Source organism: Tepidibacter aestuarii (genome assembly GCF_934924865.1).
GTDB classification, from domain to species: domain Bacteria; phylum Bacillota; class Clostridia; order Peptostreptococcales; family Peptostreptococcaceae; genus Tepidibacter_A; species Tepidibacter_A aestuarii.
Genome location: NZ_OW235315.1, coordinates 2,883,571 through 2,941,241, shown reverse-complemented (window position 1 = coordinate 2,941,241; position 57,671 = coordinate 2,883,571). Strand labels below are relative to the sequence as shown.

General features: G+C 29.9%; 56 protein-coding genes and 1 riboswitch (2 of these 57 only partly in view). Of the genes, 34 read left to right on the top strand and 22 right to left on the bottom strand.

Annotation, left to right across the window (positions count from 1 at the left end):
* Both M2214_RS14365 and M2214_RS14360 read left to right on the top strand, forming a co-directional pair.
* Window positions 1-2,599: the 3' portion of a hypothetical protein gene (locus M2214_RS14365; protein WP_248480182.1), read on the top strand. Its footprint begins 950 nt before the window's first position; 2,599 of the gene's 3,549 nt are visible here — the last part of the coding sequence; its start codon lies beyond the left edge, outside the window; it ends in the stop codon at window positions 2,597-2,599.
* 6 nt (window positions 2,600-2,605) lie between these two features.
* Window positions 2,606-2,770 (top strand): hypothetical protein, encoded by a 165-nt coding sequence (locus M2214_RS14360; RefSeq protein WP_248480180.1) that lies wholly within the window; start codon window positions 2,606-2,608, stop codon window positions 2,768-2,770.
* Between the two features lie 428 nt (window positions 2,771-3,198).
* On the opposite strand, the gene M2214_RS14355 is transcribed toward M2214_RS14360, so the two are convergent.
* Both M2214_RS14355 and M2214_RS14350 read right to left on the bottom strand, forming a co-directional pair.
* Window positions 3,199-3,882 (bottom strand): YetF domain-containing protein, encoded by a 684-nt coding sequence (locus M2214_RS14355; protein WP_248480178.1) that lies wholly within the window; start codon window positions 3,880-3,882, stop codon window positions 3,199-3,201.
* 237 nt (window positions 3,883-4,119) lie between these two features.
* The gene (locus M2214_RS14350) at window positions 4,120-4,674 is read right to left on the bottom strand and encodes a cupin domain-containing protein (protein ID WP_248480175.1); all 555 of its coding nucleotides are present in this window, start codon (window positions 4,672-4,674) and stop codon (window positions 4,120-4,122) included.
* A 391-nt stretch (window positions 4,675-5,065) separates the two neighbouring features.
* On the opposite strand from M2214_RS14350, the gene M2214_RS14345 reads away from it, so the two are divergent.
* The 3 genes from M2214_RS14345 (at window position 5,066) to M2214_RS14335 (ending at window position 6,727) form a co-directional block, all read left to right on the top strand.
* Window positions 5,066-5,338: a CD3324 family protein gene (locus M2214_RS14345; protein ID WP_248480173.1), complete on the top strand. Its 273-nt coding sequence runs from the start codon at window positions 5,066-5,068 to the stop codon at window positions 5,336-5,338.
* 185 nt (window positions 5,339-5,523) lie between these two features.
* Window positions 5,524-6,252, top strand: coding sequence for an MBL fold metallo-hydrolase (locus M2214_RS14340; RefSeq protein WP_248480167.1), 729 nt, complete (start codon window positions 5,524-5,526; stop codon window positions 6,250-6,252).
* Window positions 6,253-6,292: 40 nt separating this feature from the next.
* Window positions 6,293-6,727: an N-acetyltransferase gene (locus tag M2214_RS14335; protein WP_248480165.1), complete on the top strand. Its 435-nt coding sequence runs from the start codon at window positions 6,293-6,295 to the stop codon at window positions 6,725-6,727.
* Window positions 6,728-7,031: 304 nt separating this feature from the next.
* Here the strand turns inward: M2214_RS14335 and M2214_RS14330 are convergent, their stop codons facing one another.
* Window positions 7,032-7,571 (bottom strand): cupin domain-containing protein, encoded by a 540-nt coding sequence (locus M2214_RS14330; RefSeq protein WP_248480163.1) that lies wholly within the window; start codon window positions 7,569-7,571, stop codon window positions 7,032-7,034.
* 273 nt (window positions 7,572-7,844) lie between these two features.
* Here M2214_RS14330 and M2214_RS14325 point away from each other — a divergent pair, with 273 nt between their 5' ends.
* Window positions 7,845-8,129 (top strand): hypothetical protein, encoded by a 285-nt coding sequence (locus tag M2214_RS14325; RefSeq protein WP_248480161.1) that lies wholly within the window; start codon window positions 7,845-7,847, stop codon window positions 8,127-8,129.
* 311 nt (window positions 8,130-8,440) lie between these two features.
* Here M2214_RS14325 and M2214_RS14320 read toward each other — a convergent pair whose 3' ends face one another.
* A complete protein-coding gene (locus M2214_RS14320) occupies window positions 8,441-8,833 on the bottom strand; it encodes a (deoxy)nucleoside triphosphate pyrophosphohydrolase (RefSeq protein WP_248480159.1) in 393 nt (130 codons plus the stop codon).
* A gap of 233 nt (window positions 8,834-9,066) precedes the next feature.
* Between M2214_RS14320 and M2214_RS14315 the strand changes: the two genes are divergently transcribed.
* From M2214_RS14315 to M2214_RS14305, 3 genes are all read left to right on the top strand, one after another.
* The gene (locus tag M2214_RS14315; protein ID WP_248480157.1) at window positions 9,067-10,044 is read left to right on the top strand and encodes a YiiG family protein; all 978 of its coding nucleotides are present in this window, start codon (window positions 9,067-9,069) and stop codon (window positions 10,042-10,044) included.
* Between the two features lie 29 nt (window positions 10,045-10,073).
* A complete protein-coding gene (locus M2214_RS14310) occupies window positions 10,074-11,066 on the top strand; it encodes a YiiG family protein (RefSeq protein ID WP_248480155.1) in 993 nt (330 codons plus the stop codon).
* Window positions 11,067-11,330: 264 nt separating this feature from the next.
* On the top strand, window positions 11,331-13,343 hold the full coding sequence (locus M2214_RS14305) for a methyl-accepting chemotaxis protein (protein ID WP_248480153.1): 2,013 nt from the start codon (window positions 11,331-11,333) through the stop codon (window positions 13,341-13,343).
* Window positions 13,344-13,396: 53 nt separating this feature from the next.
* Here M2214_RS14305 and M2214_RS18200 read toward each other — a convergent pair whose 3' ends face one another.
* Window positions 13,397-13,519, bottom strand: a complete 123-nt coding sequence (locus tag M2214_RS18200) for a hypothetical protein (RefSeq protein ID WP_256466684.1) — start codon at window positions 13,517-13,519, stop codon at window positions 13,397-13,399.
* 103 nt (window positions 13,520-13,622) lie between these two features.
* Entirely contained in the window at window positions 13,623-14,876 is a 1,254-nt protein-coding gene (locus tag M2214_RS14300) for a methyl-accepting chemotaxis protein (RefSeq protein WP_248480151.1), read from the bottom strand.
* 304 nt (window positions 14,877-15,180) lie between these two features.
* On the opposite strand from M2214_RS14300, the gene M2214_RS14295 reads away from it, so the two are divergent.
* Window positions 15,181-19,443, top strand: coding sequence for a 2-hydroxyacyl-CoA dehydratase (locus tag M2214_RS14295; protein WP_248480149.1), 4,263 nt, complete (start codon window positions 15,181-15,183; stop codon window positions 19,441-19,443).
* A 90-nt stretch (window positions 19,444-19,533) separates the two neighbouring features.
* A complete protein-coding gene (locus M2214_RS14290; RefSeq protein WP_248480147.1) occupies window positions 19,534-20,430 on the top strand; it encodes an HD domain-containing protein in 897 nt (298 codons plus the stop codon).
* Window positions 20,431-20,577: 147 nt separating this feature from the next.
* Here M2214_RS14290 and M2214_RS14285 read toward each other — a convergent pair whose 3' ends face one another.
* Complete coding sequence (locus M2214_RS14285; protein WP_248480145.1) at window positions 20,578-21,918, bottom strand: radical SAM protein; 1,341 nt, start codon at window positions 21,916-21,918, stop codon at window positions 20,578-20,580.
* 644 nt (window positions 21,919-22,562) lie between these two features.
* On the opposite strand from M2214_RS14285, the gene nhaC reads away from it, so the two are divergent.
* From nhaC to M2214_RS14260, 5 genes are all read left to right on the top strand, one after another.
* On the top strand, window positions 22,563-23,990 hold the full coding sequence (nhaC, locus tag M2214_RS14280) for a Na+/H+ antiporter NhaC (RefSeq protein WP_248480143.1): 1,428 nt from the start codon (window positions 22,563-22,565) through the stop codon (window positions 23,988-23,990).
* An 85-nt stretch (window positions 23,991-24,075) separates the two neighbouring features.
* The gene (locus tag M2214_RS14275) at window positions 24,076-26,118 is read left to right on the top strand and encodes an ATP-binding protein (RefSeq protein ID WP_248480141.1); all 2,043 of its coding nucleotides are present in this window, start codon (window positions 24,076-24,078) and stop codon (window positions 26,116-26,118) included.
* Entirely contained in the window at window positions 26,102-27,457 is a 1,356-nt protein-coding gene (locus tag M2214_RS14270) for a sigma-54-dependent transcriptional regulator (RefSeq protein ID WP_248480127.1), read from the top strand. Before M2214_RS14275 ends, M2214_RS14270 begins: the two co-directional genes overlap by 17 nt.
* A 252-nt stretch (window positions 27,458-27,709) precedes the next feature.
* Window positions 27,710-27,901, top strand: coding sequence for a small, acid-soluble spore protein, alpha/beta type (locus M2214_RS14265; RefSeq protein WP_248480125.1), 192 nt, complete (start codon window positions 27,710-27,712; stop codon window positions 27,899-27,901).
* A gap of 23 nt (window positions 27,902-27,924) precedes the next feature.
* Window positions 27,925-28,137, top strand: coding sequence for an alpha/beta-type small acid-soluble spore protein (locus tag M2214_RS14260; RefSeq protein WP_248480123.1), 213 nt, complete (start codon window positions 27,925-27,927; stop codon window positions 28,135-28,137).
* A 52-nt stretch (window positions 28,138-28,189) separates the two neighbouring features.
* On the opposite strand, the gene M2214_RS14255 is transcribed toward M2214_RS14260, so the two are convergent.
* Window positions 28,190-28,408, bottom strand: coding sequence for a 7-cyano-7-deazaguanine synthase (locus M2214_RS14255; protein ID WP_330651510.1), 219 nt, complete (start codon window positions 28,406-28,408; stop codon window positions 28,190-28,192).
* A gap of 28 nt (window positions 28,409-28,436) precedes the next feature.
* The gene (locus tag M2214_RS14250; RefSeq protein ID WP_248480121.1) at window positions 28,437-29,027 is read right to left on the bottom strand and encodes an OsmC family protein; all 591 of its coding nucleotides are present in this window, start codon (window positions 29,025-29,027) and stop codon (window positions 28,437-28,439) included.
* Window positions 29,028-29,263: 236 nt separating this feature from the next.
* Here M2214_RS14250 and M2214_RS14245 point away from each other — a divergent pair, with 236 nt between their 5' ends.
* Window positions 29,264-29,617 carry a carboxymuconolactone decarboxylase family protein gene (locus tag M2214_RS14245; protein WP_248480119.1) on the top strand — a complete coding sequence of 118 codons (354 nt, stop codon included), beginning with the start codon at window positions 29,264-29,266 and terminating at the stop codon, window positions 29,615-29,617.
* Between the two features lie 80 nt (window positions 29,618-29,697).
* On the opposite strand, the gene queC is transcribed toward M2214_RS14245, so the two are convergent.
* The 6 genes from queC to M2214_RS14215 are packed head-to-tail and all read right to left on the bottom strand — an operon-like array spanning window position 29,698 to window position 33,863.
* Window positions 29,698-30,366, bottom strand: coding sequence for a 7-cyano-7-deazaguanine synthase QueC (queC, locus tag M2214_RS14240; protein ID WP_248480116.1), 669 nt, complete (start codon window positions 30,364-30,366; stop codon window positions 29,698-29,700).
* A 25-nt stretch (window positions 30,367-30,391) separates the two neighbouring features.
* Window positions 30,392-30,979 carry a GTP cyclohydrolase I FolE gene (folE, locus tag M2214_RS14235; RefSeq protein ID WP_248480099.1) on the bottom strand — a complete coding sequence of 196 codons (588 nt, stop codon included), beginning with the start codon at window positions 30,977-30,979 and terminating at the stop codon, window positions 30,392-30,394.
* Between the two features lie 5 nt (window positions 30,980-30,984).
* Complete coding sequence (queE, locus tag M2214_RS14230) at window positions 30,985-31,650, bottom strand: putative 7-carboxy-7-deazaguanine synthase QueE (RefSeq protein WP_248480097.1); 666 nt, start codon at window positions 31,648-31,650, stop codon at window positions 30,985-30,987.
* A 1-nt stretch (window position 31,651) separates the two neighbouring features.
* The gene (queD, locus tag M2214_RS14225; protein WP_248480095.1) at window positions 31,652-32,083 is read right to left on the bottom strand and encodes a 6-carboxytetrahydropterin synthase QueD; all 432 of its coding nucleotides are present in this window, start codon (window positions 32,081-32,083) and stop codon (window positions 31,652-31,654) included.
* 13 nt (window positions 32,084-32,096) lie between these two features.
* On the bottom strand, window positions 32,097-32,864 hold the full coding sequence (locus M2214_RS14220) for an acyl-CoA dehydratase activase (RefSeq protein WP_248480093.1): 768 nt from the start codon (window positions 32,862-32,864) through the stop codon (window positions 32,097-32,099).
* The gene (locus tag M2214_RS14215) at window positions 32,865-33,863 is read right to left on the bottom strand and encodes a 2-hydroxyacyl-CoA dehydratase family protein (protein WP_248480091.1); all 999 of its coding nucleotides are present in this window, start codon (window positions 33,861-33,863) and stop codon (window positions 32,865-32,867) included. It lies immediately after the preceding gene.
* Between the two features lie 376 nt (window positions 33,864-34,239).
* Between M2214_RS14215 and M2214_RS14210 the strand changes: the two genes are divergently transcribed.
* The 4 genes from M2214_RS14210 to M2214_RS14195 all read left to right on the top strand — a co-directional run bounded on the left by M2214_RS14210 (window position 34,240) and on the right by M2214_RS14195 (window position 38,038).
* Window positions 34,240-34,671: a MarR family winged helix-turn-helix transcriptional regulator gene (locus tag M2214_RS14210; RefSeq protein ID WP_248480089.1), complete on the top strand. Its 432-nt coding sequence runs from the start codon at window positions 34,240-34,242 to the stop codon at window positions 34,669-34,671.
* Between the two features lie 171 nt (window positions 34,672-34,842).
* Complete coding sequence (locus M2214_RS14205) at window positions 34,843-35,196, top strand: carboxymuconolactone decarboxylase family protein (protein WP_248480087.1); 354 nt, start codon at window positions 34,843-34,845, stop codon at window positions 35,194-35,196.
* A 150-nt stretch (window positions 35,197-35,346) separates the two neighbouring features.
* Window positions 35,347-37,050 (top strand): dihydrolipoyl dehydrogenase, encoded by a 1,704-nt coding sequence (gene lpdA, locus M2214_RS14200; protein ID WP_248480085.1) that lies wholly within the window; start codon window positions 35,347-35,349, stop codon window positions 37,048-37,050.
* Window positions 37,043-38,038: a lipoate--protein ligase gene (locus M2214_RS14195; RefSeq protein WP_248480083.1), complete on the top strand. Its 996-nt coding sequence runs from the start codon at window positions 37,043-37,045 to the stop codon at window positions 38,036-38,038. The genes lpdA and M2214_RS14195 overlap by 8 nt, the downstream gene beginning before the upstream one ends.
* A 106-nt stretch (window positions 38,039-38,144) precedes the next feature.
* On the opposite strand, the gene M2214_RS14190 is transcribed toward M2214_RS14195, so the two are convergent.
* Complete coding sequence (locus M2214_RS14190) at window positions 38,145-38,423, bottom strand: hypothetical protein (RefSeq protein WP_248480074.1); 279 nt, start codon at window positions 38,421-38,423, stop codon at window positions 38,145-38,147.
* A gap of 164 nt (window positions 38,424-38,587) precedes the next feature.
* Window positions 38,588-38,704: riboswitch (FMN riboswitch) on the top strand.
* Between the two features lie 203 nt (window positions 38,705-38,907).
* On the opposite strand from M2214_RS14190, the gene ribD reads away from it, so the two are divergent.
* The 5 genes from ribD to M2214_RS14165 are packed head-to-tail and all read left to right on the top strand — an operon-like array spanning window position 38,908 to window position 43,032.
* The gene (ribD, locus tag M2214_RS14185) at window positions 38,908-40,008 is read left to right on the top strand and encodes a bifunctional diaminohydroxyphosphoribosylaminopyrimidine deaminase/5-amino-6-(5-phosphoribosylamino)uracil reductase RibD (RefSeq protein ID WP_248480066.1); all 1,101 of its coding nucleotides are present in this window, start codon (window positions 38,908-38,910) and stop codon (window positions 40,006-40,008) included.
* Window positions 40,009-40,011: 3 nt separating this feature from the next.
* Window positions 40,012-40,662, top strand: a complete 651-nt coding sequence (locus M2214_RS14180) for a riboflavin synthase (protein WP_248480062.1) — start codon at window positions 40,012-40,014, stop codon at window positions 40,660-40,662.
* A 29-nt stretch (window positions 40,663-40,691) separates the two neighbouring features.
* On the top strand, window positions 40,692-41,900 hold the full coding sequence (locus M2214_RS14175) for a bifunctional 3,4-dihydroxy-2-butanone-4-phosphate synthase/GTP cyclohydrolase II (protein WP_248480054.1): 1,209 nt from the start codon (window positions 40,692-40,694) through the stop codon (window positions 41,898-41,900).
* A 1-nt stretch (window position 41,901) separates the two neighbouring features.
* Window positions 41,902-42,369, top strand: coding sequence for a 6,7-dimethyl-8-ribityllumazine synthase (ribH, locus tag M2214_RS14170; protein WP_248480052.1), 468 nt, complete (start codon window positions 41,902-41,904; stop codon window positions 42,367-42,369).
* A gap of 9 nt (window positions 42,370-42,378) precedes the next feature.
* The gene (locus M2214_RS14165; RefSeq protein ID WP_248480050.1) at window positions 42,379-43,032 is read left to right on the top strand and encodes an HAD family hydrolase; all 654 of its coding nucleotides are present in this window, start codon (window positions 42,379-42,381) and stop codon (window positions 43,030-43,032) included.
* A gap of 63 nt (window positions 43,033-43,095) precedes the next feature.
* Here M2214_RS14165 and sufU read toward each other — a convergent pair whose 3' ends face one another.
* From sufU to M2214_RS14135, 6 genes are all read right to left on the bottom strand, one after another.
* Window positions 43,096-43,530, bottom strand: coding sequence for a Fe-S cluster assembly sulfur transfer protein SufU (gene sufU, locus M2214_RS14160; RefSeq protein ID WP_248480048.1), 435 nt, complete (start codon window positions 43,528-43,530; stop codon window positions 43,096-43,098).
* Window positions 43,520-44,758 (bottom strand): cysteine desulfurase, encoded by a 1,239-nt coding sequence (locus M2214_RS14155; RefSeq protein ID WP_248480046.1) that lies wholly within the window; start codon window positions 44,756-44,758, stop codon window positions 43,520-43,522. The genes sufU and M2214_RS14155 overlap by 11 nt, the downstream gene beginning before the upstream one ends.
* A complete protein-coding gene (sufD, locus tag M2214_RS14150; RefSeq protein WP_248480043.1) occupies window positions 44,751-45,821 on the bottom strand; it encodes a Fe-S cluster assembly protein SufD in 1,071 nt (356 codons plus the stop codon). The genes M2214_RS14155 and sufD overlap by 8 nt, the downstream gene beginning before the upstream one ends.
* An 11-nt stretch (window positions 45,822-45,832) precedes the next feature.
* The gene (sufB, locus tag M2214_RS14145; protein WP_248480041.1) at window positions 45,833-47,239 is read right to left on the bottom strand and encodes a Fe-S cluster assembly protein SufB; all 1,407 of its coding nucleotides are present in this window, start codon (window positions 47,237-47,239) and stop codon (window positions 45,833-45,835) included.
* A gap of 17 nt (window positions 47,240-47,256) precedes the next feature.
* Window positions 47,257-48,003, bottom strand: a complete 747-nt coding sequence (gene sufC / locus M2214_RS14140) for a Fe-S cluster assembly ATPase SufC (protein WP_248480031.1) — start codon at window positions 48,001-48,003, stop codon at window positions 47,257-47,259.
* 234 nt (window positions 48,004-48,237) lie between these two features.
* Window positions 48,238-49,341, bottom strand: a complete 1,104-nt coding sequence (locus M2214_RS14135) for a GerAB/ArcD/ProY family transporter (protein WP_248480029.1) — start codon at window positions 49,339-49,341, stop codon at window positions 48,238-48,240.
* 248 nt (window positions 49,342-49,589) lie between these two features.
* Between M2214_RS14135 and M2214_RS14130 the strand changes: the two genes are divergently transcribed.
* The 8 genes from M2214_RS14130 to M2214_RS14095 form a co-directional block, all read left to right on the top strand.
* Window positions 49,590-51,206 (top strand): ABC transporter substrate-binding protein, encoded by a 1,617-nt coding sequence (locus M2214_RS14130; protein ID WP_248480027.1) that lies wholly within the window; start codon window positions 49,590-49,592, stop codon window positions 51,204-51,206.
* 16 nt (window positions 51,207-51,222) lie between these two features.
* The gene (locus M2214_RS14125; protein WP_248480018.1) at window positions 51,223-51,822 is read left to right on the top strand and encodes a DUF6305 family protein; all 600 of its coding nucleotides are present in this window, start codon (window positions 51,223-51,225) and stop codon (window positions 51,820-51,822) included.
* 10 nt (window positions 51,823-51,832) lie between these two features.
* Entirely contained in the window at window positions 51,833-53,212 is a 1,380-nt protein-coding gene (locus M2214_RS14120; RefSeq protein ID WP_248480016.1) for a HAMP domain-containing sensor histidine kinase, read from the top strand.
* Complete coding sequence (locus tag M2214_RS14115; RefSeq protein WP_248480014.1) at window positions 53,205-53,858, top strand: response regulator; 654 nt, start codon at window positions 53,205-53,207, stop codon at window positions 53,856-53,858. Before M2214_RS14120 ends, M2214_RS14115 begins: the two co-directional genes overlap by 8 nt.
* Window positions 53,859-54,126: 268 nt before the next feature.
* On the top strand, window positions 54,127-56,055 hold the full coding sequence (locus M2214_RS14110; RefSeq protein ID WP_248480012.1) for an OPT family oligopeptide transporter: 1,929 nt from the start codon (window positions 54,127-54,129) through the stop codon (window positions 56,053-56,055).
* Between the two features lie 133 nt (window positions 56,056-56,188).
* Window positions 56,189-56,548, top strand: coding sequence for a PqqD family protein (locus M2214_RS14105; protein WP_248480010.1), 360 nt, complete (start codon window positions 56,189-56,191; stop codon window positions 56,546-56,548).
* Complete coding sequence (locus M2214_RS14100; protein WP_248480001.1) at window positions 56,541-56,894, top strand: hypothetical protein; 354 nt, start codon at window positions 56,541-56,543, stop codon at window positions 56,892-56,894. The genes M2214_RS14105 and M2214_RS14100 overlap by 8 nt, the downstream gene beginning before the upstream one ends.
* 256 nt (window positions 56,895-57,150) lie before the next feature.
* Window positions 57,151-57,671, top strand: the 5' portion of a protein-coding gene (locus M2214_RS14095; RefSeq protein WP_248479999.1) for a DNA-3-methyladenine glycosylase family protein. Its footprint extends 94 nt past the window's final position; the window shows 521 of its 615 coding nt (coding positions 1-521); it begins with the start codon at window positions 57,151-57,153; its stop codon lies off the right edge, out of view.

The following is a 57,671-nucleotide window of genomic DNA, read 5'->3' as shown; positions in this document are numbered from 1 at the left end:
ATGCGGTCGTCAGGATGATTTTGCCGACCGACGCCGATCTGCGAATGTTAACGCTCGAAATTCTATGAGTGATAACGTTTTCTATGCTGACGACCTGGTACTGGGATATCGAATTGATATTAGGGAAGAGGGCAGTAATAAGTGGAAATCATTGCATAAGCGTAAGGCAGATTACGAAGTTAACGAAAAAGAAATAGTAAAAGGTGTTCCAGAGGAAGGACATACAAAGGCCCATGCAGCCATTCTCTATGGTAATAGAACTCTTCGCGCTGATGAAGTCATTGCCTGTTGGCGAGGATGGAGCTTTGCTGTACCCCAACCGAGAACTGACTTGTCAGATAATCGACTATGTCCTGATATGCCTTTCAGATTTGATTGGGACTTCTCTGTACCAGAGGGGACGCTTCCGCGTCTCCGATTTGCAACTGGGTATCAGTTACGTGCAAGGGTGGCTGATATAGCCGGAGGTGGGATCAAAGAAGATGAACAAACAGTAAATCGCCATTTTACCGATATTGTCTATTACCGACGATACGAACCTGTTTTATCACCTGAATTGGCGCTTCCACCCAATTTGAAACCGACCAATTTGGAACCGAATAAGTTAAGTCCTGGGGAAGCAATTAATCAATTAGTCATCCGCAGCGATTCTGAAGTAGACGTCTCAGAATTCAATACAAACGCAGAGCGATTATTGTACGCTCCAAAAACATCGCTGACTCTATCTGAGCAGCATAAGGCTCTGGACTTAATGACTCTAGAACAAATCCAAGAGCTGTTAAAGAATGCTCTTGTCAATCAAAACCTAAACGCACCGATACATCTAGATGAAATATTGCTTCCTGACGTGGCTGCTGCAGGTATATGTGTGTTCCCCCGCAGTAAACCTGGTGGTCCAAATGTAACAAGAATGGAGAAAAGGTACTGGAGCAAGTGGCCAGATTTCAGGCCAATGGAGATTGTCCTAAAAGAAAGAGCTAATGAAGACTCCAACATCTTTGAATGGGAAGAGAGTTCAAAACCAGGAATCGGAGATAGACTTATTGTTCGATTAGCCAAAGCTGAGGAAGTGACTTTAGAGCTTTCTTCGTTTCTAAAAGGAGATTTTTTTGATCATTTTGCCATTTTCGATCATCTTCCTTCAATTGATACAGAAGATGATAGAGGAGCCGCAGTAAAACAAGGTCGACACCCATTGGTCACACCAGCCCAGACAGTGACACTTACTCATGCAGTACGACGACCGCTCAGAAAACCTGGTTCATTTAGCTTTCCTGAAGGTGAAAGAAAGCCGCGGATCCGCTCCTCTAATCGACTTGAAGGTCAGACGTTTGCAATTTTAGATCCAATAGACCTTGGTGTTGATTCAAAGAGTACGGCTAAGCTAGAGATTACTGCGAAATGGACGGAACCAACCAACCACGTTGAGGTGAATGTACCCGTGCAATCTTTTACCATCAATCGTGGCGAGGATAGAATAAAAGAAGGCATTCTACATGAGTTCGGCGATACACGTCACCGTAAAATCACATACACACTGAATGCAGTCAGCCGATTTAAACAGTTCTTTAAAGAACAAGATGAAGAAGCTTACGTCGCTCAAACAGAACTTCCTATTTCTATCCCAAATTCAGCTCGTCCATCACCGCCAGTTATATTGGCAACACGCCCTGCCTTTGTATGGCAAGAGGATTACGAGGAAGGACCAAACATTATCAAAACGCGAAAGCGCCTTGGTGGTATCTTAAGAATTGAACTCAAGGGCCCATGGTATAAAACTGGCGAGGGTGAAAAATTGGCCGTGCTTGTAGCTAAGGACCAACAATCACCGAAGGAAGAAATGTGGCCGTTTGTTACTCAGGCTGGAAGCGATATGACAAGAGCAGGATTAGGTCCAGAGCGGTGGCCAAAAGCAACCGATTTCACATTTGCGTCAGGTACACCACGGGAAGTCTATCTTAAGGAAGCAGGATATGAAGCCATTGCTGTTCCACATGAGCCATGGTTTCAAGATGGGAGATGTTTTGTAGATATCGCTATTCCAAACCTGGTATCCGAAGCGTATATGCCGTTTGTCCGACTTGCCGTAGCTCGCTATCAGCCTGAAAGTATCCAAGGACTAGAGGTCTCAACAGTGGTAATGACTGATATGATTCAGCTACTTCCTGAACGAACGCTTCGCGTATGGCGGGAAGAAGATAAAGTGTGTGTCACGCTTAAAGGAGTAGGTCCGTACCGCTTAAATGAGTGGATAGCGCAGCTAGAACAACTTGTTACTCCACCGTCAATTCGGCATGTACCAGATGCTGATAACCTTGATCTTACCCTCATTGATTCCATTGATTCCACTGAACTTTTGTATGCTCGGCCAGCAGTTCCAGCCTGGGTTGGGATTGCCAATCAAAGATATAGTAGCTATATACCTGAATTACCTCCACCGCATGATAAAATTAAAATTAAGATTCCTCAAGGTATAAAAGGTCCTTTACGTATCCGAATTCAGGAGAAAGAGTTGTATGCTGATGAATGGACAGTGCCAGGGGGAAGTGATCTAGACCGAACAGTGTACAGCGATGTAGTGATTCTTCCAGGAACCTAATAAATATTGGAAGATTTCCATGTTTTGTTCGTATATCTGTTAAAGGCTGTAACCAGACTAGAGTGGACATTTGAAAATATAGGTGTAGCTTTGAAAGAAAGTTGCACTGTTTTTATAAAAGTTCAACTGTTTGTAAAAAAATTTGATCAAAATCCTGTACTGAAAGTATAGGATTTTTCTTGTTCAGCAATCGGGTACGATTGTTGAACAACTTAGATCGTCACAAAGCGGTCTTTATTATAAACAAAAATAGAAATTGTAGTTTTAATGGGGATAACAAATTGACCACGTACTTAAGTTTTTAAAATAAACTAGGGTTCCTTACATTATAAAACTAAATATTAATATCGTACTACAATTGCTTGTATTCACTGTAATAATCGCCGATTATCAACGGACTCAATACGGCGCATGTCGAGTGTGTGGCGTTGATAGAGAAAAAGTAAATATTTAAGTATTATAAAAGAACATCTATCCAAGTAAAGTGCATCCTAAAAGTTAGATTTTGTATATAACTTTTGGGGTGCACTTCAAGATTAGGTGCCTTTTATATTCTATAGATATAAAAATTATTTTAGATAATTTTAGTGTACAACATATTAATCACGGTAAAGGTCAACATATAGATTGCCATTAGAGGACAACGCTGCAAAAGAGATTTCATTTATATTTTTAATTCCTTTCTTATTTAATTCTTGGTATAGCCATTTTTTGCTAAAGTTATTTTTTTGAAGATTATTCTCTAATATCTTACCATCTAAAATTATTTCAGTAGCAAGACCTTCATATTCGGTTGATAAATTAAGGTCTTGTGGAGTTAACGGACTATTTTGAGATTTTAGCTTTATACTTAACTCTCCACTAGGCTCAAGTATGGCAAATTCTACTTTGTTAATATCAAATACACCCTCTTGTCTAAGTTGTTGATTTAAGTAGTTATAGGAATAGCTTAACTTAGATAAATTATATTCTAGAATTTTTCCATTTCGTATTAATATTGTAGGTTCTCCAGCAACAAATTTACGAAGTGGACTATATTTTAAAGAGACATAAGAGATTAACATAATAATTAACGTTATTAGAGTCATAGAAAGAATAAATATTGAAATATTTATTTTAATATTAAAAGCTAGATTACCAGCTATTGTTCCAAGTACAGTAGTAGCAACATAGTCAAAATAAGTTAGGTTAGCTAAACTTCTTTTAGTTAATAATTTAGTGGCGATAAAAAGAAATATTAGAGCTAAAAACACTCGTAATACTATGGTTAAAGGATTAAACAATATAAAACGCCTCCAATATTATATATTCAAAAGGTGATAATAAGTGAGTTTTGATTATTTATTGATTTCTTTGTTTTTAACTTTTTATATTATATACTTTAATAAATTTCTGTATTCAAAAAATATTAAATATAAATAGTCAATAAAAAAGTAATATAAATAAAGGATGCTTAGTGTTGGTAGCACTAAGCATCCTTTATTTGAGAAATTAACCTTTTGATATTAATAATTGTAGTTCTATTCAGCAGTTTCTGCATCTGCTTTAGTTTCATGAACTGTACCATGTGGATGTTCAGGTGGTGCATAGATAGCGTACAATTTAAGTGGTTTATTACCTGTATTGATTACATTGTGCCACTTACCAGCAGGTATCATAATCGCAAAGTCATCATAAACTTTTTCTTGATAATCCAACTTATCTTTTGTGTCCCCCATTTGAACAAGTCCCTTACCTTCTTCAATACGTATGAATTGATCAACTGTTGGATGAACTTCTAAACCTATGTCATCATCAACATCGATGCTCATCAATGTGACTTGCAAGTTCTCTCCTGTCCATAAAGCTGTACGATAAGTATCGTTTTGTTTAGTAGCCTCATTGATATTAACTACAAATGGTTCTGGTCCATAGTCCTTCAATTTAGTAAACTGTTTTGAATAGTATGAGTTATACATTGGTGTGTTAAACCAGTAAGGGTATTGATACTTATACATATTATATAGGTTATACATTGGTGTGTTAACGTAATAAGGGCATGGATATGGTTTATACATATTGTTCACTCCTTTCATAGATTCATAAAATTATTATATGCTCTATGTTTAGAGAAGGTGCTTCGATATTAAAGAACTGTTTTTTAGAATAAAAATAAATTGAAATAGTGTATATAAATTTATAGAGTTTTATTGAAAATAGAATACAAAGAATATTAATATAGATATGTAGTACTAATGTTATGATAAAATTTAAAATAATAAATGATTAATACAGAAATGGAGGGAAAAATAAATGGATTATATGATAAAATATACTGCCTACTTTGGCTCTGTGCAAAGATTACACAGAATAAACACAACAATGATTTGTTCAGGGCCTAATTTAGTAGACTAATTTAGGCAATGTCATTTTGTGTGGTCTTTGCTTCATTATTTACGAATATCAAAGTAGATAGGAGCAAAAGATATGAAATATGAAAATGCACAAAATATACTGCCAGAATATATTGTTCAACTGATTCAAGAATATATAGAGGGTGGATATTTATATATACCAATAAAATATGATAACAAAAAAGTTTGGGGAGAAAATACTGCTACAAAAGACATTTTAAAAAAAAGAAACAGAGAAATTTTTAATAAATATAATGAAGGAATGTCTATTAAAAGACTTGCGAAGAAGTATTATCTTTCTGAACATAGTATAAGAAGAATAATTAGGCAACAAAAGGATATATAAATAAAAAATCGGTATTTATTATCAATTCAGATAATTTAATACCGATTTTTTTGTTGAGATTTTACAGATAAATATGAACAATTTTGATACAGAATCGTTTATGAACTTGAGTAATTATAGAAAGTAAGGTTAATATATTTATGAATAAATTAGATCATGAAAATAAATTACGGAGGAGTAAACTAATGAATAAATTAACGGTTTTAAAAATAAAATTTGATTTTAATGGTGACAAAAATATTATTTATCCGGTTATATTAAGTGATGAAAATGAAGTTATTTTAATTGATTGTGGATACCCTAATTTTTTACCTTTAATAAAAAATGCGTCTAAAGAAAATGGAATTGATATTAGTAAATTGACAAAAATAATTATAACACATCATGATTTTGACCATATGGGGGCTTTGGCAGAGTTTAAAAGAGAGTATCCACATGTTAAGGTTCTCTCATCAATTGATGATGAAAAATATATTAGTGGTAAGGAAAAATCTTTAAGATTACAGCAAGCAGAGTCTATATATGATAAAATTCCAGAGGATGAAAAGGAAAGTGCAAAGGAGTTTCAGCGTTTTATTGAAACAATAGAAAATGTTCAGGTGGATATATGCTTAAAAGATAATGATTCATTTTCTTGGTGTGAAGGTATAGAAATAATTGCTACTCCAGGGCATATGCCAGGTCATATTTCGATTTATTTGAAAAATAGTAAAACATTGATTTCAGGAGATGCATTAGTAGTAGAAAATGATAAATTGATGATACCATATCCACAATATACTTTAGATATGGTTAATGCAAAAAATTCTATAAAGAAGTTATTAAATTATGAAATAGATAGAATCATATGTTACCATGGCGGTTTATATACAAAAAATATTAAAGAATCATTAGAGAACATTATTTCAGATTAATTTTATATATAGTTTATGAAATAAAAAAGGGGGCAAAAATATGATTAAACAATTAGAAGCGTTTGAAATTGAAGAAATTATGGATATTTGGTTAAAGACCAATATTACTGCTCATAGGTTCATACCAGAACAGTATTGGATTAAAAATTATAACCTTGTTAAAGAAGAATATATTCCTATTTCTGCAACTTTTGTTTACAAAGAAGAGAATATAGTTAAAGGTTTTATAAGTATTATAGACAATTCATTTATTGGTGGATTATTTGTTTTAGAAGATTATCAGGGACAAGGTATAGGGAGAAAACTACTAAATTATTGTAAATCTTTATATTCAAGTTTAGAATTAGCAGTTTATACTGAAAATATATCTTCAGTTAATTTTTATAAACATTGTGGTTTTGTAGTAAAAAAAGAGCAACAGAATGAAGATTCTGGATTTATGGAATACATAATGTCATGGATAAAAAAAGAATAATCTTTAGTTATATTATTAATATAAATGTAGTTTTTGTTAAAAATGGAGAAATTGAATAGGGGTTGCTTTTGAATGTATGAAATATAAGTTGGGTTGCTACACATATTCTGTAAAGGTTGAACCAATTTAAATAGTTAATGGACAAGTAACAGTTAGTAATAGTAAAACGTCTGGTAGGTAAGGGAAATATAAGGCCTAAGGAAGTATAGGAAATAAAAAATGCTTAGTGTCGGTATAGCTAAGCATTTTTTATTTATATTATATTAAAATTTTTTAAGAAATTAACCTTTTGGTATTAATGTCCTTAGTCCTCTTCATCAACTTGTGCATCTGCTTTAGTTTCATGAATCGTACCTCGTGGATGCTCAGGTGGGGCATAGATAGCGTACAATTTAAGTGGTTTATTACCTGTATTGATTACATTGTGCCATTTACCAGCAGGTACCATAATTGCAAAGTCATCAGATACCTTTTCTTGATAATCCAGCTTATCTTTTTTGTTACCCATTTTAACAAGTCCTTGACCTTCCTCAATACGTATGAATTGATCAACTGTAGGATGAACTTCTAAACCTATGTCATCCCCAACATCGATGCTCATCAACGTAACTTGCAAGTTCTCTCCTGTCCATAAAGCAGTACGATAAGTATTGTTTTGCTTGGTAGCCTCATCAATATTAACTACAAATGGTTCTGGTCCGTAATCTTTCAATTTAATAAACTGTTTCTTATACATTGGTGCATTGAACCAGCAAGGATATGGATACTTATACATATTGTGTAAGTTATACATTGGTGTGTTAATATAGTAAGGATATATATATGGTTTATAAAAATTATACATATTGCTCACTCCTTTTAAAGACTTACAGAACTATCATATGATATATGATCAGAGAATGTGCTTGTATTCACAGAAAGTCTATGTTCCTGAGGTCATAATACTTAAATTAAACTTTATATTTAATAGAGATATAGGGTGATGAATTTTACATTATTTTATTTTTTATTTTTGTAGTTTTATAATAAATATTTAAGTATATTACAACCTAAATAATGTCAATAATATTTCTATAGTAGATTTTAAATAGTTAATTGATTAAAAGGGGGAAGTATAGTGAACATTAATTTAGATATTATAGAAAAAAATGAACAAACCAATGAGTATATAAAAAAATATAATTTGAAAATTAAAGAAATAATAAAATTATTTGATTTTGAAAATATGATTATTTATTCGGACGAAAATGAACGATTCAAGTTTTTGCAAGAAGGTATGTATATATCACAGGATAATAGAATTATGAAACGTTATAAAGCTGAGTGTACTGAAGAATTAATAGCATTTTTAATTTTTAGAGAAGACAATAGTGTTGAACTAGATTTAACTTCTATAGCATAGTTAGAGAATTTTTAAATAAAATATATAAATGTAAGAACTTCTTATTAGATTTCCTAATAAGAAGTTTTTTATATGGGTTTATTAAGATGAAATTTTATTTTCAGCTAGAATATCTAAAAATACATCGATGTTTTTTTCATCGAATTGAGTACCTTGTTAGATTTGATTTTTACATGAATATTAAAATAATTATGAGTAGATACTTGATTAATTACTTTCATTATATTGTTTACAAGATTGATGATTATTGAGGATAAAAAATTCAGATAAATACAATACTTTGATATTGATCTATAATATCCTTCAAAATTTTACTCTTTAATTAATTTCTTAACTGCAGGAATATCAGCAGGAGCCCAATTTAAAGAAGTTAAATTTTCTCGCTTTAACCATATAAGCTTTGAATGCTCACTAGCTGTAGGAATACCCTGTTTTATATTACACTTTATACAAATAAGGTTTATTATGAATGTATCATATTCATGAGTAGTATCATTAAATATATCTAAAGCTTCAACAGTACAATTTAGCTCTTCTTTTATTTCTCTTTCTATAGCACTCTTTAGGTCTTCATTTGGTTCTACTTTTCCACCGGGAAATTCCCAACAATTTGGTGAAGTCATTTTAGGAGATCTTAAAGCACATAAGATTTCCTTATTACAGTTCTCTATTATTGCAGCTACAACTTTAACTTGTTCTTTCATATTATTCACCTCTAAATAAGATTAGCATAAATGATATTAAATATAAAGAATACTTATATTAATATTATATAATTTACAAAAACAGGAAATAAGACCTATTGAGATACAGGAGATTATGAATTAATATGTAAAATGATGTAAAATTGAACAAAAAATTGAAACACCAATAGGATTAAGAGACAATGAGTAATTGTTTGTTGTTTATGCTATTTAAATATTAGGGAGGCAATATTATGTTGAAAAAAAATGTATCATATGTTTTAATTTGTGTACTTATGTGTGCTCTTTTGAGTGCTTGTAGTATTTCTGAAAATTCTAATTCAAAAATCGATACTGAAAAGTACAATGCCTACATAACTTTAAGTAATTATATGAATGGATGGTTACATGAAGCTGTAACTATTTATTTCAAAGAATTTGGAATTAAAGAGGAAATTGCAATTGATAAAGATTTCGATAGTTTTCAAACATTCCCTATTTTGCAAGGACATAAGGATGATGTAGAAAAATCACTTGAATATGCTTCTAAGAAACCTTCTTTTGGGGCAGCAGATGATTCTATGAAGGCTTTGTGTCCAAAACTTAAAGAATTGATGGATACTTTAAATGAAATAGAAAACTATTACAATACAAAATCTTTTGTAGATGATGATTTTGCAAAGGGTAAAGAATTACATAAAAGATTATATTCCCAGTATAACGAATATGTTATTTTGGCTGAAAAGTTTTTTTCTGACTTTGATGTTATAACCCAGCAAAAGAAGCAAGAAGATTTAGAAGATCTAAAGAAAAGTGATTATATGATAAGACATTATGCTATGAGTATTGTAATGAGAGCGCAAGATATAGAAAGATCATTCTATGATACTGGGGTTAATGATAGTAATATATTAGACTATGATGTTAATAAATATAAAGAAAAATATGATTTATTAACAGAAGATATTAATAAGTTTATGGAATATTCAAAGGATGATGAAAGATTAAAAAAAGAAGGTTTAGAAGGTAATGCATTTGTAGGAAGCTTTAAGGGTGATGTTGAAAGAATGAAGGTTACAGCTACAGATATTATGCAAATTTTAGAGACTAAGGATACAAGTATAAATAGTGATACAAAAGGAAAAGTAACAACTGGAGGACAAAATGCTCCGTTAGAATATTTCAGTAGAAAAGTTTCTAGCATGATTGATTCATATAATAATATGAATTAATCGAACCGTTAAACTAGGAGGGAGACTCTGTGCTAAAAAGAAATTTTCTTATTATAGCAATAGTTATAACTATATCTACTTTTTTAACTTCTTGTGGAAATATTAAAGATGCTATGCATTTAGATAAATCTAAAAAAGAGAACTCTATATTTAATGATACAGAGTCATTAAATAATGAAAAATATACTTCTTATATTGCTTTAGATAATTTTATTACAGGAAAGCTAAAAAACTCTCTGAATTACTACTTTGAAAAGTTCGGAGATACTCCAGAAATTAAAGTTGACAAAAATTCTGATATTTATACTGGAACTCTTTTAGAAGTTAAAAAGATAGAAGTTCAGGAAAGCTTAAAATATGCTTTTAAGAAACCTTTTTTTAATGATCTGGATAATTATGTAAAGGCATTAGATCCAAAGTTAAAAGAATTGATAGATTTATTAGATGAAGCAGATTCATACTATAAATTAAAGTCTTACATTGATGATGATTTTGTTAAAGGTAAAGCATTACATAAAAAAATATATTTAAAATATAATGAGTTTGAACCATTGGCTAAAAAATTCTCTTCTCATTTTGAAGTTGTTTTCTTAGATAAGAGTAGAGAAGATCTTGAAAACTTTAAGAAAAACGATTTTATGATAAGATACTATGCTTTAAGTGTTATATTAAAAGCTAAAAGTTTGGAGAGTGAGCTCAATAATCAAGGTATTACTTGTGAAAATATATCAGATTTAAATATTGATAAATTTAAAGAAAAATATAATTTATTAGTTCAAGATACCAACAAATTCTTAGAATATTCAAAGGACTTGGATAGAATTGAGAAAGAAAAGCTTGATCCAAATTTTGAATATGCAAATGTGTTTAAGTACCGTATAACAGATGTTAAGGCCGCTGCTACTGATATTTTGACTAGAGCACAGAACGGAAATAAAAATAAAAATAAGGATTATGGAACTCCAGAATATTACACTAAGAAGATTAAGGATGCAGTTTATGAGTATATTAAAATAAAATAGAAAACGCATTTCAAAATAATAGTGGTATATTTAATGTGTTGGTTGAGAAAACATAAACTCTCTCCAACGCATTTTATTTTGTGCTCGAAATAGGAATAAAGATTAAGAATATCATTTAAACAAATTTTGGAAAAGATGTTGTAAACATTTAGAATGGAATATATAATTAATAGGCGTATGCCAATGACAAAAAAATGCATAATTTTGCATAAAATTACAAAATGAATATATTTTAAAATATTAAAAGAGAGGGGAAAAATAGGTATGAAATCTATTAAAAGTAGGTTAATTATTATTTTTGCATTGATATTATTAATTTCATCAGGAGTGTTGGGCTTTTTATCAATAGAAAGTTCTTCAAAAGCACTTATGGCTAAAACTGAAGAAACATTATCAAATACTGCGATTGAGGCAAGCAAATATGTTGAAGCTCGCATTAATACACAAAAATTATATATAGAAACTATAGCAGAAAATCCTATTATAACTAATTCAGATATTTCTTGGGAAGAAAAAGTAGATTTTTTACAAAAGGAAGCTCAGAGAGCTGGATATACTGGGTTTGCACTTGCAAATACTAAAGGACAATCTATAATGTTTGATTCAAGTCAAACAACAATAGATATTAGAAATAGACAATATTATAAAGATGCATTGGCTGGGAAAACGTCTTTTTCAGATATAATAATCAGTAAATTAGGAGATGGCGCAATTATTATTTTTGCTACACCTGTTAAGGAAGATGGCAAAATTATAGGAGTATTTTATGGTTGGAGAGATGGATTAGCTTTAAGTCAAATCGTAAAAGATATTCACTATGGTGAAAATGGATATGCCTATATGATTAATACTCAAGGTATAATTACAGGGCATGAAGATACAGACCTAGTTATTAAAAGATCTAGCCCGATTGAAGATTCAAAAAATAACCCTGACCTAGTAGAATTTGCTAATATTATAGAAAAACGCATGATAAAAGGAGAAGAAGGAGTAGATCAATATTTATATGAAGGAAAAGTAAGAATGATGGGTTTTGCACCCGTTAAGAATAGCCCTTGGATTATCGCTGTAGCTGTAGAGAAAGATGAAATTTTAGCAGATGTTAATAAATTACGATACAGTCTTGGAACTATAACTGTAATTATTATTTTATTAGGTATAGTTATTACTTATTTTATTAGTGGAATGATTGCAGATCCTATTAAGGTACTATCTCAAATTATAGATCGATTATCAAAATACGATTTAACATTTGATGAAAATTCAAAGTCTATTAAGTATTTAGAACGCAAAGATGAAATTGGATTAATTACGGATTCTTTGTCAACAATGCAGATGAATTTCACAGATTTAATAAAGAATATAGCAGAGAGATCTGAGCAGGTAGCATATTCATCAGAAGAACTAAATGCTATAAGTGAGCAATCAGCAATAGCTGCAGGTGAAGTAGCTCGAACTATAGAAGAGATAGCATATGGAGCAAGTGAACAGGCAAAGAACACAGAAGATGGTGCAATGCATATTAATCAGTTAGGAAAGCTAATAGAAGAAGATCAAAAAAATGTAATAGAATTAAATATTTCAGCTGATGAAGTAAGTAAATTAAAGGATGAAGGACTAAATGTTTTGAGAGATTTAGTAGAAAAGACAAATCTCAATAATAAGGCATCTAAAGATGTACATGATATCATAATAAATACTAATGACAGTGCAGAAAAAATTGAAAAAGCAAGTCAAATGATTAAGAGCATAGCTGACCAAACCAATTTATTAGCACTTAATGCAGCTATAGAAGCAGCAAGAGCAGGTGAATCAGGGAAAGGGTTCGCTATTGTAGCTGAAGAAATAAGGAAATTAGCAGAGCAATCTAATGCCTTTACAGATGAAATATCAACTGTTATTCAAGAGCTTATAAGTAAAACAGGAGATGCAGTGAATACGATACAGGAAGTAGGAAAAATTGTAGCATCTCAAACTGATAGTGTAGAAAAGACTAATGAAAAATTTGAAGGAATTGCAATTGCTATTGAAAAAATGAAGAAAGCAATAGATATTATTAATCAATCAGGTCGTGAAATGGAAGCTAAAAAAGATCAGATTATTGGCATTATTGATAATCTTTCAGCTATATCTGATGAAAATGCAGCAGGAACAGAGGAAGTTTCTGCATCAGTTGAACAGCAAACTGCTTCTATGGAGCAAATTACAAGTGCTAGTGAAGCGTTGGCTAAATTAGCAGAAGAAATGCAGTTCAGTGTTTCTAAGTTTAATTTATAGGAATAAAAAAAGCCCAAGCATAAAATATGTTTGGGCTTTTGAATGATTATATCCTATTCAGATAAATTGCTTAGAAATTCTTGAGTTAATGAAATATATTCATCTCTAGTATAGGCAGCTCCACCTTCTTCCGTAACATCTGTTTTAATAAAATTTATTTTATCAGGTATATTCAAGTTTAAATCAGTAACTTTATTAAGTAAAAAATCAACTCTATTTGAAACTTTTTGTTTTTCTTCATCTGTCTAATCAAGTGTTTTTTCTATACATTTATTTAAATTATAATTTAAATGAATGTATAGATGATTTAACTTTACTAGAAAGATCATCTAGCATTTCTATTTGAGCAATAAGTTCTTCTATTGTACTAAGTTGTGTTTGACTTGATGCACTAACTTCTTCTAATGAAGCGGCGGATTGCTCCGCAACTAATGCAATTTGACTTATTGAATCTATAACTTCATTTATTTTATTTTCTAAATTATGATTTACCTGATATAAATTCTCTATTCTTTCATTTGAATTCTCAACAGAATTTATTATTCTATTAAATACGTTTCTAGCACCTTTTACTGCTGTATTTTGTTGTTCTATTATAGTACTTATTTCATTTACTTTAGTAGTCGTAGCATCTGTTTCTTCTTGAATTTGATTGATTAAGTTATGTATTTCTTCAGAAGACTTTCCTACTTCTAAAGCTAGCTTTCTTATTTCATCAGCAACTACAGCAAATCCCCTTCCTGCTTCTCCAGCACGAGAAGCTTCAATATTTGCATTTAATGAAAGTAAATTCGTTTGATCTGCTATTTTTTTGATTGAGTCAGATATATTCGAAATAAGTCCCATTTTCTCATTTAAATTATAGGCTAAATTAGATACTTCCTTTGAAGCATCTTCAGTTTCATTTGATTTTTTTTCTAATTTATCTACAACCATTATACCTTTTTTGCTATTTTCCAAAGCCATTTTAGAATAGTTTCTACTTTTATCTATTACATTATGAACCTCATTCATCATCATACTCATGTTATTACTTAAATCAATTGTATTGGATGCACTCATAGCTTGAGAAGTAGCTGCATTTGCTATATCTTCTATAGCTTTCGAAACTTCTTTTGCTATAGCTATATTAGTACTTGATGAATCTTTTATAAATGCTACAGACTCTGATACCTGTGTAGACATTTTATCTACATCACCTATAATATCTGATATTTTTGAAACCATATTATCGAAGTTACTTGATAACAATCCAATTACATCTTTAGTTTTTATATTTGATCTAACTGTTAAATCTCCATTTTCAGATTGTTTCATTAGTTGTGCAATATTATGTACTCTTTTTATAAAATAAGTGTAAATTATACTTGAAAATATAGAACCTATTACTATCCATAAACCCATTACTAAAAAGATAGTATTATTAATATTATTACTCATCCCCATATTTAAACTAATTTGTACTAAAAAAAGTGGTAGTATTGAAAAAAGTACTATAACTAATATTAATTTTGTCTTAATTGAATTGAGCATAACATACCTCCAATTTATTTCAATCTATATTATATACTTACCAAACTTGCATTCATCTTAATCAGATAAATATCTATGCTTCCAATTATTTTTGAGCAACTGAGCTCGTAGAGATCGTTGGCAACATGAGTCAGTGCGTAGAAATTAGACGAATTTTTAATAAATTATGTTTTTTCATATTACACATCTAGGGCGTTGTTCAGTATTAGATTAAAGTTTATATACTTTTTTCGTTTATTTATTATAAAATGCACAAGAAATGGAAAAAGTATCTATTGTGATAGTTAATAGAAAGAGGTGTAGTATGAAGGAAATATTACATGTTGGATTTGATGTTGGATCAACAACAATTAAAGCTGTAGTACTTGATAAAAATGAAAATATAATATATAGCAAATATAAGAGACATTTTTCAGATATTAAAAAAAGTATAAAGGAACTTATTGAAGAAATTTATAATGAGTTTAGTGAAAGATCCATTACAGTTAAGGTAAGTGGCTCTAGTGGACTTGGAATTTCAAAACAGCTCAATATTCCTTTTATTCAGGAGGTAATTGCTTGCAATTTAGCAGTTGAGAAGTTTATTCAAAATACAGATGTTGCAATAGAACTTGGAGGAGAAGACGCTAAAATTACATATTTTAAAAATGGAGTTGAGCAAAGAATGAATGGTACCTGTGCAGGAGGTACAGGAGCATTTATAGATCAGATGGCATCACTTCTTAAAACAGATGCCGAAGGTCTAAATGAACTTGCTAAGAAATATAAAAATATATATCCAATAGCAGCAAGATGTGGTGTTTTTGCAAAAAGTGACGTTCAACCACTTCTAAATGAAGGAGCAGCAAAAGAAGATATAGCAGCATCGATATTTCAAAGTATAGTTACGCAGACAATTAGTGGTCTTGCATGTGGAAGACCTATAAAGGGTAAAATTGCATTTTTAGGAGGCCCTCTTTATTTTCTTTCAGAATTAAGACAGAGGTTTGTAGAAACTCTAAATTTAACCCAAGATCAGGTTATATTTCCTCCTAATTCACATTATTTTGTTGCAATAGGAGCAGCTATCAGTTCAATAAAAAATGAACCTTACAAGTTCAAGGAACTTTATGATAGATTAGGTGAATTAGAAAAGAGAAATGAACATGAGGTAAAGAGATTAGGAGCACTGTTTAATAATGAAGAAGAATTAATCGAATTTAGAAATAGACATTCAATGGCAGGAGTAAGAAAAGAAGATTTACCAAGTTATAAAGGAAACTGCTTTTTAGGTATAGATGCAGGTTCAACAACTACAAAGGTAGTTTTAATGGGTGAACAAAGTGAGATACTGTATAGCTATTATGGAAGTAATGAAGGGCATCCGCTTAAAATGGTGTTAGACGTAATCAAAGATTTATATAATAAGCTTCCTCAACAGGCAGAGATAGTAAAGTCTGCTGTAACAGGTTATGGAGAAGGACTAATAAAAAGTGCTTTAAATATAGATATTGGAGAGATTGAAACTGTTGCACATTACAAGGCTGCAGAAAGGTTTTTACCAGGAGTAGAGTTTATATTAGATATTGGTGGACAGGATATGAAGTGCTTGAAGGTCAAAAATGGAGTAATACAAAATATAATGCTCAATGAAGCGTGTTCTTCAGGATGTGGCTCATTTATTGAAACATTTGCTAAATCAATGAATCTGACAGTTGAAGAGTTTAGCCAAATGGCATTACTTGCAAAGGAGCCTGTTGATCTTGGATCTAGATGTACAGTGTTTATGAACTCAAAGGTTAAGCAGGCACAGAAGGAAGGAGCCAGTGTTGGTGATATATCTGCAGGACTTTCATATTCAGTTATAAACAATGCTCTTCAAAAGGTTATAAAAGTTAAAAATCCAGAAGATATTGGTGAGAAAATTATAGTCCAGGGAGGAACTTTTCATAATGATGCAGTGCTTAGAAGTTGTGAATTAATTCTAGGTAAAAAAGTTATTAAACCTGAGATTGCTGGCATGATGGGAGCATACGGATGTGCATTAATTGCAAAGGAAAGATATAGTAAAGGAGAAAAAAGCAGTTTACTAACTATAGAAAATCTGGATAACTTTAAAAGTGAAATTCATCACCGTAGATGTGGTGCATGTGCCAATAACTGTCTACTTACTATTAATAAGTTTGATAATAAAAGCAGGTTTATAAGTGGTAATAGATGTGATAGAGGAAGTGAAAAATCTAATCTAATCAACGATATTCCAAATCTATATGATTATAAGTACAAAAGATTGTTTAAGTATATTCCACTAAAGAAAGAAAAGGCAAGAGCAGTTATAGGTATACCAAGGGTGATGAATATTTATCAAAACTATCCTCTATGGTTTACATTCCTTACGGGGCTGGGTTTTAGAGTGGAGATATCACCAATAAGTAATAAGAATATATATGAGAAAGGAATGGAAACTATACCATCAGAGTCAGCTTGCTATCCTGTAAAACTAAGCCATGGCCATATCATGAGTCTTGTTGAAAAAGACGTAGACATGATATTTTATCCCTGTGTTTTTTATGAAAAGAAAGAATTTGACCACAGTGATAATAATTTAAATTGTGCATTAGTAATATCATATCCAGAGGTTATAAAAAGCAATATGGAAATTTTAAAAAAGAAAAATATTGAATTTATAGATCCATTTGTTACCTTGGATAATAAAAAAGCACTTTCAAAGGTTCTTTATGAAACTTTTAAGAAGTATGGTTTTAAAAAGAGTGAAATTGATATAGCTCTTAAGCTGGCAATAAAAGAAAATGAGAAGTTTAAAGAGGATATAAGAAAAAAAGGAGAAGAGACGCTTGAATATTTACAAAAGACTAGTAAAAAAGGAATTGTTCTGTGTGGAAGACCTTATCACATCGATCCCGAAATCAATCATGGTATTCCAGAACTTATAACTAGTTTAGGGATGGCTGTACTTACAGAAGATTCGGTAGCACATCTAGGAAAGATTGATAAGCCTTTAAGAGTAGTAGACCAGTGGACATATCATTCACGAGCTTATGCAGCAGCAACTTTTGTAAGCAAGACAGATTATTTGGAGGTAGTACAGTTAAACTCATTTGGATGTGGTTTAGATGCTATTGCAACAGATATGGTTGCAGAAATATTAGAAAATAATAATAAAATATATACTTTAATAAAAATAGATGAGGTTAATAATTTGGGAGCAAACAGAATAAGACTTAGATCATTAAAAGCAGCTATGCAGGAAAGAGAGAAGAATGATATTAAACCTAAGCTTCTGAAGGAACCTAAGAATAGGATTATTTTTACTAATGAGATGAAAAAAAATCATACTATTCTTGGACCTCAGCTTTCACCAATACATTTTGAATTACTTGAGCAAGCAATAAAAAGTTGTGGCTATAATTTTAAGATACTTCCAGATGTTGATGAAACAGTTATAGAAGAAGGATTAAAATATGTCAATAATGATACATGTTACCCATCAATATTAATTGCTGGACAGATTATAAGTGCATTGAAATATGGAGGTTATGATAAAGATAATACATCTGTAATTATGTCACAAACAGGAGGAGTTTGCAGAGTTACAAACTATATACCTATTTTAAGAAAAGCTCTAGAAGATGCAGGTTTTAGCAACATTCCTGTGCTATCGCTCAATGGTGGAGGATTAGAGCAAAATCCAGGATTTAAAATCACACTTACTATGATAAATAGAATGATTATCTCTATACTGTATGGTGATCTCTTTATGCAATTAATATATAGAACAAGGCCTTATGAAATTGTTACAGGCCAAACAGAAAAATTACATGCTAAATGGAAAAAAATTTGTATAGAAAATATTATAAAAGGAAATTTATTTCAATCAAAAGAAATTATAAATGGCATTGTAGCAGATTTTGATAATATACCCCTAAATAATATTAGAAAACCCAAGATAGGAGTAACTGGTGAAATATTTGTAAAGTTCAATCCATATTCTAATAATCACATTATCAAAACAATTGAAGATGAAGGTGGAGAAGTAGTAATGCCTGATCTTATTGATTTCTTTTTATACAGTTTATATAATTCAAACTTTAAGAGTAAATATCTTGGTAAAAGTAAATTAAAGGCTTTAGTTAATAATATGGGAATTAAATATATTGAAGTTTTTAGAAAGTACTCTAGAGAAGCGCTTGAAAATAGCAAGAGGTTTAAAAATCCAAAAACTATACAGGATCTTGCTGAAGATGCTCAAAAGATTCTTTCACTGGGTAATCATGCTGGAGAAGGATGGTTTTTAACTGCTGAGATGATAGAACTGCTAGAAAGCGGAGTTAAGAATATAGTCTGTATGCAGCCATTTGCATGTTTACCTAATCACGTGACAGGAAAGGGAATGATAAGAGCACTCAAAGAAAAATATCCAGATTCGAATATTCTAACAGTTGACTATGATCCAGGTGCAAGTGAGGTTAATCAGTTCAATAGAATTAAGCTCATGCTTTCAGTAGCATTTAAAAATCTAGAGGAAACAGAATCTTATGAAGAAGGGGAAACAGTATTTATTGATTAAGTTTCGCTTTATCAAGGATAAAAAATATATATAGTGAAAAAATAAGAAGATAAAGCGGATTTTCAAATTTGTCATAGAAAGGAAGAGACTATGAAAAGTATTTTTGTTAAAGATATAAATGATAATGAAAGTTTTAAATCAAGTTTTATGATAATAAAGAAGCTTGCTAGAAGAGAAGGTACTCTTATTGCTTTTATTGGAGATAAAACTGGAGATGTAAAGGCTCATATTCCTGATAGTACGGATAGGTTAGAGGTAGGCGATGTAATTTCTGTTAAGGCAACCAAAGATGGTGTTCTTAATGTACAGAGTTTTAAAAAGGAAAAAACATTTAATATAGAAGAGTTTCTTCCTAGTGTTGAAAGACCGATTGAAGATATTATGGATGAAATGAATAGGATATCTAAAGAAGTATTTGAAAGTGATGAGTGTAGAGCTTTAGATGAATATTTTTTCAATGATAATAAATTTGTAGAAAGATTTAAAAAAGGCATTGGAGGACTTAGTCAGCACCATAATTATTTAGGAGGCCTTGCAGAACATACTTTGAATTCTATGTATTTGGCAAAGATAATGACAGATAGATACAATTGTAGGTATAAGGAAATAGCAATTCTTGGAGCTAAGTTACATGACATTGGCAAAATTGAAGAATACAAAATTGATGGACCTTTTTCTGTAACAATGCGTGGAGATATGGAGGGGCATATAGTTATGGGAGTTACTATGTTAGAAGAGGCTTTTCGTTCTGGTGGAGATATTTATAGTGAAGATTTTAAAATGAGGATCAAAAGCTGTATAATTCAGCATCATGGGAAATTAGAATATGGTTCACCTAAGGTTCCAAAAACAGAGGAAGCGTTCATAGTACATTATGCGGATTATGTTGATGCAATGTTAAACAAAATAGAGCAGGTTAGAAATATTACAGAACCAAATAATTGGTCAGAATATGATAGAAGAATTGGAACAAAACTATATATGTAAATAAAGCGAAACTTAATTTAGATGGAGTTCTAAAACTTTAGCTTTCAGATAAAAAAGTTTACAGATATAAAAAAATAACCTATAGGATGGACAATGTAAAAAGAGTTCATACTATAGGCTATTTTTATATAATAGATATCATTATTATTAGCTATCTTTGTTATAAAGTTCTTTAGCAGTATCTGCCCATTTTTTTGAAATATCTTGACATTTGTCTGTAAGATCATTAACGGATTCTTTGTCTATAGGTTGAGTTGAGTATGCTGATGATTTTTCTACCATTTCTTTTAATTTATCAGGATTATCTAATAAAGGACATGGTCTTAAATGGTTTTTGTTAAATGGTTGATTTTCTTTATATTGTAAAAATAGTGGTGATCTTAATGCTTCTATTAAACTTACATTTTTTATATTAACATTGGAGTAGTGAATAAATGCACATGGTTCCACATCTCCATTTGCATTTATATGAAGATATATTCTTCCTCCCGCAATACATCCATTTACATATTCTCCGTCGTTCCAAAAATCTAGCATAAAAATTGGTTTTTCCTGTCTCATTTTTCTTACTTTATGATACATGTATTCACGCTGATCAGGAGTTGCTAATAAGTTTATTGAAGCATCTTTTCCAATAGGTATATAAGTAAAATACCAGCCAAACATACAACCTTTATCTATTAAGAAATCAACGTATTCATCAGATCCAATAACTTCAGTATTTTTGCTGTGATAACATGTTGAGAATCCAAAAAGAATACCTTCTTTTTTTAGTAAATCCATGGCTGCCATTACTTTTTGATAAGTACCTTTTCCTCTTCTCATATCTGTTTCTTCTTCAAAGCCTTCAACACTAATGGCTAATGCAAAATTTCCAACTTCAGCTAGTTCTTTAGCAAAATTTTCATCTATTAAAGTAGCATTAGTAAAGGCTAGGAACATACAGTCATCATGTTTTTGTGCTATTTTTATTAAGTCATCTTTTCTAACTAGAGGTTCACCGCCAGAAAAAATATACATATAAATTCCTAATTCCTTTCCTTCTGTTATAATTTTATCTATTTGATCGTTGTCTAGAGAAGCATGTTGACCATATTCAGATGCCCAACAGCCTGTACAGTTAAGATTACAAGCAGATGTTGGATCCATTAAGATTGCCCAAGGAACATTACAATTGTATTCTTGCTTTTTCTTATCTCTAATCGGCAATCCTAAAATAGCTGAATTAAGAAAAAAATTAGTAACAGCTTTGTTTCTTACGTTTGGATTTAATTCTTTAAAAAATCTTTTGATAAATATGTTCCAATTATTATCTTCTTTATTACAAATATTTTTTAAATGATTAATAATGTTTTTGTGATAATCCTTTGAAGCTAATTTATCAGCCCAATTGAGTAGCTTGGGAAGATTTTTCATAGGTTCTTTTTCTATATATTTTAGCCCTTCCTTTAAAACTGCAGAGCTAAGTAAGCTTTTAACAGATTTCATAATATACCCCCTTGATTAGTACTAATTAAAAGCGACTACATCTAGTATATGTACAATAAAATTAAATGACATTAATAATTAAGAAATGAAAAAATTAACAATATAAGCTTTAAAACTTGTTTTTATGTTGGAAATTATATAGTACTGACTTATAATGTTTATTTTTCCTGGGAAATATCTAAAAATGCGGAAATATTATTTATTACTGTACTGAATTTCTGGAATTAAATAAAACAATAATTAAAAGAGAGGTAAATTATATTAAAAAGGAAGCAAGTATATATATCAAAGTTAGATTTGAATATTGAAAATAGTAAAATTGAACAACCTATAAACCCAATATTAAAATAAACTAACCAAAAAAACAATACTACTTTCTTATATAAGAAAGTAGTATTGTTTTTTTAGATAAATATATAGCTCTATGTTTTAAAAATGAAAAAAATTTCAAAAGTTTTTGAAAAAAATTTCAAAATATAAATTTAGATTATAATTTATTCGACTTTAGAACTAATGATTAACAGAAAATTCAGTATAATTAAAAAAGTATGAAAAGAATGTAAAGTTGGCATCAAATTTGCTCTATATAAATATAAATAGATAATTAGGTAATATAAAATTTCAAATTTAGGGAGGTATTTTGAATGGAAGTTAGAAAGGCTCATATTTATGAAGCTTTGTTGTCGTTCGGATTTTTGATGGTTGTTATGGGAATTGGTATAGCGGTTTTTGAAGCTAATCCCCATATTCCAATGCTGATAGGGACGGCTTTTGCTGCAATAATAGCATTAAAGATTGGTTACAAATGGAAAGATATTGAAGAGAGTATGTTTGATGGAATTCGTCAAGCTCTTCAAGCGATAGTTATATTAGCAATTATAGGGGTTTTGATTGGAGTTTGGTTATTATCTGGGGTTGTACCATCGATGATATACTATGGACTTAAAATTTTATCTCCTAAGATTTTTTTAGTTGCAACCATGATTATTTGTTCTATTACTGCTTTAGCTACAGGCACATCTTGGGGGGCAGCTGGAACGATAGGTATTGCTTTGATGGGAATAGCTCAAGGGTTAGGAATACCAGCACCTATTGCAGCTGGTGCAATTATATCAGGAGCATATTTTGGAGATAAAATGTCACCATTATCTGATACTACTAATTTAGCTCCTGCCATGGCAGGTACAGATGTGTTTACCCACGTAAAATTTATGATGAAGCCTACAATGATATCTTATTCTATAGCACTTATAGTTTTTGGTATTGTTGGTATGAAGTTTGGTAATAATAGCGTTGATACTAGTTCAATTCAACTTATGAAAGATGGGCTAGAAGGAGCATTTAAAATATCACCAGTATTACTTTTACCACCCTTGCTTGTTATTGTTTCTATAGCTAAAAAGATGCCAGCTATACCAGGGATATTTTTAGGTATAATATTAGGAGCTGTTTTAGCACCAATATACCAAGGAGCAAATTTTGGAGATATATTAAATGTTAGTTATGATGGATATGTGAGTCAAACAGGTATTGAATCTATTGATGGACTTCTTACTGCAGGTGGTCTTATGAATATGATGTTCTCTATATCATTAACATTAATTGCTATGATGTTTGGTGGAATAATGGAGAGAACAGGGCAGTTAGAGGTTATAGTTGACAAACTATTAAAGGGAATAAAAAGCGCTCAAGGATTAATCGCTTTAACTGTAGCTACTTGTATTGGAAGTAATATGACTATGCCTGAGCAATATATTGCGATCGTTTTACCAGGGCGTATGTATGCACAAGCGTATAAAAAAATGGGGCTTCATCCAAAAACATTATCAAATGCTTTAGAATCTTCAGGAACTGTTACTTCTGCACTTATCCCTTGGAATACATGTGGAGCATTTTTATATGGAGTACTGGGGGTTCCGACTTTGATGTATTTTAAATGGGCTGTTTTTAATTATACCATGCCTCTTGTTGTTATAATCTTGAGTTTTGTAGGGGTTACAGTTGCTGCGTTAGAAGAAAATAATTCAAAAAATGAAGAACTTAAATTAGCTCGTTCAAAAGATGAAAATTAAATATTAATATTGATTTTAAATAGAAATTGTTAAATAATTGAATCAGAGGATATTCTCTGGTTCTTATTTTTTTGGGGGGAATTATATGAAAAAAAAGACTGTGTATTTTGTAATTATATTTATATTATCTATAAGTTTTTATATAAATGAGGTTGTACAACTGGAATATGATGTTAACTTAGTCGAATATTTTAAACTATCTAAAGAATTCACTATTGAGGAAAATAGATTATTAAAAGAGAATCAATTTCTTATATATGGAGGAAATATTAATGAAGCACCTTTAGGTATATATTATAAAGAAAATGGCCAGTATATGGGATTGGTGGTGGATTATATAAATGCAATTTCTATAGAATTAGGGATTCCAATTATTTCAAAACCTATAGTATGGAATGAAGCACTAGATTCTTTAGCTAGAGGTGAGACGGATTTATGCGATATGATTCCTTCGAAAGAAAGGGCTAAATACGTTGAGTTTTCTGATCCTATATATAGTTTAAGGGGGTTAATCCTTGTTAATAAAAATAATAAGGATATTTATGATATTGATGATTTAAAAGGTAAATTAATAGGTGTACAAAAAGGAGATTATTCTATAGAGCATTTAAAAAGTCTAAATATAGACTCTGATTTTATTTTTACGAATAATTTAGGGGAGGCATTGAAATTACTTGATAATAATGAAGTAGACCTAGTAATGGGAGATGAACCAGTAATATGGTATCACATAAAAGAGTTATCAAATTTAGATAATTATAGGATTTTAGAAAAACCATTATATGATAAAAAATGTGTAATAGGAGTTACGAAAGATAAGAAAAATTTACTTGGAGTAATCAATAAATCTATTTTTAATTTGAAAAGAAAAGGAACTCTTGATAAGATACATCAAAAATGGAGTGGATTTTCTTCTTCATTTTATGAAGATAACAAATATGAAAAATTAAAACTTACTATAATAACTTTAATTATATTAGTTATTATAGGAGGTTATGCAACTTATTTATGGAATAAGAGTTTAAAGATACTAGTAAAATCAAAAACTGATGAATTGGAAATTACAAAAAATGAATTGCAGATAGCTTTTAATAGTATGAAGAGTTATCTAATAGTCATAGGAAACAATGGAATCATTAAAAATATAAATAGTTCTTTTCTAAAATATATAAGTATGGATATAGATAATATTTTGAATAAAAAATTTGAATGTATTGATATTTTAGTTGATTTTAATAATACATATGACTCAATATTGAGTATGGATATAAATAGTAAAAATAAAATCTTAGAGAAAAAAGAATATAAATATAAGAATAGACTTTATGAAGTAAGTATCTATCCTCTTAAATCTGAACTTGTTATTATTGATCAAAAACTCATAATGATTGTAGATGTTACTATGGATAGAATTAAAGAACAAAAAATTGTACACTCAAATAGAATGGAGGCTATTGGTAGATTGGCTTCTGGTATTGCTCATGAACTAAGGAATCCCCTCGGAGTTATAAGGAATTCTACATTTATACTAGAAGATGAGTATAATGATCTTGATCCTAATAAACTAAAAGCACTCAATGCAATTGATAGTGCTGTTAACCGTTCAAGTAAAATCATTGATAATTTATTGAAATTTTCAAGACTAACTAATGATGTTGAAGAATTAGTTAATCTTAGAGATATAATTTTTGAGATACTTCAATATTTTAATAAAAAATTTAAGGAAAATAATATTGAAGTAATATTAAAATGTTCTAATGATATAAATTTAATTTCAAATCCTGAATCCATTAAGCATATATTAATAAATTTAATTTCAAATGCTATAGATGCTATGCCGAGTGGTGGAAATATAGAGATATTTTGTGATTATACATTAGAAGAACACGTAAAGATTATTATTAAAGATGAAGGTGTAGGAATTTCAGAAGAGTTAAAAGAGAAAGTTTTTGATCCTTTTTTTACAACTAAACCTACTGGAAAAGGAACTGGTTTAGGACTATATATTGTTTATTCAGAACTACTAAAAATCAAGGGGGATATAAAAGTAGAGAGCGTAGAAGGAAAAGGAACAATGTTTACTATAATGATTTTGAAAAGGGGTGTTGAGTATGGAAATAGCACTTAAGTTACTGGTGATTGATGATGAGGCAGATTTTAGAGAACTTCTTAAAATAATTCTTGAGAAAAAAGGATATATTGTTGATATAGCCCATAGTGGAGAAATGGGAATTAATATGATAAATAAAAATGAGTATGATGTTGTACTTACGGATATGATAATGGATGGAATTAGTGGGATAAAGGTACTTGAGCATGTAAAATCCTTAGACTGTGGAATTGAATGTATAATCATAACTGGATTTGGTAGTGTTGAAAATGCAGTAGATGCTATGAAAAATGGTGCTTTTTCTTATTTTATAAAAAGTAATAATCCACAAGAGCTTATTTTTGATATTGAAAAGGTCAAGAAAATAAAGTTATTAAGCAAAGAAAATAGTGTATTAAAAAAAGAATTTAAAAAGTCTGAATTCATACTTACATCTAAAAGTCCGTTACTCAAAAAAACAATTAAGCTTGCTGAAAAAGCAGCTCAGACAGATTTAAATGTGTTGATATTAGGAGAATCAGGGGTAGGCAAAGAGGTTATTGCTAGGTACATTCATATGTGTAGTAGACGAAAGAATGAAATTTTCATGCCTGTTAATTGTTATTCATTTTCAGATTCACTATTAGAATCAGAATTATATGGTCATGAAAAAGGTTCATTTACAGGTTCAAACTCAATGAGGGTAGGAAGGTTTGAAGCATCTCATAATGGAACATTGTTTCTGGATGAGATAGGAGATATACCTCTTAGTACTCAGATAAAAATACTTAGAAATATTGATAGGAAAGAGATAGAAAGAATAGGAAGTAATAAAGTTATAAAAACTGACTTTAGGCTTATTTCTGCAACGAACAAAAATCTTAATGAAGCCATAGCAGATAAAAATTTTAGGGAAGACCTATATTATAGAATAAGTACGGTTATTATTGAAATACCTCCACTTAGAAAACGAAAAGAAGATTTACCGATTTTAATTGATTATTTCTTACATAAGACTCAACTAGAGACAAAAAAAAGGGTTGAGAAAATAGATGAAAAGCTTTTAAATCTTTTAATAAATTATGATTATCCAGGAAATGTTAGAGAGCTAAAAAATATAATTGAAAGACTTGTGGTTTTTACAGAAGGAAATACTATAACCTTAGATGACGTACAATATTATGATATATTTTCTAAACCAGATATTCAAGATAACTGTATAACCTTAAAAGCGATTAGACAATCAAGTGAGAAGAATCATATTATAAAAGTTTTGGAAAATAATAATTATAAAATAGACAAGTGTTCAAAAATCTTAGATATAAGCAGTAGACAACTTTATAATAAGTTGAATGAATATGATATAAATATAAAATAAAAAATATAAGGATTTAGAAAATCAAAAATTAAGATGAATTTTTTTATTAGTAGATACTTAGGTTTCGTACAAACGAAATCCACGTATCTACTTTCTGGTTTTATGTACTTTATCAAAGCTATTTATGAAAATATCGCGAATAAGTTTATTTAATAAAATAATAACTTAACCTTAAATTACCTTGTATTCAAAATAGTAAATTACAAAGAATATTAAAAAAACAAATATTTTAAAATACGAGGTGAATCTAATATGAATAAAATACCTATAAATCCTAAAGCAAGAGAAGCTCTTAATCAAATGAAGGAAGAGTTAGGAAGTGAATTGGGAATAAATGATAAAATTATTGATAAAGGTAAACTACCATCTAGGTTATTTAGTTATAACAATAAGAATAGCTTAAATGGAGAAATGTCTATCAATAATGAATACAAAGAAAAATAATCTAAAAAAGAGGTGAAGTAAATATGGTTAAAGGACCCGTAGATCAAAATGCAATGAAAGCATTAAATCAAATGAAATATGAAATTGCAAATGAATTAGGAATAACCGATGAACTTTCTAATAATAAAGGTACCTTATCAGCTGGCAAAAATGCATTTTTTGGAGGCTATGTTGGTGGACAAATGACAAAAAAACTAGTTGAAATGGCTGAGAAACAATTAATAAATAAGAAGTAAAATTATGAAAAACTAAAAACAAAATAGTTCCTAATTATAGGTAGGGACTATTTTATTTTTTATATACTAAGAGATTATATAATTTTTTTAACTCTAAATACCCATTTTTTATTAATTTACATGCAGGGCAATCTCCACATCCATTTCCTTTAATTCCATTGTAGCACGTTAAAGTTTTGTTTTTAACTATATCAAGTATCCCTAAATTATCTAATTCAGAAATTCCGTTAATAAGAACAAAAAAATGAGGAGCTAATGCGATATACCACATTAGCTCTTGGTGAATTTTAAAATTTATTCTACTTTTCCACAACTATATCAGATCTAACCATTTTTACTGGACTAGCAATAGTATTGCCTACAGGACAAACTTTTTCTACATAACTAATAAATTCATTGATTTTTTCTTGAGGTGAATCACTTTTAATATGTATCTTGTATCTAACTTCAGTATATCCAGGGAAAACTCCTTCTACTCCTCCGAATCCTCTCATATCAAAATCGCCTTCTAATTCAACCCAATAATCTTGTAGATCTATTCCCATTTCCTCTGCATAGGCAACAGCTACAATAGTTTGACATCCTCCAAAAGCACTAAGTACAGCTTCACATGGGTTCATACCTTGATTTGTTCCGCCCTCTTCTGTAGGTTCATCCATTACTATTTTAAAACCTCTAGATTCAGCTTCTACTTTAAGTCCACCCTTTGATCTAACAACAGCTTTCAATGTTGTCAACTCAGCATTATCATCCTGTTTTTCAGTTGTTTCTGTTGCTTCTGTAGTCATTTGATCCTTATTTGTATCTTGTGATGATTCTGCTTGGCTGCAACCTACTAATCCTAAAGATATAACTAGAAACCCAATTAATAAATATTTTGTTATTTTCATAACAATAACACCTTCCTTATCATGTATTATGTGACAAAAATTACCACGACCACATATTAACATGAACGTTATTTTTGGTCAATAGGTTATTTATAAGCAAATTTACAAAGTTAAAATATTGAATAAAAGTATTGATTTATTAGAATTTTGGTGTTATAATTTAAACAAAAAAGTTGCTATGCGCACGATTAGCATAACAACAATATGTATAGCAACAAATTAAAGGGGGAATAAAAATGAAAAAAGATCCAAGAGAAATGTTAAATGCATTTATGGGAGGATTACAAGATGTAAGTCAAACTAATGGAGAACAAGTAAACTCTTTTATGAGCTTATTAGGAGCAGCTTATAAACCAGGAAAACTTGATACAAAAACTAAAGAGTTAATAAGTGTAGCTATTGGAGTCTATAATCGTTGTGAATACTGCATAGTGTTCCATGCATATAAAGCTTTAGAAGCAGGAGCTAATCGTGAAGAAATTATGGAAGCTGCAATGGTATCAGTAGCTTTTGGTGGGGGACCTACAATGGCATACAGTGCAACACTATTAAAAGATTCAATAGATGAATTTGAAAAAGATTTCAAATAATATTCTTTAAAAAAATATCTAACAATTAAATACCCCGTGCTTATATAAGATGGAGTATTTAATTGTAAATTAGAAGTTTATTATTTATATAATTTTTTAAACTCTAAATACCCATTTTTTCTTAATTTACATGCAGGACAATCTCCGCATCCATTTCCTTTAATTCCATTGTAGCACGTTAAAGTTTCGTTTTTAACTATATCAAGTATACCTAAATCATCTGCCATTTTCCAAGTCTCAGCTTTATCAATCCACATTAATGGAGTATGAATTACAAATTGAAAATCCATAGATAGATTCAATGTAACGTTTAAAGATTTTATAAATACATCTCTACAGTCAGGATATCCACTAAAATCACTTTGAGATACACCAGTTATAATATGATTTGCTCCTTTTTGCTTTGCAAATATTGCAACGAAAGATAAAAATAATAAATTTCTTCCATCTACAAATGAATTGGGAGTACCCTCTGTAGGAGAATCTTTATCTACCTCTATATCTGTTCTTGTTAAAGAATTTGGAGCTAATTGATTTAATAAATTTAAATCTAAACAATGATGTTCTACATTATATTTTTTACAGATATCTCTGGCACATTCTAACTCTAATTTATGTTTTTGACCATAATCAAATGATACTGCAATAACTTCTTTAAATTTCTTCTTTGCCCAGAATAAGCAAGTAGTACTATCTTGACCACCACTAAATACTACTACAGCTCTGTCTTTATTTACTTCTATATTCATATAAAATACCTTACCTTTCTTTATACTATTTATACATCATCATTAGAGTGTTTTGTAAAGTTGGATCAGTTTTAAATTTTCCTCTTAATGTAGTTGTAACTGTTTGTGCATTAGTTTTCTTTATACCTCTAGTTGTCATACATCCATGTTCACCTTCAATTATAACTGCTACATCATCAGAGTCAGTTATGATTTGTATGATCTCAGCTATATCCGTTCCAATTCTTTCCTGGAGCTGTAATCTTCGTCCAACAAGATCTGCAATTCTAGCAATTTTACTAAGTCCAATAACTTTATCTTTTGGAATATATGCAACTGCTACTTTCATATTGTACATTAAAGCTAAATGATGTTCGCAATGACTGAAAATTTCAATATTCTTCATAAAAACCATATCTTTATTATCTTGATCTATACTCAAATCATCTTCAAATGTTTTACCAAACATCTCGGCAATTTCTTGGTTTGTATAAGCTTGTCCTTTGAATACCTCTTCGTACATCTTGGCAACTCGTTTAGGAGTATCTTTTAGACCTTCTCTATCTGGATTTTCACCTAAAGCTATTAAGATTCCTCGTATATGTTTTTCGATTTCTTTTAAGTTGATGTCCATTGGATTTATACACCTCTTTCATTAGGATCCCATATTATTTTGTGAAGTTGTACTTGTAGAGTAACTCCGTTCATAGTGTGCTTTTGCATGAATTCAACAATATCAGCCATATGAATATTACTAAATATTGGACTTATATATACATTGGTTTTATTTACTAAATCATATTTATCAATTATATATTTGGCTTTTTCTAAATCGTTGGTGCTACCTGCTACAAATTTAACTGTATCATTCTTAGTTATATATTTAAAATTATCAACTAACATTTTCTGTTCCATATTACTTAAAGGTAATTTATAATCCATTGTGAATTTAGGTGGATTCTTTATATTTATAAATTCTTTTAAAGACACACTACCATTTGTTTCTATTTCAACTGAAAGATCATCATCTTTTGATAGTATATCTAATAATCCTATAAGACCATTTTGAAGTAATGGTTCACCGCCTGTTAATGTAACGTTTTTAACCTTAGTAGATTTTATATATTCATATATTTCTTGTTCATTCATTAATTGGTATTCAACATTTTCTTCGTTGGCCCATCTTGTATCACAGTAGCTGCAGTCTAAATTACATCCTGCAAATCTTATAAAGATTGCTAATTGTCCAGATAAACGACCTTCTCCATTTATACTTACGAATTTTTCAACCACTTTAAAATCCATACTATTTCACCTCACATTTTTCATACGTAGCACTATTAGTAGGAGTTTCATAAACAGTAGCTCTTTTTACGTTGTATCCTTTTTCTTGCATATAATTAAAGAAAAAGAATGAGAAGTTTTCTGCTGTTGGTCTAAATTTAACTTCTAGTATCCTAAATCCGTCTTCTGATAGACATTGTAAAGTTTCTTTTCTCATAGTACCTTCTTGTATGATTAAGGCATGGTCATAGTAATCTACTATTTCTTTAACATCTTTTTTTAAATCTCCAAAATCTATTACCATACCATCTAACTGTCCACCATTAATTAATGACTCTGATTGTACCTCTATTTCTACTCTCCATCTATGACCATGAATATTGCTACATTTTCCTTCGTAATTTGCAAGAAAATGAGCGCTATCAAAACTGTGTTCTGCTTTTAAAATATACATTAATGTCGTCCTCCTAATTTCCTTTGATAAACTTGCTTCCATAATAACAGCACCCGATTGCTCCATTAAATTGAGGGTCTTTAACGGATATAATTTCGTCATAATCTTTTTTTAAATATTCCTTTATAGCAACGTTATTAGCAACTCCACCAGTTAAAACTAATTTTCTTCCTTTAAACTTTGTCAAAAGGGGATTTAATCTCTTATATAACGAATAATTAACTCCTGCACATAGACTTTCTATGCTAACGCCCTCAGCTATTTTTCCTATTAACTCAGATTCAGAAAATACTGCACATGTTGAATTTAGTTCTATTGGATTTTCATATTCTTTACTCATATCATCAACAGGTATTTCAAGTACATTTGCCATGTTCTCTAAATATCTACCGCATGAAGCAGCACATTTTTCATTAAGCTCTAAATCTGTTGTAATTCCTTTTTCAACTTTGACAACTTTAACATCTTGACCACCTATATCTAAAAGTATAAAATCTTTCAAGTCTGTCTGATAGAAGCCACCATAAACATGCGCTTTTATCTCATTTATAGGAGTGAATTTGTTTAAATCAGTATTGTTTCTACCGTATCCAGTAGACACAGCTATATCAATATCATCTATATTTAATTTATCTAAATCTACTATAACTTTACCATTATAACTGCAGTAGTCTCTATAAAAAGACATTGTACTAACTTTTAGCTTTTTTATTATGTTATTGTCTTGCATTACTGCAATTTTAACTTCTCGGCTTCCAAGGTCTATACCTAAAACTCTCATTTACTTTTCCTCCTTTAAATCCAATAGCATATCAAGAAAAGCTTCGATTCTAAGTTTTGTTCTAGCATCTAAAGTATTTAACTTATCTCCTTCAATATTAAGAATAGGAATATCAAGCTTTTGTTTTAATACAATATCTTCAACTGCTCTATAACAAAAAGCCTGCGTATAGTGAATTATTCCATCTAATTTTCTCTCGTTAATTTGATTCTTCAATTCTATAATTCTAAACTCAGTATCGTATGGATATGTGTAATCATAATATTGATCATATATATTTGAAGCTTTATCTGCTCTTGGAAAAGCAAATTCTCTTTGAACTTCGTTATATACAAAAGATGCATTAAAGTTTTCAACAAATTCATATATATCACCAGTCATAGGAGGAACACCAATGTATCCTAATCTAAGTTTTTTATTTATAGAGGTTCTTTTTTCTATATTAGAAATAACATCTTCAAGTTCAGATTCAAAATTGTCAATATCTCCATTTAAATCACTTAAACTTATCTGATAGAGGTGATTTTCAAAACCATTTGCTTTACTATCTATATATGTTAATTTATCAATTTCCTTAGCTAGTTTTCTTACTTTATTTAATCTAGTTCTTACTTTTTCAACTTCTTGCAGATTTACATTAAAAATATCCATAAACTTATCTAGTTCTTTTTTTACATCTTCTTTTTGATGATTGTGTGGAAATGAAAAAGGGTAGACTTTAATTCCTCTTAACTCTAAGACCTCTATAAGAGCTTTAGTATTAGAACAATCCCCTTCCATAACTCCAACTATTTCTTTTATATCATTCTCTATACAAGCTCCGTAGATTCCTTTTATCCATGCACACATGCTTTTAGGAAATCCGTCTCTTTCTGCTATATCAATATAATTGGAATAGTCATTAGAAGTTATAAAGAGATTATTTAAATCTATTGGTGCATATCCTGCTGCTAAAAGTATCTCAACAGGAACTGTAGTTGTTAAACCTATTTTTTTCATTATGTCAAGCCTCCTTAAAATAAAAAAGGACACAAAAAAAGGGCATAACTGCCCCATAAACAAAAAAACTACCTAAACGGTAATTTGGTCCTAGTTTTGTTTATAGACAGGATGGTTACGAACTGTCTTAATTTATAATGAATAGAAAATTATAATCCATTTCAATTTTATATTAATACAATTTATATAATAACATTTTTAAGAGAAAATTGGAAGTATATAATCTAGGTAAAAAATGGATTAATAAGTAAGGTATATCTAATAATAAAAACTTTTGATAGAAAGATGGGAATGTATTGAAAATAAAAATATGTTATTATAAAATAAAACTTAATGTCAGACACTATAAAGAAAAATATTATTAGGAGGCAGTAGAATGTTTAAGCTTGATGATTGTGTTGGATTTATAACAAACAAAGTTTCTAAAAAAATTTCAGATGTTTTTAATGAAAAGTTAAGTAATTATGAAGTTACCAGAGTTCAGTGGATAGCTTTATATTTTTTAGGTAAGTGTGAGTATATAAATCAAAGTGAGTTAGCTGAGAAAATGGATATAAAAAAATCTACAGTTGTAAGGTTAATTGATAGAATGGAAAAAGACGGATATGTACGACGTAAAAAAGATATAAAGGATAGAAGAATCACATATATATGCTTAACTGAATTGGGTAAGAATCGCAGAGAAGAATTACTTCCTTTTGGTGAAGAGTTTAGCAATTTAATTGTCAAAGATATCTCTGATGAGGACCTAAAAATATTTAAAAAAGTACTCAATAAACTGGTTGAAAATGCTAAACTTATAGAATAAGTAGGGTACTCAATATATACGGTTGTAAAATTATAAATAAAAGTATTGATTTATCAAATACTTGATGTTATAATTTAGACAAATATAGTTGCTATGCTAACGATTAGCAATGCAATGATTGTTGGATAAATAAAACTATTGTAGCATCAATAAAATAAAGGAGGAATAAAAATGAAAAAAGATCCAAGAGAACTATTAAATGCATTTATGGGAGGACTACAAGATGTAGGTCAAACTAACGGAGAACAGGTAAACGCTTTCATGAATTTATTAGGAGCAGCTTATAAGCCAGGACAACTTGATACAAAAGTTAAAGAGTTAATAAGTGTAGCTATTGGAGTTTACAATCGTTGTGAATATTGCATAGTATTCCATGCATATAAAGCTTTAGAAGCAGGAGCTACTCGTGAAGAAATTATGGAAGCTGCAATGGTATCAGTAGCTTTTGGTGGAGGACCTGCCATGGCCTACAGTGCAACACTATTAAAAGATTCAATAGATGAATTCGAAAAAGATTTTAAATAATATTTAAGCATTACAAAAAAGGCAGAAGATACTTAAACTGCCTTTTTTACATGTAAAGGAATTGTAGAATTTTAAACTTATATATAATACTGATGGCTCAACATGAGTTATGCGCAAGCATAAGGCGAATTTCGAATGGAGGTAGCAATAATGATTGAAATAAAACTTGAACAATTATCTGGTGAGAGTAAGAGTGGAAAAGTAGGAAAAATCAATGTGAAAATAGGTGATGAAATAAAAGAGGGAGATGAACTGCTTCAGGTTGAATCTCAAAAAGGAAATGTTTCTGTAAAATCTAATGCTAATGGTATTATTGAAGAAATTGTAATAGACGAAGGAGATACTATTAATATAGGGGATGTTTTGTTTAAAATAGATGGAGTAAAAACTGAAGATGGAACCTCAAAAACAGGTGGATTTAATTATTTTAATAATTTAATGCAACCTCAAAAAGAAGAAATAGAGGCAGATATAACTGTAATAGGAGCGGGTCCAGGAGGATATGTTGCAGCAATTTATGCAGCTAAACAAGGTAAAAAAGTTATTGTAATTGAAAAAGAACATGTAGGAGGAACTTGTTTAAATCACGGATGTATACCTACAAAAGCACTTGTACGTTCATCAGAAGTCTATAGAAATATGAAAGAGGCTGATAGTTTTGGTCTTTTCGCTGATAATGTTTCTGTTAATATGGAAAAAGTTATTAATAGAAAAGATGAGATTAAAAATCAACTTAAAAATGGAATAGAATATTTATTACAAAAACATAATATACAAAAGCTTGATGGAAACGGTGAAATTATAGATGCAAATACTGTATTTGTAAAAGCAAATAGAACAGAAACAACTATAAATACTAAAGACATAATAATTGCTACTGGATCAGAACCTTCAATGGTACCTATTAAAGGAATAGAGTCTAAGAATGTGTTAACAAGTAAAGAAGCTTTACAAATGAAGAATTTGCCAAAGAAATTAGTAGTAGTTGGTGGAGGAGTTATAGGAATGGAGTTTGCTTTTATTTATGCAAGCTTTGGAGTGGAAGTTTTCGTGGTTGAATATGCAAATCAAGTATTAGCTTCTTTAGATAATGATGTATGTGATGAAATAAGTGAAATCGCAAAAGAAAATGGAATTAAATTATATACTAGCTCAAAAGTTGAAGCAATTGATGAAACGGAAAATGGTGAATGTGTGGTTTCATTTAGTCAAGATGGTGAAAGTAAATATATTTCATGTGATAAAGTATTAGCTTCAGTTGGAAGACAACCATATTTTGAAGGCTTAGGTATTGAAAAATTAGAAATTGAAATGAATGATAAGAAAAAAGGTATTAAAGTTAATGAAAAAATGCAGACAAATATATCAAATATTTATGCTATAGGTGATGTTACAAATATAATACAATTAGCACATGTGGCTTCTCACCAAGGTATTATTGCTGTTGATAATATATTAGGTAAAAATAAAACTATTGATTACTCAACAGTTCCAAGTGCTATTTTCACTGAACCTGAAATAGCGGTTGTAGGAATTACTGAAAAAATAGCAAATGAAAAAGGCATAGAGATAGAAATAGGGAAGTTCCCTATGTCCGCTAATGGTAAAGCATTGACATTAGGTGAGGCTAAAGGATTTGTTAAAATAATAAAAGAAAAATCAACAGGAAAAATAATAGGTAGTACGATAATAGGAGCACACGCAACAGATTTACTAGCTTCTGTAACATTATGTATAAATAATGGACTTACTACGGAGCAAATAACAGAAACGATATTCGCACATCCAACAACTGCTGAATCAATACATGAAGCAGCATTAAATGTAGAGGGTGGTGCTATACACTTTGCGTAATAATATTTCAACTAGAATAATATGTTCAACATCATATAACCCATGGCACAATCTAGCTGTTGAAGAGTATCTTCTGAAAAAAGTTAAAGAAAATGAAATGATATTATATCTATGGCAAAATGATAATACTATTGTAGTAGGAAGAAATCAAAATCCATGGAAAGAATGTAAGTGTAAAGATTTTGAAGCCGATGGTGGAAAGATAGCTCGTAGATTATCTGGTGGAGGAGCTGTTTTTCATGATATTGGAAATCTAAACTTTACTTTTATTATGGATAAAAAATTATATGATTTAGAAAAACAGTTAAGTGTAATCCTTAAAGCTGTTAACAATTTAGGAATTGATGCTAAATTTTCGGGAAGAAATGATATATTAGTAGGGGAAAGAAAATTCTCGGGAAATGCATTTTATGAAAAAGCGAATTCATCATATCATCATGGAACTATACTTGTTGATGCAAATATGAAGAAATTAAGCAAATATTTAAAAGTATCAAAAGAAAAGATTGCTTCTAAAGGAATTGAATCAGTTAGTTCTAGAGTAGTAAATCTAAAAACTATTAAAGATGATATAACAATTGAGAACTTAAAAGATAATCTTATAAGTAGTTTCTTTCAGATTTATGAAGGTGAATCAAATGTAGAGTATATAAAAGATGAACATGATATACAAGATTTATATGAAAAATATTCTTCTTGGGAATGGAAATATGGAGAAACTCCTAAGTTCGATATAAACTTTGTTAATAGATTTAAGTGGGGAGAAATAGATCTAAATATAAATTTAAAGAATGGTTTAATTGACTCTTTAGTTATTTATTCAGATGCAATGAATAGTATTCTAATTAAGGATATAGAGAATCAATTATTAAAAACACCATTTAAGATGGGTTCTATTTGTAAAAAGTTAGATAATATTAATTGTAAAACTGATGAAAAAAATATGATTTTTGAAATAGAAGAATGGCTAAAAAGTAAAATTGGATAAAATAGACCCCCTAAAATTAGGGGGTTTTATTCTTAAACCTTTATACTTGCACCTACATATAGTCAATAGCCTCTTATTAGATACATAAGTTAGTATGAAGCAAATTTTATCTTTTATCGATATTATAATCAGTATGATCATTATCATGATAGTGAAGTTCACTAGTTAATCTTATTGTATGTCTATCTTTATTATGTTTGATTTTAACATTTTCAAATCTACCGTCATCCTGCACATCAACTAAATACTGCTGAACTAAATCATCTGCAATTTTATCATCTACCTCATTATATACCTTGAAATATTCTCTTTCTGAAATCTCAAGAGTTAAATCATATATTCCATTTTCTCTTTTTTTTCTCATTTCTTTTATATCAGTAAACATAGTATTCCTCCTAATCTTTCTAGATTAAAAATTTAATAAAAAACTTTCTCATATTTAAATTATAACCATTTATAAATTAAAAATTTATTAAACGAACAAAAATATATAAAAATTAGCTTTGAATTGACAGAACTAATTTTTTATGTTAAATTAAAAAAAAGTAAATAAATCTTCAGGGCAGGGTGAAATTCCCGACCGGTGGTAAAGTCCACGAACCACAATGTGGTTGACTTGGTGAAATTCCAAGACCGACAGTAAAGTCTGGATGGGAGAAGATAAATTAATAAAATAACATGATACTATGATTAGTTTTGTAGTTGTTGTTTATAGTATTAATTAGATTGTAAGCTCTGAAGATAAATATCTTCAGAGCTTTTTTAATATAATAAAGTTTAAATTTTAGATATTTAGATAACTATAGTAAATATAGGGAATCATATGTATTAGTATTATGCAAATTCTAAGGATAATATGAGGTGATTATGTGGACAGTAAGTATATGAAAAGAGCGATTGAATTAGCTCTTAAAGGTAAAGGATACACTAGCCCTAATCCTTTAGTAGGTGCTGTTATTGTAAACAAAGGCAGAATTATTGGAGAAGGATATCATGAATACTACGGTGGAGCACATGCAGAGGTAAATGCTATTAATAGTGCTTTTGAGAATGTCCAAGGAGCGACAATGTACGTTACATTAGAGCCGTGTTCTCACTTTGGAAAAACACCTCCATGTGCACAACTGCTTATAGATAAAAAAATCAAGAAAGTTATTATAGGAATGATGGATCCTAATCCAATAGTAGCAGGTAGAGGAATAAAACTTTTAAGAGATAATGATATAGAGGTTACAGTAGGTGTTTTGGAACAAGAAGTAAAAGAGCTTAATGAAATATTTATTAAATACATATCAACAAAATTACCATTTTGTATATTAAAAACAGCTATGACACTAGATGGAAAAATTGCAACTAATATAGGTGATTCAAAATGGATTACTAATAAAAAATCACGAGAATATGTTCATGAAATAAGACATCAAGTTTCGGGAATAATGGTTGGTATAGGGACTGTTTTAGCAGATGATCCTTCATTAACGACTAGATTAGTAGATGAAGAAGGTATTGATCCTATTAGAATTATAGTAGATACAAAATGTAGAATACCTTTAGATGCAAAGGTTTTAAATATTAACTCAAAGGAAAAAACTATTATTGCTACAACTAAAAAGGCTGATAAAAATAAACTTGAATTAATCAAAGAAAAAGGAGCGGAAATAATTATTACTCCACTAAAGAATAATCAAGTAGACTTAGGATATCTTATTAAAAAGCTTGGAGAAATGGAGATTGATAGCATTTTAATAGAAGGTGGTTCTACTTTGAATTATAGTATTTTAAAGGAAGGGTGTGTAGATAAGGTGATTTCATTTATTGCACCAAAGATTATAGGTGGGGATAATGCAAAAACTCCAGTAGGTGGTATAGGAATAGAGTACGTTAAGAATGCTATAGAGTTAGAAAATATTAAATTAAAAATGTTTGAACAAGATATTATGATTGAAGGCTACTTAAGAAAGGAAGAATAATGTATGTTTACTGGATTAATCGAAGAAATAGGAACTGTACATACTATAAGAAAAGGATTAAAGTCAGCCCAGATTACAATAAGTGCAAGTAAAATAATGAATGACGTTAAATTAGGGGATAGTATTAGTACAAATGGTGTTTGTCTAACTGTCATCGAGTTTACAAAAAATTCATTTACTGTTGATGTTATGCCTGAGACTATGAGAAGAAGCAATCTAAAAGATTTGAAACATGGAAGTTTAGTGAATTTAGAACGAGCTTTGAAAGTTAATGATAGATTAGGTGGGCATATTGTTTCGGGTCATATAGATGGTGTAGGTAAGATAAAGAAAATAGAAGAAGAAGATAATGCTACTTGGGTGTCTATTCAGGCTCCGGCAAATATTTTGAAATATGTTATTGAAAAAGGATCTATAGCTATTGATGGTACGAGCTTAACTGTAGCCTATGCTGGATCAGACATTTTTAAAGTTTCAATAATACCACTAACAAAAGAAGAGACTACTTTACTTGGCAAAAAAGTTGGTGATGAAGTCAATCTAGAGTGTGACATGATGGGTAAGTATATTGAAAGGCTTTTAGAATTTAAAGAAGATAAAAAAAGTAAGAGTAATATAGATTTAGATTTTTTAACAAGAAATGGATTCATATAATGAAACTTAAAAATAGGGGTGAGTTATAAATGAAATTTAACACTATAGAAGAGGCAATAGAAGATATTAAAAATGGAAAGATGATTGTTGTTGTTGATGATGAGGATCGTGAGAATGAAGGAGATCTTTTAATGGCAGCAGAGAAAGCTACACCTGAAGCAATCAACTTTATGGCAAAGTTCGGGAGAGGGCTTATTTGTGCTCCTATGTCTAAAGAAAGATTAAATGAACTAGATATTCATTCTATGGTATCTAATAATACTGACCCAAAAGAAACTGCGTTTACAGTTTCAGTAGATGCAACTAGTACAACGACAGGAATATCTGCTCAAGAGAGGGCAATGACAATTCAAAAATTAGTCGATAATAAAGCTAGTTCAAAAGATTTTACAAGACCAGGACACATATTTCCATTAGTAGCTAAAAAAGGTGGAGTACTTAAAAGAGCGGGTCATACTGAAGCAGCAGTAGATATAGCTAAACTTGCAGGTCTATATCCAGCAGGAGTAATTTGTGAAATTATGAATGAAGATGGAACAATGGCAAGAGTTCCGGAATTAGTTGAATACACGAAAAAACATAATCTAAAGTTAATAACAATAGCAGATTTAATTGCATACAGAAGAAAAAATGAACTTTTAGTAGAAAGAGTGACTAAAGCTCATTTACCTACAAAGTATGGAAACTTTGAAATGATTGGATATATCAATAAAATGAATGGTGAGCATCATGTTGCACTAGTAAAAGGAAATGTTAGTGATGGGAAACCAGTACTTGTTAGAGTCCACTCTGAATGTCTTACTGGAGATGCTTTTGGATCTTTAAGATGTGATTGTGGAGAACAATATGCAGAAGCAATGAAAAAAATTGAAGAAGAAGGAAGAGGAGTTTTACTATACATGCGTCAAGAAGGACGTGGTATTGGGTTGATAAATAAGATTAAGGCTTATGCCTTACAAGACGAAGGAATGGATACTGTAGAAGCTAATCTATCATTAGGATTCCCAGAGGATCTTAGAGATTATGGAATAGGTGCTCAGATACTTTGTGATTTAGGTATTGAAGAAGTAAAGCTTATGACTAATAACCCTAAAAAGATATCAAGTCTTTCAGGATATGGTATAGAGATTGTTGAAAGAGTTCCGATACAAATGAACCACAATGAGAAAAATGAATTTTATTTAAAAACAAAAAAAGATAAAATGGGCCATATGTTAAATTTTAAGGAGGAGAAATAATATGAGAATTTATGAAGGAAAGTTAGTAGCAGGAGAGCAGAAATTTGGAATAATTGTTGGGAGATTCAATGAATTTATTGGAGGCAAGTTATTATCAGGTGCGCTAGACGGGCTAAAAAGACATGGAGTTGATGAAGAAAATATTGAAATAGCATGGGTTCCAGGTGCTTTTGAAATACCACTTGTTGCTAAAAAGATGGCTAATTCGAAAAAGTATGATGGAGTTATATGTTTAGGAGCAGTTATTAGAGGAGCAACTCCGCATTTTGACTATGTTTCAAATGAAGTAACTAAAGGGGTTGCAAGTGTTTCACTAGATACAGAAATACCAGTAGTATTTGGTGTTCTTACAACAGATACGATTGAGCAAGCAATTGAAAGAGCTGGAACAAAGGCAGGTAATAAAGGGTATGAAGCTGCTGTAACTGCAATTGAAATGGCAAACTTATTATCAGACTTAGAAGGGTAGATATTTTATATGTTTGAAAACATAAAAACTATTTTCTTTGATTATGATGGAACATTACACAAAAGTATAAAAATATATGCTCCAGCATTTAGAAAGGCATATCAGTATTTAGTTGATAATGAATTTGCAAAAGATAGAAAGTGGACTGATCAGGAAATTTCATATTGGTTAGGCTTTAGTAGCAAAGATATGTGGAAAGAATTTATGCCAGATCTAGACGAGGATATAAGGAATAAAGCAAGCCAGATTATAGGTAAAGAAATGCTTAATCAACTATCTGATGGTAAAGCTGAGTTATATGATGGATCAATAGAAGTGTTGCAGTATTTAAAACAGAAAAAATATAAACTTGTATTTGTCAGTAATTGTGGAATATATTACAGAGATATGGCTAAAAAATTATTTGATTTAGATAATTACTTTGAAGAAATTGTATGTTCCGAGGAATATGATTATATTCCTAAGTATGAAATTGTAAAAAAAATAAAAAACAAATATCCATCTGAAATGGTTATTATAGGTGATCGGATTCAGGATATTGAAGCTGGAATAAAAAATAACATGAACACGATTGCATGTAATTATGGTTATGGTAGCGAGGATGAACTTAGTAGTGCCGATTATGAAATATCCGATATAACTGATTTGATGAAAATTTTATAGATTAATAAACTAAAAATATGTCTATGAAATGCAAATGCATTTCATAGACATATTTTTTTGTTATTAATCTTCTACCTTATTTAAAGCTTCTTTTAAAGAATGCCATGCAAGTACTGCACATTTTACTCTTGCAGGCATATTTGAAATGTTTTTTAATGCTATGGCATCCTCAAGTTTTTCAAGTTCTTCTTCATTTGTAACTTCTTTTTTTATCATACCGATGAAGGTTTCGATTAAATTTAAAGCTTCTTTTATAGTTTTACCTTTTATTAAATCTATCATTATAGATGATGAGGCTTGAGATATAGCACATCCACTTCCTGTGTAAGCTGCGTCTTTAATTACGTCTTTGTTAAGCATTATTTCAAGCGTTATATCATCTCCACAGTTTGGATTATGTCCTCTTTCTCTAATATCTGGATTGTCTAAAAATCTTTTGTTTATATTATTGTTATTGTGTTCCATGATTAACTCTGTATAAATTGCGCTAAGATCCATAGCCTAACCACCTCCTTACATTCTTAAGGTTGTCTATAAAGTTGTCTATCTCATCTTTTGTATTGTAAAGATAAAAGCTAGCTCTACATGTTGCTGGAAGGTTTAAATACTTCATAAATGGTTGTGCACAATGATGACCAGATCTTACAGCTATACCATATGAATCTAATATACTTGCACAATCGTGTGCGTGTACATCTTTAATGTTAAAGGATATAAGTCCTCCACGGTTTTTGATATCCTTTGATCCATATACATCTACGTATGGTATAGAAAGCATTTTTTCTAATGCATAAGAAACGAGACTTATTTCATGATCATGTATTTTATCAATTCCAATTTGAGATATATAGTCTATAGCTTTTGAAAGTCCAATTGCTTCACCTACGTTTTGAGTGCCAGCTTCAAATTTTTGGGGAATAGGTGCAAATGTTGATTCAAATTTATCTACATATTCAATCATGCTTCCTCCAAATAAGAATGGAGGAGTGATCTCTAGTAATTCTTTTTTTCCATATAAAACACCAATACCCATTGGACCCAACATTTTATGACCTGAGAAACAGAAAAAGTCTGCATCTAAGTCTTGAACATCTATTTTTATGTGAGGAGTACTTTGAGCTCCATCTACTATTACTATAGAGCCTTTTTTATGTGCGTATTCTACAATTTCCTTTATAGGGTATATAGTTCCCAATACGTTGCTCATATGAGCTATGCTAACTATTTTAGTTTTTTCTGTTATTTTATCTTGTATTTCTTCAGTTGTGAGTTTGAAATCACTATTTAAATACATGTATTTTAATTTTGCACCTTTGGTCTTTGCTATGTTTTGCCATGGAAGTATATTACTATGATGCTCACTTATACAAATAACTATTTCATCATCTTTACCAACGTATTTCATAGCATATGAATAAGCTAAAAGGTTTAAGGCCTCTGTAGCATTTCTAGTAAAGATGATTTCGTTAGGACTATTAGCATTTATAAAATTTTTAACTTTTTCACGTGCAGATTCATAATATTGAGTAGCTCTCACGCTTAAAGTATGAGAACCTCTATGAGGATTTGAGTTGTTTTTTTCATAGTAGTTTTTTATTGAATTAATAACACAGTCTGGTTTATGAGTAGTTGCAGCATTATCGAAATAAATTAATTGTCTATCATTAACTCTTTCTTTTAATATATGAAAGTCTTCTCTTATCTTATTTACATTTAAACTATTCATTTGAAAGCCTCTTAACTAGATAATCATCTATTATATTCTTAATATTGTCATCATCAATTTTGTCTATTATAGGATTAAATGATGCACTTACAATAAGTTTTTTTGCTTCTTTTTCACTAAGACCTCTACTCATAATATACATTAACTTCTCCTCACTTAATTGACCTGCACTTGCTGAATGCTCTCCTTCAACATCATCCTCTTGACAAAATAAAATAGGAATAGAATCTGATTTTACACTAGAATCGAGCAAAGTAACATACTCTTTCTCGCTTCCCTTAGATTTAGTTGATCCTTCTTTAAAATCTAAGTTTCCTCTAAATACTTTTTGAGCTTTATCTTTTAAAGCTCCCCTTGAATCTATATCACTGTTACTTCTTATACCAAAGTGGTTCATTGTATAGCTTAAATCAAGCTTTCTATTTTCATCACCAAAATATATAGAGCTTAAGTTTGCATTACTATTATCTCCATTTAGGTTAGTTACAAGGCTTGAAGCTGAAAGTTCTGATCCTAGTTCGACTGTAATCCAGTCTATACTTCCTCTGTTTTTGACTATAGCAATATTTGAGTCAAAGTTAGAAGAGCTATGGTTCAAGCGTTGAATTTTAACTATATTTACTTTTGCATTATCTTTTACAAATATCTTAGTAACCCCATTGTGAAATGCACTAGATTCATCTTCTGTATTATAGTCCATAATTACAGATATTTCGCTGTTTTCATCTGCAACAATAACATTATGATCCATAAGTATTGAATTTGATTTATCTAGAGAATAATTTAAATATATAGGTTTCTTAGATTTAGTATTTTTATGAGCATATATTAAAGCTCCTGAGTTATAAAAAGTTTGTGCTAGTGTAACAAGTTTACTATCAACTCCAAACTTTTCATCTAAATTAATATAATCTGCAAATTCATCTATATTCTCAAAATCAGTGGATATATTTTTAAAAATTATATTTGAATCAAAGTCTTTAAAATCAATAAAATCTTTAGTGTAATCTTTAAAATCAGGTATTGATAAACTGTCTATTCCGAGTCTTTTCCACTTAATCATAAATACACCTCCTATCCTATAGTACCTTCTAGTTCAATATTAATTAAATTGTTCAATTCAACGGCATACTCTAAAGGAAGCTCTTTAGCTATAGGTTCAACAAACCCTCTAACAATCATAGCTTTAGCCTCTTCTTCAGAAATACCTCTACTCATAAGGTAGTAAATAGCTTCATCGCTAATTCTTCCGATTTTTGCCTCATGACCTATATCTATATCATCATTTCTAAGCTCTATAATAGGTAGTGTATCTGATTTAGATTTATTATCTAGCATTAATGATTCGCATGATACTGTAGATTTTGAATGATGAGCATTTTTAGATACTTTTAAAAGGCCTCTATAAAATGCGTATCCACCGTCTCGTGAAATAGATTTTGAATTAATATTAGATGTAGTATAAGGAGCTGCATGAACAACTTTTGCACCAGTGTCAAGATATTGACCTGAACTTGCAAATGTTATACCGGTAAATTCGGCCCTAGCTCTTTCTCCTTTTAAAATGCTCATAGGGTAGAGCATAGAAACTTTTGAACCAAATGATCCAGATACCCATTCTATTAATCCATTCTTTTCAACAACAGCTCTTTTGGTATTTAAGTTGTACATATTTCTTGACCAATTTTCTATAGTACTATATCTTAATCTAGCATTTTCTTTTACGAATAATTCAACGCATCCAGCATGTAAGTTTGTTACAGAATATTTAGGTGCAGAACAACCCTCTATAAAATGAAGACTTGCACCTTCTTCTACAATAATCAAAGTGTGTTCAAACTGACCTGCACCAGGAGCATTTAATCTAAAGTAAGATTGTAGAGGAATATCAACATGAACTCCTTTAGGAACATATACAAAAGAACCACCAGACCAAACCGCTCCGTGAAGAGCTGCAAATTTATGGTCATTTGCAGGAACGAGCTTCATAAAGTACTCTTTTACAATATCTTCATAATCTCTAAGAGCAGTTTCCATATCTGTATATATTACACCTTGTTCTACTAGTTCTTTCTTTAAATTATGGTATACAACCTCAGAGTCATATTGGGCACCAACCCCTGCAAGTGACTCTTGTTCAGCTTTTGGGATACCAAGAGTATCGAATGTTTCTTTTATATCATTGGGAACATCTTTCCAGTCGTGTTTCATATTTGTTTCTGGTTTTATATATGCTGTTATATTATTTATATCTAGGTCAGATAAGTCAGCACCCCAAGTTGGTATAGGCTTTTGATTATATATTTCTAAAGATTTCAATCTGAAATCTCTCATCCATGTAGGCTCATTTTTTTGATCTGAGATTTTTTTTATAATTTCAGGGGTTAGACCCTTATCTGTTTTGTAGCTGTAGCTAAATTTGTTTTTAATATCGTAAATACCTCGATCTATATCGGCTATATTGGTCTTTTTCCTTTCCATAATTTCACCTCTTTTAACTAAACTATTTTTCTTAGGTTTTCATAACCATTTTTCTCAATTTCCTCAGCTAAACTAATATCTCCGGTTTTTATTATTTTTCCATCCATTAAAACGTGTACAAAATCAGGCTTTAAATAATCTAATATCTTGTTGTAGTGAGTTATGATTAATATAGAGTTATCTTCATTTGCTAAAGATTTTACACCGTTAGATACTGTTTTTATTGCATCAATATCAAGACCTGAATCTGTTTCATCTAATATAGCTAATTTTGGTTGTAAAATAGCCATTTGAAGTATTTCATTTTTTTTCTTTTCACCACCTGAAAAGCCTTCGTTTAAATATCTAGTTAGATATTCTTCTTTCATATCAAGCATTTTCATTTTTTCTTTTATAATTTTTCTAAATTCCATAATCTTATAATTTTTGCCTGTTATAGACGACTTTGCAGTTCTTAAAAAGTTTTCAACCGTGATACCAGGAATTTCTTCTGGATATTGAAAAGATAAAAATATACCTTTTTTAGCTCTTTCATCTACCTTTAAATCATTAATGAGTTCATTTTCAAATAAGATATCCCCATTTGTTATAGTATGTCTAGGATGACCCATTAAAACATTTGATAAAGTAGATTTTCCAGCACCATTAGGTCCCATAAGTACATGTATTTCACCTTTGTTTATCTTTAGGTTAATACCCTTTAAAATACTTTTTTCATCTATTTTTGTTTCTAAATTATTTATTTCTAAAAGCAAATCTTTCATATATTTCAACTCCTTAAAAAGATTATTTAATAATATATTAAATTATGGCTATATCCTACTATATTAGTCGGGATTAGTCAATAGTAAAAAGTATCATTTGATAATAAAATTCAATTATTAAGAAAAGTCGATTAAAGGCTAGAAATTTGGGGTATATTTTAAGATTAAATACTTGATTTAAATAGAAAAGGAGTATATTAAAATGAAAAAAATCATTTTAATATACTCCTTAAGTTATAACATTCTACTAGATTCATGTTTAGAATTTTTATTTCTTATCTCTGCAGTAATCCAAAGGATGATAGGGAAAAACACTTGAAACGGGAAAACGAAATAAAACCATACATCTGTTTGAAATTCGTAATAATGCATCACACTTTCATATTGAAAGAAAGTTAGATTCATTGCTAGTAATGTAATAGGTGTTATAATAAATCTATAATCTGAGCAATCGAATAATTTCATAATTCCTTTACAAACACATAACAACAATACTCCTATTTTAATAAAACCACCTAATAAAAATGTTGTAGATATATATATTTCTATACTCGTAAGTGTAGCTCCAATATTTATCAAGGACGCAGCTGTATATGAAGCGTAATATCTTTTGCCTGCGGTATCTACTCCGAGTACTAGAAGGCTGATTAAAGATAAGAAAAATAATATTACTCCTCCTATAGTTAATCCTTTAATATATATATTGTAAGGAGATTGTTTTTTATTAAAACTTGAAAAAACAATAGAAAAAGCTAGTATTTGACTAAAAGGAAATGAAAATGAATTAAGTGAACCTCTTAAAATTGCTTTAAACCCACTACCGAAAATAGGATAAATATTGCCTATATTCATCTTTGGGATTGATGAAGTCAATGAAATAAATAAAGCAACAATAGGAACGATTACAAAAAGATCACTCCATCTCCCTAGAACCTCAATTCCTTGTTTTGCTCCCCAACCGCAAATAACTAAAAATACTATCATTGGTACAATGATAGGTGTTTTATCAAGAGAAATTGACCATATGAAATCTCCATAATTAACAGTAACATCTGAAGCCCAATAAAAGAAAAAACAAGTTAATATTAGTATAATTATTTTGCCGATAAATTTACCAAAGCAAATTTCAATAATATCATATAGATCTTTATCCGAAAAAAGAGAATGTAATCTAGCGTATATAAGTGCCATGGGCAGAGCCATAAGTATTGCTAAAATAATAGCTAACCATAGATCTTGTTTAGCTTTCATGCCCATTATAAAAACAGAGGATGAACCTACAATAAATAAAACTATAAGAGAAATACCTTGTTTATCAGAAATAATTTCTTTTTGCATTAGTTTACTCCCTTTATTATTAATAATCTTAAAAATGTGCAAAATAAAATACATTACTTAAATATAGTTTATCCTAATCAAATGATATTTATAATATTAAAAAAATTATAAAGATATAGATATACAATATGAGTAATAAGATAAACAGCTATAGGGAGATGTATAGAGAAAAGGATATATATTTGTATATTATAAATACAAAAATATGATAAACTAATGTATATAGAGTATTGACAAGGAGGAAAAGTATGATAAAGATTAAGAGTCATAGTGTAATTATTGGAATAATAGTGATTGTAGCTTTAATCGTAAGCTTTAATTTTGAAAATAAACTATCAGGAGGAGAAATTTTAAATTCTCAAAAAAGTAAAAATCTTATTATAGCAAGGTCTAGTGACTCTATTAGTTTAGATCCTGCGATAACAACGGATATGGAATCTTTTAAGGTTTGTGTAAATATATATGATACATTGGTTAAATACGAAAAAAATGGTGATGAGATAGTTCCATCCCTCTCTGAAAGCTGGAAAACAAGTGAAGATGGTCTGACTTGGGTATTTAAGCTGAGAAAAAATATTAGATTTCATGATGGTTCAGACTTTAATGCTCATGCTGTTCAGTTTAATTTTGAAAGATGGATGAATGTGGACAACCCGTATCACATAGGTTCTTTCAGCTATTGGAGCTATAACTTTGGTCAGTTTCCTGGATTAATAAAGAGTGTAACTGCACTTTCTGATTATTCCCTTGAAATAGTGTTAAATGAGCCGTATTCTCCTTTTTTAAGCACTCTTACAATGCCTGCATTTGGGATTGCAAGTCCTGACTCTATAATGAAGTATAATGAAAGTTTTAGAGAACATCCTGTTGGAACAGGTCCTTTTGAGTTTAAATATTGGGATAAAGGAAATGAGATTGTATTGAAGAAGAATTATAATTATTGGGGCAATATTATCAAGTTAGATGAAGTGGTATTTAGTGTCGTTCATTCGAGTAAAAAGAGACTGGAATTACTTGAAGAAGGAAAGATAGATATTGCAGATAATTTAACACCTAATGAAGTTGATAGAATAAATAAAAATGAAGATTTAGATTTATATTTAAAGCCTTTTTTTAATATAGGGTATTTGGCTATGAATAATCAAAAGAAGCCTTTTGATAATGAAAAGGTAAGAGAGGCCGTAGGACACTTAATAGATAAGGATAAAATGGTTAAAGAGGTATTTAATGATTTGGCAAGACCTGCAAACTCATTTATCCCTCCTATAATTTGGGCATATAATGAGGATATTAAATCTCTAGATTACAGCGTAGACAAAGCAAAACAATTGCTTAAACAAGCAGGATATCCAAATGGGTTTGATACAACTCTTTGGGTTATGGAGGCTCCTAGAGCATATTTCCCAGATACAATGGGTTTAGCAATGTTTATAAAAGAGAGCCTTTTAAAAGCAAATATTAAGGTTGAAGTTATTACTTATTCATGGGATGAGTATATTGAAAAAATCAAAGAGGGAGAACATAGTTTGGCTCTTATAGGGTGGACTGGAGACCATATTGATCCAGACAGTTTTTTATATACTTTCTTTGCGTCTGATAATAGAAAAACTGAGCTTACTAGTAATTATTCTTTTTATAAAAATAAAGACGTTGATAAATTATTAAAACAAGCTCGTCAGGCTACAGATAGAGAGTTTAGAAAGAATATTTACAGAAAATTACAAAAGATTATTAATGAGGATACTCCCGCTATACCGCTTGTACATACTATGCCTATAATGGGTGCATCTAAAAAGGTAAAAGGCTACACTCCTCATCTTACAGGTGAAGAAAGATTGGAAGATGTTTATTTAATATCTAATTAATACTTTGGAGGAAATTATGAAATCTAATATATTAAAATTTATAGTTTTTATATGTATTTTAATAATACTTGCTATACTTTCAAACACTTCAAGAATTCAAGTAAATGATGATAAATACGTTTTACCTTCTCTTCCAAGACCTATAGCAAAGGACAAGGTATTAATAACTTCTGCTGGTCAAAGTACGGATACTTATATTGTAAAGGATATTGCAAATAAGCTTATGATCCATAATTTTTTTATGCCTCAGGCAGAAAATTTAGATCTTGAAGGTATAAATACCGTTGTATTTGTAGTAGGGTATAGTGCTATTGGTGAAAATCTACATGATCTAAGCTATGAAGAAGAGAAAAAACGTATAGAGGATTTAATTCAAAAGCTTAAATATAGGGATATAACTATAATAACCATGTTTATTGGTGATAGGGAGAATAAAAATAAAGAAACCGATGAATTTTTGGACTTAACGTGCAAATATGCTGACTATGTAATAGGTACTCAAAATAATAACAATAACAGGTCTTTGGTAGAGCTTGCAAAAAAGTATAATTTTCCTCTTACAATAGTTGAGGATGTAACGGGTTTATCAGAGCCTTTTGCATCGGCATTTAGGTAGGGGGGAGAGTATGAAAAATAAATATAATATAATTTATATAAGAACTTTTAGTTTTATTATTCTGGGTTTTTTATTTTCGTTTTTTACAAGTCCATTTTGGTTTAATGTTATCGTAAAAATTAGAGAGTCTATATATACTGGAGACAGCGCACATCTTATTCTAGCGTCAGCTTACAGTAGTATTCTTTTTTCTATTCAAAGCACATTGTTTTTTTTGGGAACTATAAGTTTATTTTCTATAATAATTAAGAAATATCAAATTTCATCTACTGGTGTGTATGCATTTATTATTGTAGTATTCTTTATTTTAAATAAAATTGCAGTTGTATTGTTTGTTGTTCCTTGGGAGCCTATAACTATGTTTATAGGTTTATTTGCCACTATGATTTTATTAGATAAACAAAATTATTCGACATTTCCATTTATACAGACTATTATAATAGCTATTCAAGTATTTTTTGCATTTCAATGGCTAAATATAATGCCTATTTTTTCGTTTTTACAGGTAGGGCAAAGCGATATATCTATAAGTATTAAAATTGCAGGAGAATATCTTAAATCAGAATCTGTACTGAGTTTTATAGGGTTTTCTTTCTTTTTGCCATTTACATTCTCAGCATCTATTACAGCATCTTTGTTTATGAGTTATGCTCATAATATAATTATTCTTGAGGAAAACTATAAAAAAGAGAGAGATATCCAAGTAATAAAATCGAAGGAGATGGAGAATAGAATATATCAAGAAATAAACTCTTTAGCTCACGACTTAAAAACGCCTTTGGTTACCGTTAGAGGTCTAAATTCATTGATTCCACTGTGTAATGATACAGATAAATTAATAGATTATAGTGAACGTATAGAAGGGGCTATCACTAAAATGAGTGAGATGATTTCAAGTTTTTTATATGCAAGTTCACGTCAAAAGCTCAAAGTTGAGGATTTGATTCAATATATTCAGGCTCAAATACCTATTGAAGATGAATCTTTAAATGTTTATATTGATTTGGAAAGTGAATTACCTTTGCTTTATGTAAATAAGGTAAGAGTTGTTAGAGCGCTCATAAATATAGTTGAAAATGCAATTGTAGTTCCATGTATTCATAAATTTAAACATATAATAATTAAGGTAAGTCATGTAGAAGGCGGGGTCAATATATCTATATCGGATAATGGTATAGGAATACAACCATCAGAGCTTGAAAATATATGGGAAATAGGGTATTCTACTTCTAAAACATCTGGACTTGGACTACCTTTTGCAAAACAGATTGTAAAGGATCATAATGGGAGCATAAAAATTGAAAGCAAACCAGAGAAAGGAACACTTGTAACAGTATATTTGCCATCAGCTAATGATATTCAAAATAAAAGGAGTGATTGTGGTGAATAACAAAGATAGAATAAGAGTCGTAGTAATAGATGATGAAGAAGATATTTTATATACTATAAAAGAAATATGTACATTTGGAGGATACGATGTATTAACGGCGACTAGCGGAAGAAAAGGATATGAGCTTTGTAAAAAACATAAACCACAGCTTGTTATTGTAGATTATCATATGCCTGATTGGGATGGAATAAACACTGTTAAGAAAATTAGATCTATTAATCAGGCTGTATCTATTCTAGTTTTAACTGTTGATGAGAGACAGGAAATTTCAGATAAATTTATTGAGGTTGGCGCTACAGATTTCGCAATTAAACCTATTAAAGCACCAGATTTAATATCTAGAATAAAGGTTAATTTAAAAATTCATGAAGTTACTAAAAAGAACATTGAAGATAGAGCTAATGCATTTGTAGATAAGGGTATTAGCCCTGCTACTTTAAATCTAATATGGGATTTTCTTTTAAATCAAGATGAGGATATAACGATAGAAGAAATTGCTAATGGTATGAATTTAGCTTATCAAACTATACATAGATATGTTCAATATCTTATTGAACATGAAAAGTTAGAACTCATTCCAGTATACGGTCAGATTGGAAGACCTAAGAATAAATATAGGGTTATAGATGAAAAAGTGTCTAAATAGACACTTTTTTACTTTATATAAAATTATATAATTCTTAAGTTATATATAACATTTATGAAATACCTACACTTTCAACTATTTTTGAGCAACGGAGACCGTAGGGATCGTTGGCGACATGAGTCAGTGCGTAGCAACTAGACGAATTTTTTCTATTATTCAGAAATTTTATTCAGAGAAAAAAGTGATAAAATTACAATAAATTTTTTGAAAATATATAATATTATATAAAGTTATATATTTTTAAAAAAATTTATAAGGAGGTTCTAACATGGCAAACGAAAGTAATGTAAAAGAAGAGTTTAAACCTTTTATATCTGCAGACAAAATTTTACCAGAGTTTACAATGACTTCGATAGTATTAGGTATTTTATTAGCCGTTGTATTTGGTGCTGCTAATGCATATCTAGGATTAAAAGTGGGAATGACAATAAGTGCATCTATTCCTGCGGCAGTTATTTCTATGGGACTTATAAGAGGGGTTTTAAAGAAAGAATCTATTTTAGAAAATAATATGGTACAAACTATTGGTTCTGCTGGAGAATCATTAGCAGCAGGAGCTATATTTACATTACCAGCTCTTTATATTTGGCTGGAAGAGTGGAATATGGGAACTCCAAGCTTATTAACTATAACAACTATAGCTTTATGTGGTGGAGTTTTAGGAGTATTATTCATGGTTCCTTTAAGAAAAGCTTTAATAGTTAAAGAACATGGTATTTTACCTTATCCAGAGGGGACAGCTTGTGCTGAGGTTCTTCTTGCTGGAGAAGAAGGAGGAGACAAGGCTAAGGCTTGTTTTACAGGTCTTGGAATTGGAGCATTATACAAGTTTATAGCTGATGGAATGAAATTATTTCCAAGTGAAATTGAAACAACTATTAAAGGATACAAGGACGCTGCTATTGGAGCAGACGTTTTACCAGCACTTTTAGGGGTTGGATTTATTATAGGACCTACTATTTCTGCTTATATGTTAGCTGGTGCTGTTATTGGATGGTTTGGACTAATACCATTAATCTCGAATATTGGTGGTATGGGAGAAGTTATAATGTATCCTGCATCTGTTCCTATAAGTGAATTAGGATACTGGGGAATATGGAATTATTATATAAGATATATTGGTGCTGGAGCAGTTGCTTTTGGTGGTGTTTTCAGCTTAATAAAGTCTTTACCATTAATAGTGCAAACATTTAAAGATGCTATGAAGGATTATTCTGCTGGAGGAGCAGGTGGTGGTTCATTAAAGAGAACAGAGCAAGATATGCCTATGAAACTTGTTCTAATAGGGGTATTAGTAATTGTATTATCTATGATGATGCTTCCAATAATACCTGTAGGACTTGGTGGAGCTTTAATGATTGCTGTATTAGGTTTCTTCTTTGCAACTGTATCATCAAGAATAGTTGGTCTTGTAGGAAGTTCGTCAAACCCAGTTTCTGGTATGACTATTGCTACATTAATTATTACAGCTATAGTATTTAAATCAACTGGAAATGATGGACAAACAGGAATGATAGCTACATTAACAGTAGGTGCTATAATATGTATTATAGCTGCTATGGCAGGGGATACATCTCAAGACTTAAAAACTGGATTTTTAGTAGGAGCTACTCCTAAGAAGCAACAATATGGAGAGTTAATTGGATCATTAGCTGCAGCTGTTGCAATAGGTTCTGTTTTAACATTATTAAACCAAGCATGGGGATTTGGATCTGCTGAATTGCCAGCACCTCAAGCAACTCTTATGAAGCTTGTTATAGAAGGTGTTATGGGTGGAAGCTTACCATGGGCTTTAGTATTTACAGGAGTTGGAATAGGAGTAGCTATTGAATTATTAGGATTACCTGTTCTTCCTATAGCAATAGGTTTATATTTACCAATTCACTTAAGTACACCTATTATGGTAGGTGGATTAATAAGAGGAGTATTAGATAAGAAGTTAAATAAAGTAGGCGGAGAAGACGCTGTTAATGAAAATGAGGAAGCAAGAGGATTCAAAGATAAGATTGAATCAGGAATTTTATATGCATCAGGTTTAATTGCCGGAGAAGGTTTAGTTGGAATACTTCTTGCAGTATTTGCAGTAGCAGGCCTAAATGTAGAACTTGGAGTTAACTTAGGACAAATTGGATCACTTGCATTCTTTGCATTATTGGTATATTCATTAATGAAGTATTCTGTATTAAAGAAAAATTAATATTATAATATAAAAGAGGATATTTAATATCCTCTTTTAATCTCTAATCAAATATATAATTTCAGACTCGTTGGTGACATTAGCTATGCGATAGCATAAGCGAATTTTACTACTATAAAAAAGAGGTGACAAAATGGGTAATAAAATAAAAAAAGATGATAACTTTTTGGAATTAGTTCCTAAAAAGACTTGCGGCTATAAATGGAAAATAAATGAAAATGGCTTTGTTCAAATTATTATACCAAGAGAAGGAAGGCTAGACAAAATCGTTAGATTTTTCTTTAAAACTCCAAAAGAGATGAAAATAGATTTGGATGAGCAAGGAAGTTGTGTTTGGAAATTAATAGATGGTGAAAACAATATTGAAGATATAGGAAGCAACCTTAAAGATGAATTTGGGAAAAAAGCCGAGCCTATTTATGAAAGATTAGGAACTTATATAAATATTTTGAGAAACAATGATTTTATAAAATTAGAAAAGGTAAGTGATTAATATGATAAATGTTTTATTTAAGATATTATTAGTTGCTGTTACATTTACTTTTTTGTTATCATGGGGCTACATTAAACAACAAAGAAAGAATGAGGAATTATTAAATAAATTATATAAAAAAATAGAGAATAAAATAATGAATGAGTTTAATAAAAAAGAAAAACTAACTGTAAAAGATATAGAGAATCTTATTAAGGGAACAAAGGCATCTTTGTTTTGGAGTAAGAATAAACTAACAGTAACCGATCCAAGGCTATTTATTAAAAATTTGATAAAAGATATGTTGAATAAAGGACTTATTGTAGAGGTGGTAGATCATAATTCTAGGGTATATAAAGCTAGATAATATTTATATAAAAAGGTGTATGTGAAAATAGTGTTTTTGTTAAATCTATTTTCACATACACCTTTTTATTTTTTGATTTTTTATACATTCATTATTATTATATTATTTTTAAAAATATCCGTTACTTATCTTAAATTAATGAAATTAAAGTTACATAATCAATGAAATGGGTATAAATCTAAGAATGTAGTATAATGTTAATTTTTATAGTAGTATGATAGAATTACATTTAAGTATATTAAGGAGGAGATTTTTTATGCTTAAGAATATAGACTATTTTAGATATGGTAAAGAAGAAATAGAATATTTGAAGAAAAAGGATAAGCTTTTAGGAGAAAGCATTGACAAAATAGGGTTTATACAAAGGAAAATCATAAAAGATCCCTTTGAAGCTTTAATATCTAGTATAGTAAGTCAGCAAGTATCAAAAAAGGCTGCTGAGACTGTATGGTTGAGACTTTGTAATTTAATCAGTGATATAACACCTGAAAATATTGTAAACACAGATAATGAGAGTATCAAAAAATGTGGTATGAGTAATCGAAAGGTGGATTATATAAAGGGAATTGCAGATGCAGCTTTATCTAAAACTGTTGATTTTAATAATCTGCACCTTCTAAGTAATGAAGAAATAATAAAAAAATTATCTAGTCTTCGTGGGGTTGGAGTATGGACTGCTCAGATGATACTTATATTTTCGCTAAACAGATTAGATGTTATAAGTTATGATGATTTGGGAATAAGAAGGGGTATTATGAATTTATATGGATTAGAAGA

What these genes read in the sequence shown, in the direction of transcription:
- M2214_RS14260 (WP_248480123.1), top strand. Translation starts at nt 27,925, where the DNA reads ATGGTTAAAGGACCCGTAGATCAAAATGCAATGAAAGCATTAAATCAA.
- M2214_RS14315 (WP_248480157.1), top strand. Translation starts at nt 9,067, where the DNA reads ATGTTGAAAAAAAATGTATCATATGTTTTAATTTGTGTACTTATGTGT.
- M2214_RS14155 (WP_248480046.1), bottom strand. Translation starts at nt 44,758, where the DNA reads ATGAATAGTTTAAATGTAAATAAGATAAGAGAAGACTTTCATATATTA.
- lpdA (WP_248480085.1), top strand. Translation starts at nt 35,347, where the DNA reads ATGATTGAAATAAAACTTGAACAATTATCTGGTGAGAGTAAGAGTGGA.
- M2214_RS14120 (WP_248480016.1), top strand. Translation starts at nt 51,833, where the DNA reads ATGAAAAATAAATATAATATAATTTATATAAGAACTTTTAGTTTTATT.
- M2214_RS14290 (WP_248480147.1), top strand. Translation starts at nt 19,534, where the DNA reads ATGAAAAGTATTTTTGTTAAAGATATAAATGATAATGAAAGTTTTAAA.
- M2214_RS14190 (WP_248480074.1), bottom strand. Translation starts at nt 38,423, where the DNA reads ATGTTTACTGATATAAAAGAAATGAGAAAAAAAAGAGAAAATGGAATA.
- sufU (WP_248480048.1), bottom strand. Translation starts at nt 43,530, where the DNA reads ATGGATCTTAGCGCAATTTATACAGAGTTAATCATGGAACACAATAAC.
- M2214_RS14135 (WP_248480029.1), bottom strand. Translation starts at nt 49,341, where the DNA reads ATGCAAAAAGAAATTATTTCTGATAAACAAGGTATTTCTCTTATAGTT.
- M2214_RS14270 (WP_248480127.1), top strand. Translation starts at nt 26,102, where the DNA reads ATGGAAATAGCACTTAAGTTACTGGTGATTGATGATGAGGCAGATTTT.
- M2214_RS14330 (WP_248480163.1), bottom strand. Translation starts at nt 7,571, where the DNA reads ATGTATAATTTTTATAAACCATATATATATCCTTACTATATTAACACA.
- M2214_RS14105 (WP_248480010.1), top strand. Translation starts at nt 56,189, where the DNA reads ATGGGTAATAAAATAAAAAAAGATGATAACTTTTTGGAATTAGTTCCT.
- M2214_RS14180 (WP_248480062.1), top strand. Translation starts at nt 40,012, where the DNA reads ATGTTTACTGGATTAATCGAAGAAATAGGAACTGTACATACTATAAGA.
- M2214_RS14295 (WP_248480149.1), top strand. Translation starts at nt 15,181, where the DNA reads ATGAAGGAAATATTACATGTTGGATTTGATGTTGGATCAACAACAATT.
- M2214_RS14320 (WP_248480159.1), bottom strand. Translation starts at nt 8,833, where the DNA reads ATGAAAGAACAAGTTAAAGTTGTAGCTGCAATAATAGAGAACTGTAAT.
- ribH (WP_248480052.1), top strand. Translation starts at nt 41,902, where the DNA reads ATGAGAATTTATGAAGGAAAGTTAGTAGCAGGAGAGCAGAAATTTGGA.
- M2214_RS14125 (WP_248480018.1), top strand. Translation starts at nt 51,223, where the DNA reads ATGAAATCTAATATATTAAAATTTATAGTTTTTATATGTATTTTAATA.
- M2214_RS14285 (WP_248480145.1), bottom strand. Translation starts at nt 21,918, where the DNA reads ATGAAATCTGTTAAAAGCTTACTTAGCTCTGCAGTTTTAAAGGAAGGG.
- M2214_RS14210 (WP_248480089.1), top strand. Translation starts at nt 34,240, where the DNA reads ATGTTTAAGCTTGATGATTGTGTTGGATTTATAACAAACAAAGTTTCT.
- M2214_RS14300 (WP_248480151.1), bottom strand. Translation starts at nt 14,876, where the DNA reads ATGCTCAATTCAATTAAGACAAAATTAATATTAGTTATAGTACTTTTT.
- M2214_RS14205 (WP_248480087.1), top strand. Translation starts at nt 34,843, where the DNA reads ATGAAAAAAGATCCAAGAGAACTATTAAATGCATTTATGGGAGGACTA.
- M2214_RS14130 (WP_248480027.1), top strand. Translation starts at nt 49,590, where the DNA reads ATGATAAAGATTAAGAGTCATAGTGTAATTATTGGAATAATAGTGATT.
- M2214_RS14275 (WP_248480141.1), top strand. Translation starts at nt 24,076, where the DNA reads ATGAAAAAAAAGACTGTGTATTTTGTAATTATATTTATATTATCTATA.
- M2214_RS14345 (WP_248480173.1), top strand. Translation starts at nt 5,066, where the DNA reads ATGAAATATGAAAATGCACAAAATATACTGCCAGAATATATTGTTCAA.
- nhaC (WP_248480143.1), top strand. Translation starts at nt 22,563, where the DNA reads ATGGAAGTTAGAAAGGCTCATATTTATGAAGCTTTGTTGTCGTTCGGA.
- folE (WP_248480099.1), bottom strand. Translation starts at nt 30,979, where the DNA reads ATGGACATCAACTTAAAAGAAATCGAAAAACATATACGAGGAATCTTA.
- sufB (WP_248480041.1), bottom strand. Translation starts at nt 47,239, where the DNA reads ATGGAAAGGAAAAAGACCAATATAGCCGATATAGATCGAGGTATTTAC.
- M2214_RS14335 (WP_248480165.1), top strand. Translation starts at nt 6,293, where the DNA reads ATGATTAAACAATTAGAAGCGTTTGAAATTGAAGAAATTATGGATATT.
- queE (WP_248480097.1), bottom strand. Translation starts at nt 31,650, where the DNA reads ATGGATTTTAAAGTGGTTGAAAAATTCGTAAGTATAAATGGAGAAGGT.
- sufD (WP_248480043.1), bottom strand. Translation starts at nt 45,821, where the DNA reads ATGATTAAGTGGAAAAGACTCGGAATAGACAGTTTATCAATACCTGAT.
- M2214_RS14245 (WP_248480119.1), top strand. Translation starts at nt 29,264, where the DNA reads ATGAAAAAAGATCCAAGAGAAATGTTAAATGCATTTATGGGAGGATTA.
- M2214_RS14175 (WP_248480054.1), top strand. Translation starts at nt 40,692, where the DNA reads ATGAAATTTAACACTATAGAAGAGGCAATAGAAGATATTAAAAATGGA.
- queC (WP_248480116.1), bottom strand. Translation starts at nt 30,366, where the DNA reads ATGAATATAGAAGTAAATAAAGACAGAGCTGTAGTAGTATTTAGTGGT.
- M2214_RS14110 (WP_248480012.1), top strand. Translation starts at nt 54,127, where the DNA reads ATGGCAAACGAAAGTAATGTAAAAGAAGAGTTTAAACCTTTTATATCT.
- M2214_RS14220 (WP_248480093.1), bottom strand. Translation starts at nt 32,864, where the DNA reads ATGAGAGTTTTAGGTATAGACCTTGGAAGCCGAGAAGTTAAAATTGCA.
- M2214_RS14250 (WP_248480121.1), bottom strand. Translation starts at nt 29,027, where the DNA reads ATGAAAATAACAAAATATTTATTAATTGGGTTTCTAGTTATATCTTTA.
- M2214_RS14340 (WP_248480167.1), top strand. Translation starts at nt 5,524, where the DNA reads ATGAATAAATTAACGGTTTTAAAAATAAAATTTGATTTTAATGGTGAC.
- M2214_RS14165 (WP_248480050.1), top strand. Translation starts at nt 42,379, where the DNA reads ATGTTTGAAAACATAAAAACTATTTTCTTTGATTATGATGGAACATTA.
- queD (WP_248480095.1), bottom strand. Translation starts at nt 32,083, where the DNA reads ATGTATATTTTAAAAGCAGAACACAGTTTTGATAGCGCTCATTTTCTT.
- M2214_RS14305 (WP_248480153.1), top strand. Translation starts at nt 11,331, where the DNA reads ATGAAATCTATTAAAAGTAGGTTAATTATTATTTTTGCATTGATATTA.
- M2214_RS14255 (WP_330651510.1), bottom strand. Translation starts at nt 28,408, where the DNA reads ATGTGGTATATCGCATTAGCTCCTCATTTTTTTGTTCTTATTAACGGA.
- M2214_RS14350 (WP_248480175.1), bottom strand. Translation starts at nt 4,674, where the DNA reads ATGAAAGGAGTGAACAATATGTATAAACCATATCCATGCCCTTATTAC.
- M2214_RS14265 (WP_248480125.1), top strand. Translation starts at nt 27,710, where the DNA reads ATGAATAAAATACCTATAAATCCTAAAGCAAGAGAAGCTCTTAATCAA.
- sufC (WP_248480031.1), bottom strand. Translation starts at nt 48,003, where the DNA reads ATGAAAGATTTGCTTTTAGAAATAAATAATTTAGAAACAAAAATAGAT.
- M2214_RS14215 (WP_248480091.1), bottom strand. Translation starts at nt 33,863, where the DNA reads ATGAAAAAAATAGGTTTAACAACTACAGTTCCTGTTGAGATACTTTTA.